General features: G+C 65.0%; 53 protein-coding genes (2 of these 53 only partly in view). 38 read left to right on the top strand and 15 right to left on the bottom strand.

Annotated features, from left to right (window positions below):
• Together AKN83_RS22620 and AKN83_RS22615 are read right to left on the bottom strand one after the other, a co-directional pair.
• Positions 1–455 carry the start of a 2-dehydropantoate 2-reductase gene (locus AKN83_RS22620; protein ID WP_050404619.1) on the bottom strand. It extends 562 nt beyond the left edge of the window, so only the first 455 of its 1017 coding nucleotides appear in the window; it begins with the start codon at positions 453–455; its stop codon lies off the left edge, out of view.
• An 85-nt stretch (positions 456–540) separates the two neighbouring features.
• Positions 541–954 carry a CBS domain-containing protein gene (locus AKN83_RS22615; RefSeq protein ID WP_050404620.1) on the bottom strand — a complete coding sequence of 138 codons (414 nt, stop codon included), beginning with the start codon at positions 952–954 and terminating at the stop codon, positions 541–543.
• Positions 955–1192: 238 nt separating this feature from the next.
• Here AKN83_RS22615 and AKN83_RS22610 point away from each other — a divergent pair, with 238 nt between their 5' ends.
• The 5 genes from AKN83_RS22610 (at position 1193) to AKN83_RS22590 (ending at position 7493) form a co-directional block, all read left to right on the top strand.
• Entirely contained in the window at positions 1193–2035 is an 843-nt protein-coding gene (locus AKN83_RS22610) for an IclR family transcriptional regulator (RefSeq protein WP_050404621.1), read from the top strand.
• A gap of 191 nt (positions 2036–2226) precedes the next feature.
• Positions 2227–4014, top strand: a complete 1788-nt coding sequence (gene gcl, locus AKN83_RS22605; protein WP_050404622.1) for a glyoxylate carboligase — start codon at positions 2227–2229, stop codon at positions 4012–4014.
• Between the two features lie 39 nt (positions 4015–4053).
• Positions 4054–4839: a hydroxypyruvate isomerase gene (hyi, locus tag AKN83_RS22600; RefSeq protein ID WP_050404623.1), complete on the top strand. Its 786-nt coding sequence runs from the start codon at positions 4054–4056 to the stop codon at positions 4837–4839.
• Positions 4840–4864: 25 nt separating this feature from the next.
• Positions 4865–5752 (top strand): 2-hydroxy-3-oxopropionate reductase, encoded by an 888-nt coding sequence (locus AKN83_RS22595; RefSeq protein ID WP_050404624.1) that lies wholly within the window; start codon positions 4865–4867, stop codon positions 5750–5752.
• Positions 5753–5900: 148 nt separating this feature from the next.
• Positions 5901–7493 carry a gamma-glutamyltransferase family protein gene (locus AKN83_RS22590; RefSeq protein WP_050404625.1) on the top strand — a complete coding sequence of 531 codons (1593 nt, stop codon included), beginning with the start codon at positions 5901–5903 and terminating at the stop codon, positions 7491–7493.
• A 53-nt stretch (positions 7494–7546) separates the two neighbouring features.
• Here AKN83_RS22590 and AKN83_RS22585 read toward each other — a convergent pair whose 3' ends face one another.
• The 3 genes from AKN83_RS22585 to AKN83_RS22575 all read right to left on the bottom strand — a co-directional run bounded on the left by AKN83_RS22585 (position 7547) and on the right by AKN83_RS22575 (position 10651).
• Positions 7547–8287, bottom strand: a complete 741-nt coding sequence (locus AKN83_RS22585; protein WP_050404626.1) for a TetR/AcrR family transcriptional regulator — start codon at positions 8285–8287, stop codon at positions 7547–7549.
• A 142-nt stretch (positions 8288–8429) separates the two neighbouring features.
• Entirely contained in the window at positions 8430–9650 is a 1221-nt protein-coding gene (locus AKN83_RS22580) for an amidohydrolase family protein (protein WP_050404627.1), read from the bottom strand.
• A gap of 17 nt (positions 9651–9667) precedes the next feature.
• The gene (locus tag AKN83_RS22575; protein ID WP_050404628.1) at positions 9668–10651 is read right to left on the bottom strand and encodes a polysaccharide deacetylase family protein; all 984 of its coding nucleotides are present in this window, start codon (positions 10649–10651) and stop codon (positions 9668–9670) included.
• Between the two features lie 157 nt (positions 10652–10808).
• Here AKN83_RS22575 and AKN83_RS22570 point away from each other — a divergent pair, with 157 nt between their 5' ends.
• The 15 genes from AKN83_RS22570 to AKN83_RS22500 all read left to right on the top strand — a co-directional run bounded on the left by AKN83_RS22570 (position 10809) and on the right by AKN83_RS22500 (position 29335).
• Positions 10809–11996 carry an ABC transporter substrate-binding protein gene (locus AKN83_RS22570; RefSeq protein ID WP_172803591.1) on the top strand — a complete coding sequence of 396 codons (1188 nt, stop codon included), beginning with the start codon at positions 10809–10811 and terminating at the stop codon, positions 11994–11996.
• Between the two features lie 40 nt (positions 11997–12036).
• Positions 12037–12912 (top strand): branched-chain amino acid ABC transporter permease, encoded by an 876-nt coding sequence (locus AKN83_RS22565; protein ID WP_050404629.1) that lies wholly within the window; start codon positions 12037–12039, stop codon positions 12910–12912.
• Positions 12909–15443 carry a branched-chain amino acid ABC transporter ATP-binding protein/permease gene (locus AKN83_RS22560; RefSeq protein ID WP_050404630.1) on the top strand — a complete coding sequence of 845 codons (2535 nt, stop codon included), beginning with the start codon at positions 12909–12911 and terminating at the stop codon, positions 15441–15443. Before AKN83_RS22565 ends, AKN83_RS22560 begins: the two co-directional genes overlap by 4 nt.
• 15 nt (positions 15444–15458) lie before the next feature.
• Positions 15459–16400 (top strand): oxamate carbamoyltransferase subunit AllH family protein, encoded by a 942-nt coding sequence (locus tag AKN83_RS22555; protein WP_083992165.1) that lies wholly within the window; start codon positions 15459–15461, stop codon positions 16398–16400.
• 194 nt (positions 16401–16594) lie between these two features.
• Positions 16595–16783 carry a hypothetical protein gene (locus AKN83_RS22550; RefSeq protein ID WP_050404632.1) on the top strand — a complete coding sequence of 63 codons (189 nt, stop codon included), beginning with the start codon at positions 16595–16597 and terminating at the stop codon, positions 16781–16783.
• A 10-nt stretch (positions 16784–16793) separates the two neighbouring features.
• Positions 16794–18044 (top strand): YlbE family protein, encoded by a 1251-nt coding sequence (locus AKN83_RS22545; protein WP_050404633.1) that lies wholly within the window; start codon positions 16794–16796, stop codon positions 18042–18044.
• Positions 18041–19549: an acyl-CoA synthetase FdrA gene (gene fdrA / locus AKN83_RS22540; protein ID WP_050404634.1), complete on the top strand. Its 1509-nt coding sequence runs from the start codon at positions 18041–18043 to the stop codon at positions 19547–19549. Before AKN83_RS22545 ends, fdrA (AKN83_RS22540) begins: the two co-directional genes overlap by 4 nt.
• Before the next feature lie 4 nt (positions 19550–19553).
• The gene (gene arcC, locus AKN83_RS22535; protein ID WP_050404635.1) at positions 19554–20513 is read left to right on the top strand and encodes a carbamate kinase; all 960 of its coding nucleotides are present in this window, start codon (positions 19554–19556) and stop codon (positions 20511–20513) included.
• A gap of 231 nt (positions 20514–20744) precedes the next feature.
• Positions 20745–22343, top strand: a complete 1599-nt coding sequence (gene fdrA / locus AKN83_RS22530; RefSeq protein ID WP_050404636.1) for an acyl-CoA synthetase FdrA — start codon at positions 20745–20747, stop codon at positions 22341–22343.
• A complete protein-coding gene (locus AKN83_RS22525) occupies positions 22343–23788 on the top strand; it encodes a YlbE family protein (RefSeq protein WP_050404640.1) in 1446 nt (481 codons plus the stop codon). The genes fdrA (AKN83_RS22530) and AKN83_RS22525 overlap by 1 nt, the downstream gene beginning before the upstream one ends.
• 102 nt (positions 23789–23890) lie before the next feature.
• Positions 23891–24880 carry a BMP family protein gene (locus AKN83_RS22520; RefSeq protein ID WP_083992164.1) on the top strand — a complete coding sequence of 330 codons (990 nt, stop codon included), beginning with the start codon at positions 23891–23893 and terminating at the stop codon, positions 24878–24880.
• A 2-nt stretch (positions 24881–24882) separates the two neighbouring features.
• Positions 24883–26436, top strand: a complete 1554-nt coding sequence (locus AKN83_RS22515; protein ID WP_083992163.1) for an ABC transporter ATP-binding protein — start codon at positions 24883–24885, stop codon at positions 26434–26436.
• A 70-nt stretch (positions 26437–26506) separates the two neighbouring features.
• Positions 26507–27538, top strand: a complete 1032-nt coding sequence (locus AKN83_RS22510; protein WP_430641568.1) for an ABC transporter permease — start codon at positions 26507–26509, stop codon at positions 27536–27538.
• Positions 27535–28458 (top strand): ABC transporter permease, encoded by a 924-nt coding sequence (locus tag AKN83_RS22505; protein ID WP_050400847.1) that lies wholly within the window; start codon positions 27535–27537, stop codon positions 28456–28458. Before AKN83_RS22510 ends, AKN83_RS22505 begins: the two co-directional genes overlap by 4 nt.
• A gap of 58 nt (positions 28459–28516) precedes the next feature.
• Positions 28517–29335 carry a cysteine hydrolase family protein gene (locus AKN83_RS22500; RefSeq protein WP_083992162.1) on the top strand — a complete coding sequence of 273 codons (819 nt, stop codon included), beginning with the start codon at positions 28517–28519 and terminating at the stop codon, positions 29333–29335.
• An 87-nt stretch (positions 29336–29422) separates the two neighbouring features.
• Here the strand turns inward: AKN83_RS22500 and plsY are convergent, their stop codons facing one another.
• Positions 29423–30097: a glycerol-3-phosphate 1-O-acyltransferase PlsY gene (plsY, locus tag AKN83_RS22495; protein WP_050400848.1), complete on the bottom strand. Its 675-nt coding sequence runs from the start codon at positions 30095–30097 to the stop codon at positions 29423–29425.
• A gap of 183 nt (positions 30098–30280) precedes the next feature.
• On the opposite strand from plsY, the gene AKN83_RS22490 reads away from it, so the two are divergent.
• From AKN83_RS22490 to AKN83_RS22480, 3 genes are all read left to right on the top strand, one after another.
• A complete protein-coding gene (locus tag AKN83_RS22490) occupies positions 30281–30796 on the top strand; it encodes a GNAT family N-acetyltransferase (RefSeq protein WP_050400849.1) in 516 nt (171 codons plus the stop codon).
• An 86-nt stretch (positions 30797–30882) separates the two neighbouring features.
• Positions 30883–31338, top strand: a complete 456-nt coding sequence (locus tag AKN83_RS22485) for a cupin domain-containing protein (protein WP_050400850.1) — start codon at positions 30883–30885, stop codon at positions 31336–31338.
• A gap of 88 nt (positions 31339–31426) precedes the next feature.
• Entirely contained in the window at positions 31427–31609 is a 183-nt protein-coding gene (locus tag AKN83_RS22480; protein ID WP_244522046.1) for a hypothetical protein, read from the top strand.
• A 46-nt stretch (positions 31610–31655) separates the two neighbouring features.
• Here the strand turns inward: AKN83_RS22480 and AKN83_RS22475 are convergent, their stop codons facing one another.
• The gene (locus AKN83_RS22475; protein WP_050400852.1) at positions 31656–31859 is read right to left on the bottom strand and encodes a hypothetical protein; all 204 of its coding nucleotides are present in this window, start codon (positions 31857–31859) and stop codon (positions 31656–31658) included.
• A 333-nt stretch (positions 31860–32192) separates the two neighbouring features.
• Here AKN83_RS22475 and AKN83_RS22470 point away from each other — a divergent pair, with 333 nt between their 5' ends.
• From AKN83_RS22470 to AKN83_RS22455, 4 genes are all read left to right on the top strand, one after another.
• Positions 32193–32678, top strand: a complete 486-nt coding sequence (locus AKN83_RS22470; protein WP_244522045.1) for a copper chaperone PCu(A)C — start codon at positions 32193–32195, stop codon at positions 32676–32678.
• 142 nt (positions 32679–32820) lie between these two features.
• Complete coding sequence (locus tag AKN83_RS22465; protein ID WP_244522044.1) at positions 32821–34593, top strand: PQQ-dependent dehydrogenase, methanol/ethanol family; 1773 nt, start codon at positions 32821–32823, stop codon at positions 34591–34593.
• A gap of 67 nt (positions 34594–34660) precedes the next feature.
• A complete protein-coding gene (locus tag AKN83_RS22460) occupies positions 34661–35203 on the top strand; it encodes a c-type cytochrome (RefSeq protein ID WP_050400855.1) in 543 nt (180 codons plus the stop codon).
• On the top strand, positions 35200–35826 hold the full coding sequence (locus AKN83_RS22455) for a hypothetical protein (RefSeq protein WP_050400856.1): 627 nt from the start codon (positions 35200–35202) through the stop codon (positions 35824–35826). Before AKN83_RS22460 ends, AKN83_RS22455 begins: the two co-directional genes overlap by 4 nt.
• A 47-nt stretch (positions 35827–35873) precedes the next feature.
• Here AKN83_RS22455 and AKN83_RS22450 read toward each other — a convergent pair whose 3' ends face one another.
• The 3 genes from AKN83_RS22450 to AKN83_RS39830 all read right to left on the bottom strand — a co-directional run bounded on the left by AKN83_RS22450 (position 35874) and on the right by AKN83_RS39830 (position 39383).
• The gene (locus AKN83_RS22450; protein ID WP_050400857.1) at positions 35874–37577 is read right to left on the bottom strand and encodes a bifunctional protein-serine/threonine kinase/phosphatase; all 1704 of its coding nucleotides are present in this window, start codon (positions 37575–37577) and stop codon (positions 35874–35876) included.
• A 31-nt stretch (positions 37578–37608) separates the two neighbouring features.
• On the bottom strand, positions 37609–38868 hold the full coding sequence (locus tag AKN83_RS22445) for an MFS transporter (RefSeq protein ID WP_050400858.1): 1260 nt from the start codon (positions 38866–38868) through the stop codon (positions 37609–37611).
• Between the two features lie 116 nt (positions 38869–38984).
• Positions 38985–39383 carry a hypothetical protein gene (locus tag AKN83_RS39830; protein ID WP_157113502.1) on the bottom strand — a complete coding sequence of 133 codons (399 nt, stop codon included), beginning with the start codon at positions 39381–39383 and terminating at the stop codon, positions 38985–38987.
• A 113-nt stretch (positions 39384–39496) separates the two neighbouring features.
• On the opposite strand from AKN83_RS39830, the gene nirB reads away from it, so the two are divergent.
• The 3 genes from nirB to AKN83_RS22430 are packed head-to-tail and all read left to right on the top strand — an operon-like array spanning position 39497 to position 44962.
• Positions 39497–41956, top strand: a complete 2460-nt coding sequence (nirB, locus tag AKN83_RS22440; RefSeq protein WP_063695465.1) for a nitrite reductase large subunit NirB — start codon at positions 39497–39499, stop codon at positions 41954–41956.
• Entirely contained in the window at positions 41953–42282 is a 330-nt protein-coding gene (gene nirD / locus AKN83_RS22435) for a nitrite reductase small subunit NirD (protein WP_050405871.1), read from the top strand. Before nirB ends, nirD begins: the two co-directional genes overlap by 4 nt.
• A 16-nt stretch (positions 42283–42298) precedes the next feature.
• Positions 42299–44962, top strand: a complete 2664-nt coding sequence (locus AKN83_RS22430) for a nitrate reductase (RefSeq protein WP_063695464.1) — start codon at positions 42299–42301, stop codon at positions 44960–44962.
• A 23-nt stretch (positions 44963–44985) separates the two neighbouring features.
• Here the strand turns inward: AKN83_RS22430 and AKN83_RS22425 are convergent, their stop codons facing one another.
• Positions 44986–45231: a hypothetical protein gene (locus AKN83_RS22425; RefSeq protein WP_050402221.1), complete on the bottom strand. Its 246-nt coding sequence runs from the start codon at positions 45229–45231 to the stop codon at positions 44986–44988.
• Positions 45232–45497: 266 nt separating this feature from the next.
• Here AKN83_RS22425 and AKN83_RS22420 point away from each other — a divergent pair, with 266 nt between their 5' ends.
• Positions 45498–46724 carry a CaiB/BaiF CoA transferase family protein gene (locus AKN83_RS22420; protein ID WP_050402222.1) on the top strand — a complete coding sequence of 409 codons (1227 nt, stop codon included), beginning with the start codon at positions 45498–45500 and terminating at the stop codon, positions 46722–46724.
• Positions 46725–46957: 233 nt separating this feature from the next.
• The gene (locus AKN83_RS22415) at positions 46958–47353 is read left to right on the top strand and encodes a Rid family hydrolase (RefSeq protein WP_050402293.1); all 396 of its coding nucleotides are present in this window, start codon (positions 46958–46960) and stop codon (positions 47351–47353) included.
• Between the two features lie 11 nt (positions 47354–47364).
• On the opposite strand, the gene AKN83_RS22410 is transcribed toward AKN83_RS22415, so the two are convergent.
• On the bottom strand, positions 47365–48054 hold the full coding sequence (locus AKN83_RS22410) for a TetR/AcrR family transcriptional regulator (RefSeq protein ID WP_050402223.1): 690 nt from the start codon (positions 48052–48054) through the stop codon (positions 47365–47367).
• A 285-nt stretch (positions 48055–48339) separates the two neighbouring features.
• On the opposite strand from AKN83_RS22410, the gene AKN83_RS22405 reads away from it, so the two are divergent.
• From AKN83_RS22405 to AKN83_RS22395, 3 genes are all read left to right on the top strand, one after another.
• A complete protein-coding gene (locus tag AKN83_RS22405; protein ID WP_050402224.1) occupies positions 48340–49572 on the top strand; it encodes an acyl-CoA dehydrogenase family protein in 1233 nt (410 codons plus the stop codon).
• Between the two features lie 134 nt (positions 49573–49706).
• Complete coding sequence (locus tag AKN83_RS22400; protein ID WP_050402225.1) at positions 49707–50765, top strand: phosphotransferase family protein; 1059 nt, start codon at positions 49707–49709, stop codon at positions 50763–50765.
• Between the two features lie 155 nt (positions 50766–50920).
• Positions 50921–51835 carry a DMT family transporter gene (locus tag AKN83_RS22395; protein WP_050402226.1) on the top strand — a complete coding sequence of 305 codons (915 nt, stop codon included), beginning with the start codon at positions 50921–50923 and terminating at the stop codon, positions 51833–51835.
• Between the two features lie 138 nt (positions 51836–51973).
• Here the strand turns inward: AKN83_RS22395 and lepB are convergent, their stop codons facing one another.
• Both lepB and argE read right to left on the bottom strand, forming a co-directional pair.
• A complete protein-coding gene (gene lepB / locus AKN83_RS22390) occupies positions 51974–52732 on the bottom strand; it encodes a signal peptidase I (RefSeq protein ID WP_050402227.1) in 759 nt (252 codons plus the stop codon).
• A gap of 36 nt (positions 52733–52768) precedes the next feature.
• A complete protein-coding gene (gene argE / locus AKN83_RS22385; protein ID WP_050402228.1) occupies positions 52769–53938 on the bottom strand; it encodes an acetylornithine deacetylase in 1170 nt (389 codons plus the stop codon).
• A gap of 166 nt (positions 53939–54104) precedes the next feature.
• Here argE and AKN83_RS22380 point away from each other — a divergent pair, with 166 nt between their 5' ends.
• Complete coding sequence (locus tag AKN83_RS22380; protein WP_244522043.1) at positions 54105–54395, top strand: hypothetical protein; 291 nt, start codon at positions 54105–54107, stop codon at positions 54393–54395.
• Positions 54396–54697: 302 nt separating this feature from the next.
• Here the strand turns inward: AKN83_RS22380 and AKN83_RS22375 are convergent, their stop codons facing one another.
• Positions 54698–55483, bottom strand: a complete 786-nt coding sequence (locus AKN83_RS22375; protein WP_050402229.1) for an SDR family NAD(P)-dependent oxidoreductase — start codon at positions 55481–55483, stop codon at positions 54698–54700.
• Positions 55484–55637: 154 nt separating this feature from the next.
• Here AKN83_RS22375 and AKN83_RS22370 point away from each other — a divergent pair, with 154 nt between their 5' ends.
• Positions 55638–56345: a histidine phosphatase family protein gene (locus tag AKN83_RS22370; RefSeq protein WP_050402230.1), complete on the top strand. Its 708-nt coding sequence runs from the start codon at positions 55638–55640 to the stop codon at positions 56343–56345.
• Between the two features lie 75 nt (positions 56346–56420).
• A protein-coding gene (locus tag AKN83_RS22365; protein ID WP_050402231.1) for an SDR family NAD(P)-dependent oxidoreductase crosses the window boundary here: on the top strand, positions 56421–56605 show its start. It continues 583 nt past the right edge of the window; 185 of the gene's 768 nt are visible here — the first part of the coding sequence; the start codon lies at positions 56421–56423; its stop codon lies off the right edge, out of view.

Here is a 56605-nt window from a genome sequence, read left to right as displayed (position 1 = left end):
GCCTCGATCTCGGTGGCGGGATACACCACGCAGCCGATGGCGCGCGCCGGATCGAGCTCGTTCCACTGCCGTCCGCCGGGATCGATGCTCTCGAGCGCCGATCCCTCGTGCCGTCCGCCGTGCCTGTAGAAATACCAATAGGGAATGCCGTTGACGGCGGTGACGATGCGGGTCCGCTCGCCCAAGAGGGGCCGCATCGGTTCGATGACGCCGGTGATCGAATGCGCCTTGAGGCAGATGATGACGAAATCCTGCTCGCCGAGTTCGGCGGGATTGTCGGTGCAGCGAGGATGCACCACGCGCTCCTCGTCGCCGATCAGGAGCTTCAGGCCGTTCTGCCGCATCGCGGCGAGGTGCGCACCGCGCGCGACCAGGCTGACATCGGCGCCAGCGCGCATAAATTCGACACCGAGATAGCCGCCGATGGCACCGGCGCCGTAGATGCAGACCTTCATGAAATCCTCGCGAGCAGAGTAGGGACACAGCATGAGCCTCAGCGGCTCGAACCGGGTTGCGTGGCAATGGCCTCGGGAAGATCCGTCAGGCCGCGCAGGCAGCTTCTTCCAGGGCAAGGTCGATGTCCCGCATGCTCACGACGCCGACGAGCCGGCCGTTGTCGATGACGGGGACATGGCGGATGTCATGACGGACCATCAGATGCTCGACATCGGTGAGCGCGTCCTGCGAGGTGCATGACACCAGCGGCCGCGGCGAAATGAACTGCCCGACTTTCGCTGCAAGACCGCCCGTGCCGCGCTCGGCGATCACGGCCACCACATCGCGTTCGCTGAACATTCCGACCACGGCGGCGTCGACGCTGCGCGACACGTTCCTGACCACGAGTGCGCCGACATTGCTCGCATACATCAGGTTCGCCGCAATGCTCACGGTTTCGCTCGAGCCGATCGTCACCACATGCGCATTGTTGGTGCGAAGGATGTCCCCGACATACATGGCATGTCCTCCCGGTTGCAGAAATTGGATCGCTGAGAAGCCATCGTGGTATACATTATTCCAGAAGTCAAACGAAAGAATCGACGCGTTCTGCGAGAAGAATGGCAAAAAGACTTACCTATTCGCGAATTCTGCCACCTTGACTCTCATGATTTTTGGTATGCCATATGCCAGTTGTGACGCTCGTTATCGGCGAGCAATTTCGTTCTGAACCGCAACCGGTTAGGGGCAGGTCGTGATGAAAAGAGAGCCGATCCGGCGCAAGCCGTCCGATCCCGAAATTCGCGCGCAGCCGGACCACGACGTGCGAGACGGCGGCGTTCAATCAGTCGATCGCGCGCTGCAAATCATCGAAGCGCTTGCAGAGGATGACGAAGGCTATCGGCTGACCGATCTTGCAATCCGCATCGGCTTGCCGCCGTCGACGGCTCATCGGTTGCTGACGACGCTGGAGAATCGCAGGTTCGTGCAGTTCGACCGCGAGGAGTCGAAGTGGCACATCGGCGCGCAAAGCTTCGTGGTCGGCTCGACCTTCATGCGCCGGCGCAATTTTTCCGCGCGGGCTTTGCCCTATCTGCGCAAGCTGCGCGACCAGACCAGGGAAACCGCCAATCTTGCCGTGGTCGACGATGATTCCATTATCGTCGTCTCCCGCATCGAAAGCCGGGAGATCATGCGCTCGCTGACCAAGGTCGGCGGACGCGTGGCGTTGATCGCTTCGGGGGTGGGCAAGGCGGTGCTGGCCGCATATTCCGACGCCGACATCAACGCCATCATCCGCCGGCGCGGCATGCCGCGCCTGACGGAGAAGTCGATCATCCGGCCGGGCGAGCTGTTCAGGGAATTGGAGACCGTGCGGCGCCAGGGCTATGCGGTGGACGATGAAGAGGCGCGGCTCGGCCTGCGCTGCGTGGCCGCGGTCGTCTTCAACGATTGCAGCGAGCCGTTCGCTGCGGTCTCGGTTTCGGGCATGGCCGACCGGTTGGCGGACGATCGCTTGCCAGAGATCGGCGCCATCGTGCACCAGATCGCAGCCGAGCTCTCGGCAGAGCTGCGCGGGAGCAGTGGTACACAACCGTAGCAGACGTGGTGCTTGCTGCTGTTCTCGTGCTCGCCGTTTTCCATGCTTTCGCAGGCGCTAATCGCTTGGAGACACGCAGGAAATCGCAAGCGCTGCCACTGGGCGGAAAATCCAATCGATTGCGTTGAGATCGATGATCGCGGGCCTGATGATCATGCTCAGGCCAACTCATAGCGAGGCGGGATCATCAGATGAAGATGCGAGCAATCGATGCAGCAGTGCGCATTCTCGAGCGTGAGGGGATCACCTGCGCGTTCGGCGTTCCCGGCGCCGCGATCAATCCGCTTTACTCCGCGCTGAAGCGCAACGGCGCGATCCGGCACATTCTGGCGCGCCACGTCGAAGGCGCCTCGCATATGGCGGAGGGCTACACCAGGGCGAGAGCGGGCAATATCGGCGTCTGCATCGGCACATCGGGTCCCGCCGGAACAGACATGATCACCGGCCTCTATTCGGCGATCGCCGATTCGATTCCGATTCTCTGCATCACCGGTCAGGCGCCGCGGGCGCGGCTCTACAAGGAAGATTTCCAGGCCGTGGACATCGAAGCGATCGCAAAGCCGGTGACGAAATGGGCCGTTACCGTGCGCGAGCCGGCGCTGGTGCCGCGCGTGTTCAGCCAGGCGTTCCATATCATGCGGTCGGGGCGGCCGGGACCGGTGCTCATCGATCTTCCGCTTGATGTGCAGCTGGCCGAGATCGAGTTCGACGATGAGACCTATTCGCCGCTCCCGGTCTATAAGCCTGCGGCGACGCGCAAGCAGATCGAGAAGGCGCTCGACATGCTCAACGCCGCCGAGCGGCCGCTGATCGTGGCCGGCGGCGGGGTGATCAATGCCGATGCGTCCGAACTGCTGGTCGCGTTCGCCGAAGCGGTCAACGTTCCGGTCGTGCCGACGCTGATGGCGTGGGGCGCCATTCCGGACGATCACGCGCTGATGGCCGGCATGGTCGGCCTCCAGACCAGCCATCGCTACGCCAACGCCACGATGCTCGAATCCGATTTCGTGCTCGGCATCGGAAACCGCTGGGCCAACCGGCATACCGGTTCGATCGAGACCTACACCAAGGGTCGCAAATTCGTCCATGTCGACATCGAGCCGACGCAGATCGGACGGGTGTTCAATCCGGACCTCGGCATCGTGTCGGATGCCAAGGCAGCGTTGGAATTGTTCGTGACCGTCGCCAAGGAGTGGCGGAAGTCCGGCAAGCTGCGCGACCGGCAGGCCTGGCCCGCCGCTTGCCGCGACCGCAAGCGCTCGATGCTGCGCAAGAGCCATTTCGACAACATCCCGATCAAGCCGCAGCGCGTCTATGAGGAGATGAACAAGGCATTCGGCCGCGACACCTGCTACGTGACCGTGATCGGGCTGTCGCAGATCGCCGGTGCCCAGTTCCTCAACGTCTACAATCCGCGCAACTGGATCAATGCCGGGCAGGCGGGCCCGCTCGGCTGGACACTGCCCGCCGCGCTCGGCGTGCGCGCCGCCGATCCGAACCGCGACGTCGTCGCGCTGTCGGGCGACTACGACTTCCAGTTCCTGATCGAGGAGCTTGCGGTCGGGGCGCAGTTCAATCTGCCCTACATCCACGTCGTCGTGAACAATTCCTATCTCGGGCTGATCCGGCAGGCGCAGCGCGGCTTCGACATGGACTATCATGTGCAGCTCTCGTTCGAGAACATCAACGCGCCCGAGATCGGTGTTTACGGCGTCGACCATGTGACGGTCGCGGAAGGGCTCGGCTGCAAGGCGATCCGCGTCACGGATCCGAACGAGGCACAGGCCGCGTTCGCGACCGCGCGCGAGCTGATGGCCAAGCACCGCGTGCCGGTGGTGGTGGAGTTCATCCTCGAGCGGGTCACCAACATCGCGATGGGAACGGAGATCGACAACATCGTGGAATTCGAGGAGGTGCTCGATCTTCCGCTCGATGACGTGCCGAGCGCACAACGATCCGGCACGCTGTTGCCGGCCTGACGAAACCATCCAGCGCTGCCCGAAGCGGAGATACCAGCCGTGCCTCAATTTGCCGCCAACCTCACCATGCTCTTCAACGAGCTGCCGTTCCTCGACCGGTTCGCCGCCGCCAAGGCGGCCGGCTTCAACGCCGTCGAGTATCTCTTTCCATACGAGTTCGAAAAGGGCGCGTTGCGCGAGGAACTGGCGCGCTGCGGGCTCACCCAGGTGCTGCATAACCTTCCGGCCGGCAATTGGGCCGCCGGCGAGCGGGGCATTGCGATCCTGCGCAATCGGGTCGATGAATTTCGCGACGGCGTGGTGCGCGCGATCGACTATGCGAAGGCGCTGGATTGCCGGCAGCTGAACTGTTTGGTCGGCATCGCCCCCCCCGGTGCGGATACGGCAGACCTGCGCGAGACCCTGGTGTCCAATCTGCGCTTTGCCGCCGCTGCGCTCGGCCAGCACGGCATCAAGCTCCTGATCGAACCGATCAACACGCTGGATATTCCCGGCTTCTTCCTCAGTGGGACGGAACAGGCGGTGCAACTTACCTCCGACGTGGGCTCATCCAATCTGTTCATCCAGTACGACATTTATCACATGCAGATCATGGAAGGCGATCTGGCGCGGACCTTGCAGAAGCATCTCGACCGGATCGCGCATGTCCAGCTCGCCGACAATCCCGGCCGCAACGAGCCGGGGACCGGCGAGATCAACTATCCCTTCCTGTTCAAGCATCTCGACAGCATCGGATATCGCGGCTGGATCGGATGCGAATACAAGCCGCGGACGACCACGCCCGAGAGCCTCGCCTGGCATGCCGCGCAGACTTTCGTGACTTAATCAGGCTGACAGGAGCGACGACAACATGAAAGACATCGGGTTTATCGGGCTCGGCACCATGGGACGTCCGATGGCGAGCCACCTCCTGGCCGCCGGCTATCGCCTGTTCCTGCACGAGGTCGCGCCGATTCCGCCGGAGCTGATTGCGGCGGGTGGCGTAGCTTGCGAATCCGCGAGGCAGGTGGCGCAGGAGACCGATGCCGTGATCATCATGGTGCCGGATACGCCGCATGTGGAAGCCGTGCTGTTCGGTCAGGGCGGCGTCGCGGAGGGCGTCTCGAAGGGCATGATCGTGGTCGATATGAGCTCGATCTCGCCGCTGGCGACCAAGGAGTTTGCGCGCAAGATCGATGCGCTCGGCGCCGACTATCTCGACGCGCCGGTCTCCGGCGGCGAGGTCGGCGCAAAGGCGGCAAGCCTGACCATCATGGTCGGCGGGCGGGAGCGCGCGTTCAACGCGATGAAGCCCCTGTTCGACGCGATGGGGAAGAATGTTACGCATGTCGGCGGCAATGGCGACGGCCAGACCACCAAGGTTGCGAACCAGATCATCGTGGCGCTGACCATCGAGGCGGTGAGCGAGGCCCTGCTGTTCGCGTCCAAGGCGGGCGCCGATCCTGCGCTGGTGCGCAAGGCGTTGATGGGCGGCTTTGCGTCGTCCCGAATCCTCGAAGTGCACGGCGAGCGCATGCTGAAGCGCAATTTCGATCCGGGCTTTCGCATCGAGCTGCATCAGAAGGATCTCAACCTCGCGCTGGAAGGCGCGCGGGCACTCGGATTGTCGCTGCCGGCCACAGCCGCCGCGCAGCAGCTGTTCAACGCCTGCACCGCGCTCGGCGGCAAGGCATGGGACCATTCGGCTATTCTGCGGGCACTGGAAGTCATGGCGGGTCACGAGGTGGCGGCTGCCTGAGCTTCATGCAATGGTCACGGTGCCGACTTCGATGGCCGACCTGATGAGGGTACCGACGGCCCGGCACCCGTATCGCAAAGGCCGATCTCTGGCGCCTTGACACGGTAAGTAAAAATATTATTACATACCGTGCTTGGGAGAGAGGCTGATGTTGCAGACAAAACGAAGCTATGGCGGCATGGTGACCGCGCCGCACCATTTGGCGGCGCAGGCGGGGCTCGCGGTCTTGTCGGAAGGCGGCAATGCCATCGAGGCGATGATCGCCGCGGCGGCGACGATTGCCGTGGTCTATCCGCACATGAACGGCCTCGGCGGCGACAGCTTCTGGCTGGTCGGTCGCGCCGGTTCGACGCCGGTCGGAATTCAGGCCTGCGGACGCGCAGCGATGGCGGCGGATCGCAACTGGTATCGCGAGCGCGGCTGCAGCAGCATTCCCGGCCGCGGCCCGCTCGCCGCGCTCACCGTCGCCGGTACCGTCGACGGCTGGCAGAAGGCCTTTGAACTCAGCCGCGATCGTCATGACGGGCGGCTGCCGATGGCGCGGCTGCTCGAGCCCGCTATCCGGCATGCCGAGGAGGGCGTAGCCGTCACCAGCACGCTGCATGAGAACATCCGCAAGAAGCGGCATGAGCTCGAAAACGTGCCCGGCTATGCCGAGGTCTATCTGCCGCAAGGCACCCCGCTCGCGGTCGGTGCGCGGCTGCGGCAGCCGCGTGTCGCGGCGACGCTGCGGCGTCTGGCCAAGGCCGGGCTGTCCGATTTCTATCGCGGCGAATTGGCGCGCTCGATGGCGGCCGATCTCGAGCGCGTGGGGAGCCCGCTGCGATTGGCTGATCTCGAGCGGCATCAGGCATCGCTGGTGACGCCGCTCTCGGTCGATGTGTCCGGCCACAAGGTCTTCAACATGCCTCCGCCGACGCAGGGGCTGGCCTCGCTCCTGATCCTGGCGCTTTATGCCCGGCGCATGGCCGACGAAGCCGACGGCGTCGATCATCTGCACAGGCTCGTCGAATGCACGAAGGCCGCGTTCCGTATTCGCAATGGCCATGTGACCGATCCCGATTACATGAAGCGCCCGGCCGCCGAATTCCTGTCCGAGCAATCGCTGGCTGCGCTTCACGAAACGGTATCCGACCGTCGCGCCGCGCCGTGGCCCGATCCGTCCAAACAGGGCGATACGGTTTGGCTCGCCGCGACCGATCGCAACGGGCTCAGTGTCAGCTTCATTCAAAGCGTCTACTGGGAATTCGGCTCGGGCGTCATTCTTCCCGAGAGCGGCGTCACCTGGCAGAACCGTGGAACGAGCTTCAGCCTCAGCGAGAGCGATACCAATCGGCTGGATCCCGGACGCCTGCCGTTCCACACCATCCAGCCGGCGATGGCCGAGCTCGGCGATGGACGGCTGATATCCTTCGGCACGATGGGCGGAGAGGGGCAGCCGCAGACCCAGGCTGCCATCTTCTCCCGTTACGCCATGCACGGCCAAGAGCTGCAGTCCGCGATTACGGCGCCGCGCTGGCTGCTTGGTCGCACCTGGGGCGAGGAAAACAACAATCTGAAGATCGAATCCCGCTTCGATCCCGCGATCATCGAACAGCTCCGCACGCTCGGTCACGACATTCAGGTAACCGGTCCGTTCGAGGAGTTCATGGGACACGCCGGCGCGATCGTCTGGCATCCGGACGGCCTGATGGAAGGGGCCAGCGATCCGCGCAGCGACGGCGTCGTTGCGACCCGCTGAGGGTCGTTCCGACCGCATGATCCGCACGACACCGCGTCGTGCGGCTGGACCTCCTAGCGGGCCGGCTTGCCGAGGCGCGCCGTCGCCTTCGACGCTGCTGACTTGTGCTTGCGATCCCCGACCGGGGCCGTCAGCCAGGTCAGGATCATGTCCTGCGCATGCTCGCGGCGCCGTGCAAGCCAGTCCGGAGCGCCGAGGTCCTTGTCGAACATCGCCGACAATGTGTAGCGGTTGGACACGTGGAAATAGCTCATCGCCGTGATCGAGACATAAAGCTGGATCGGATCGACATCACCGCGGAACAGGCCGGCCGCGACACCGCGGCGCAGAATGCTTTCGATGCTTGCGACCAGCGGCAAAGTGAGATCGGCAATCTTGCGCGACTTGCGCATGTTGCGTCCACGCTGAAGATTCTCGGTGTTGATCAGGGCGATGTAGTTCTGGTGTTGCCCGAAGAAGGTGAACGTGAAGTCGATCAGCTCTCTCATCGCGGCGATCGGCTCGAGATCATCCAGTTTCAGCTGCTGTTCGGCCGCGCGAATTTCGGTGTACACGTCCTCGAGGACGGCAATGTAGAGCCCGTTCTTGTCGCCGAAATAGGCGTAGAGCAGGCGCATGTTGGCCTTGGCGCGCTGCGCAATCGCCTCGACGCGTGCGCCGCCGAGGCCGTTGTGGCAGAACTCGAAGGTCGCCGCGCGCAGGATCGCTTCCTTGGTGAGCGCCGAGTCGCGAGGCCGCTTTCCGCGCGTGTTGGTGCGGATAGGGCTGGTCTGTGCTGCTGTCGTCTCTGTCACGGCGTCAACCTTGCCTGGGCTCGGGTACTCACACAAGGCAGATCCGCATCAGGCCATATCGGGCAGCGGACCGGTTCCCGGCGCAAGCAGCTGGGATTGAGATCGGCATTGCGACGGTTCGTCAAGTGCGATTCCTCCATGTTCACTGCTTCCGGGCGCCGGCTGCTACCATCACGCCGCCACGCGCGACGAGCCGGCCGGCCTTGTAGACATCGCGTGGCTTGGGACGCGCGACCACGGCTTCCTGGACGTGCCGGGCATCCAGCACGACGAAATCCGCCGCTCCGCCGACGGTGAGGCCGTAATCCTTCAGGCCAAGCGCGCGCGCTGCGTTGGTCGTCACCATGTCGAAGGCAGCGGCCAGTTGATCGTCCGTGTTGAACCCGGAGCGATAGCCGACCATCATCGCGCGTTCGAGCAGGTCGCCGTCACCATAGGGCCACCAGGAATCACGGATGTTGTCGTTGCCGGAGAACACGGTGACGCCGGCATCGCGAAGCAGCAACACGGGCGGAAACAGCCGCGCGCCCGGGGCATTGGTGAGAATGGCGACGCCGGCCTCGGCGAGCTGCTGCGCGGTCCGTTGAACCACATCGACAGCCACTTCGCCGAGCGCGTAGGCATGACTGATCGTGACCCTGCCGCCAAGGCCCGATGCCTTGGTCCGCCGCGCGATTTCCTCGATTTCCGAGATGCCCTGCAGACCGCCGTCATGCAGGTGGATATCGATGCCGACGCCCTGCCGCTCGGCGATCCCGAAGACGACATCGAGATGCCCGGCGACGTCGCCATCGTGGCCCGCGGGATCGAGTCCGCCGACCAGATCGGCGCCGCCGCGCACGGCTTCCTCGAGCAATTGGGCCGTTCCGGGCGATGTCAGGATGCCGCTCTGCGGAAACGCAACGATCTGGATCGAAAGCTTCTCGCGGTGCGCTTCCCGCGCGGCGGCGATCGGTTCGAAATGCCGCAAGCCAACCTCGGCGTCGACATCGACATGGCTGCGCATCTGAGTGGTGCCCTGCGAGACGCAGAGGTCGATCAGGGCTGCGGCGCGAACCGGGATCGGCTTGGCGCCGGCGAGGGCTTCCTTCTCGAACTTGACGCGCTCGCGCACGTCGAAGCCCGCGGTGCAGGGCCGGTGCGGTTTCCAGTCGTCGCCGATGAAGCATTTGTCGAGGTGGATGTGACCTTCGACCATGCCGGGGAGCACCAGGTGCCGGCCAAGATCGCGTGTTTCGCCGACGGCGCCATAGCTTTGCGGGGACGGCGCGATCGCCACGATCTTGCCGCCGCGCACGGCGATTTCGACCAGCCGGCCGTCGGTCAGCCGCGCGTTCTGGAAGAGTGTGTCGATGGCTGTCAATTCGGGTCTCCGGTTTCTTATGTCGGCACGATGCCGTCGGGCAGGGTGCGGGAAAATGCCGCGATCTCGCCGGCGGTGGTGATCCAGATGTCCTCGCGCCTTGCGACGATTGCTTGCAAGGCGCGCCGCAGCGGCCGCAGCCGGTGCGGCTGGCCGACCAGATAGGGATGCAGCGCGATGCCCATCACCAGCGGCTGCTTGGCGGATTGCGCCAGCATCTCCTCGAATGTGTCCGCGATCATGGCTGCAAACTGTTCGCCACTGTCCTTGCGTCCGACAATCGAGGGGATGTCGTTCAGTTCCTGTGGATAGGGGACGGACAGGATCCGCCCGCCATCCCTTGTCGCGAACCACACCGGCTGATCGTCCATGCACCAGTCGAGCAGGTAGTGGTAGCCCGCTTCGGCGAGCAGGTCCGGCGTCACGGCGGATTGCGAGATCCACGGACCGAGCCAGCCAAGCGGTCGCCGTCCCTCGGCGTGCGCGATGATATCGGTCGCTTCCACGATCAGTTGCTGCTCCTCGGCAGCTGAGAGCACGCCCTGGCGTTCGGAATTGGTCCGTCCATGGCCGACGACCTCGTCGCCGCGCGCGCGAAATGCGTCCATGACTTCCGGGCAGTAGTGATAGATGCTGCTGTTCGCGAGCACGGAGACCGGCAGCGTCAGCTCGTCGAACAGATCGATGAGCCGCCACACGCCGACCCGATTGCCATAATCGCGCCAGGCGTAATTGAGCACATCCGGATGCGGACCGCCCGGGCAGAGCTCGGCGCCAAGTCCGTCGCCGAAGGCGAAGTGCTCGAGGTTGAGCGCGACATAGACCGCGAGCCGCTTTTCCTCCGGCCACGCGAAGTCGGGTCGGCGCGAGATCGCGCTGTAGCGGTAGCGGTCGTGAGAGAGGAGTGCGCGCGCTGGATCCGGCGCTTGCGCCGATGTTGCACCGCCGAGAACGCCACGCGAGGTGGCTCGCTCCGGCTCCGCTGCAAACTGCCGCTCCATTGCAATCTCCACTCGGCACGCAATCAGCCGCTTGACATTCGCCAATTTGTGAAGAAAGTTTTTACTTCCGTCAAGGCCGCGGAGACAGCGGCAGCGGACCAGAGGCGGCTCGGGAGCCGTTGGAGCGGGAGGAATTGCAGAAATGAGCTACGCTTGTATGCCCATCACCAGTTTGTGCCGCCGCGTCGTCTTGCAGGGCGCGCTCGCCATTCTCATCGGCTCTGTGTCGCTTGCGGAGCGGGCGCGGGCCGCCGAGCCGATCAAGATCGGCCTGGTTACCGCGCTGTCGGGCCAATCGGCGCGCGCCGGCGAGGCGTTGACCCGCGGCGCCACCATCGCGATCGAGGAGATCAACGCCAAAGGGGGCGTGCTCGGTCGTCCGCTGGAGCTGGTGCGCCGCGACGATGAGAGCAATCCCGCCAAGGGCTTGACCGCCGCGCGCGAACTGATCCAGCGCGAGAAGGTCGCGGTGCTGCTCGGCGGTCTCGATACGCCGGTCCAGCTTGCGATCGTGCCGTTCGTCAACAACGTCAAGATGCCGTTCGTGGTGCCATGGGCCGCCGGAACCAACATCACGCAGAACGGCGCCGCGTCCAACTACGTGTTCCGCGTCTCGGCGATGGACGACGAGGTCGACAAGGCGATCGTCGCGTTTGCCGGCAAGACCTTCGCGGCCAGGAAGCCGGGCCTCATCCTCGTCAACAATCCCTGGGGCGAATCCAACGAGCACGGCCTGCGCGCGGCGCTGAAGGCGGCCGGGATCGAACCGGCGGGTGTCGAGAAATTCGAGGCGAACGACGTCGACGTAGTCGCGCAACTGTCCCGGCTCAAGCAGGCCGGCGCCGATTCCCTGTTCCTGGTCGGCAATGTCGGTCCAGCCTCGCAGGTTGTGAAATCGCTCGACCGGATGGGCTGGGCGCCGCCGATCGTGTCGCATTGGGGACCGGCCGGCGGCCGCTTCACTGAGCTCGCCGGGCCGAGCGCCGAGAGCGTCGTGTTCGTGCAGACCTACAGCTTCTTCGGCAACCTCTCGCCGGTCGGCAAGCGCGTGCTCGCCGAGCTGCAGGCGAAGTATCCGGACATCAAGGGCGCGGCGGACGTGACGCCCGCGGTCGGCTTCGCCAACGCCTATGACAGCGTGCTGGTGATCGCCGGTGCGATCCAGAAGGCCGGCAGCACCGATCCGACCGCAATCCGCGACGGCTTCTACGGAATCGACCGGCTGGAAGGCCTGATCAAGACCTATGAGAAGCCATTCGCCCAGGACAAGCACGATGCGCTGACCGCGCAGGACTACATCTGGGCCCATTTCGAAGACAACCACATCCTGCCGTTCAAGAACTGACGGCGGCGGTCGTCCAGCAAGCAGATCGGGGTGATCATCGATGTCGTTTCTTTCGGCGATAATAACCGGAATGGCGCTGGGGAGCATGTACGGTCTGCTCGCGCTGGGCTTTCACGTCACGTACGCCGTGTCCGGCACGGTCAACTTCTCGCAGGGCAGCTCGATGACTCTGGGCGCCGTAGCGGGATTCTTCTTCCTCATCTTGTGGGGCTGGCCGGCCGCGATCGGCATTCCTGCGGTGCTGCTGGTCTGCGCGGTTTACGGCGTCCTGATCGAACGCTTCGCGGTGCGTCCGTTCGTGCTGCGCGGGTCGGACAACTGGCTGATGGCGACCGTTGCGGTCGGCATCATCGTCGACAATGTGATGCTGTTCGTGTTCGGCAAGGAGCCGCGCAGCTTCCCGTCGATGCTCGCGGCGAAGCCGATCCAGATCGTGGAGGGGGCAGGGGTCTACCCGCTGCAGCTCCTGATTCCCGTGGTCGGCCTTCTGCTTGCGCTGGCGCTGCATCTGATCACCCGCCGCACGCGGCATGGCGTCGCGATGCTGGCGGTGGTGCAGAACCCCAACGCCGCGCGGCTGATGGGCATCAACGTCAGCGGCGCCATTGCCGCGAGCTACGCGGTGTCGGCGATGCTTGCCGGCGTTGCCGCACTGTTGATCGCGCCGCTGTTCAACGTCTCGTCCGAGATGGGTACGCTGTTCGGCATCAAGGCGTTCGCCGCCGCGATCATCGGCGGTCTCGCCAGCGCCTGGGGCGTCATGCTGGCCGGATTGTGTCTCGGCCTGATCGAGGTGTTCGCGACCAACTATCTCGGCTCGGTCTACACCCAGATCATCACGTTCGCTTCCGTCATCGTCATCCTCGTCGTCATGCCGCACGGGCTGCTTGGCCGAGCTGGAGTTAAGAAGGTATGACCTCTCGCGCCTCCTTTCTCGTCGCCGTCGCGGCGCTCGCGGTTGCCATCGGCTACGCTGCGGTCGCGGACAGCTATTCGGTGTTCCTGATCGCGACGATCTCGCTGACGGCGATCGGCTGCATCGGCCTCAACGTCCTGCTCGGTCTCGCGGGCCAGATCTCGCTCGGCCATATCGGCTTCATGGCGATCGGTGCGTACACCACCGTGCTGCTAATGGAGAAAGCCGGCTGGCCTTACCTCGCCGCGACGGCGGGAGCCATCGTGCTGGTCAGCATCGTCGGCGGGCTGCTCGCGATGCCGGCGCTGCGCGTGCGCGGGCCGTATCTGGCGATGGTGACGATTGCCTTCGGCTTCATCGTCGAACATGTTACGATCGAGTGGCGCGATCTCACCGGCGGCGGCAACGGCCTGATGCTGAGCGCGCCGCCGAGCGTGTTCGGCTATGCGCTGTCCGAGCGTTCGCTTGCCATCGCCGGCGTCGTGCTGGTGTTTGCCGGCCTCATCCTGTTCGAGCGCCTGAAACGCAGCGGCTGGGGCTATGCCATGCGTGCCGCCCGCGATACCGAGGTCGCGACGCGCTCGCTCGGCATCGACCTGGTGCAGGTCCGCGCCATTGCCTTCGTGATCTCGGCGGCCGCGATGGCGCTGGCCGGTGCGCTGTTCGCGCCGCTGCAGGGCTATATCAGCCCGAGTTCGTTTCCGTTCCTGCAGTCGGTGCTGCTGTTGTTCGCCGTGATGGTCGGCGGCGCCGGCTCGGTGCTCGGTCCGGTGATCGGCGCCGCGCTGGTGGTGCTGCTGCCGGAAGCGCTGTCTGACCTCGCCGAGTATCGCCTGCTGGCGTTCGGCGTCTTGCTGTTCGTCGTGCTGCGCGCCGCGCCCTCCGGCATCGTCGGCCTTGCAGAGCAGCTCGCCGCAAGGCTCCTGCCGGCGCGCAAGCCGGTGGCGGAGCCCGCGATCGCGGCGGCGGATGCAGATGCGGCGATCCTCGAGACCCGCAACGCGGCGGGGCTCGACGTGACGGATCTGTCGATCTCGTTCGGCGGCGTGCGCGCGGTCCGGGGTGTCTCGTTCAAGGCGGCGCCCGGTGCCGTCACCAGCATTATCGGTCCCAACGGCGCCGGCAAGACCAGCGCGCTCAATCTGCTCTGCGGCTTCTACCGGCCGCAGGCGGGGACGGTGAAGCTCGGCGATCGCGACGTCACGGGCATGACGTCGCATCTGCTGGCGCGGGTCGGCGTCGCCCGCACGTTCCAGACCACGCAGCTGTTCGGCTCGCTCACGATCCTGGAGAACATTCTGCTGGCCGAGCGGGTCGGCCGGCTCGGCGGCGTGGTCTCCGCGCTGCGCAACGCGGAGACCGAAGCTTTCGCCCGGTTCCTGCTGCGCTTTGCCGGCGTCGATGGCGATGTCGATCGCCTTGCGGATTCGCTGTCCCATGGCGAGAAGCGGCTGGTCGAGATCGCGCGTGCGCTGGCGTTGCGGCCGCGCATCCTGCTGCTCGACGAACCCGCGGCGGGCCTGTCGAAGGGCGACAAGCAGCGCCTGACCGCGCTGCTCCGCCGGATCGCCGATCTCGGGATCGCCGTCATCATCGTCGAGCACGACATGCCGATGATCATGTCGCTGAGCGATCTCATCGTCGTGCTCGACGGCGGCAAGCGCATCGCGATCGGCGACGCGGTGGCGATCCGCAACGATCCGCTGGTCCGCAAGGCCTATCTTGGCGACGCCACGCCCGGCGAGAAGAGCCGCGCGCCGCGGCCGGCGCGGCAGGGCACCGCACTCGAGGTCAAGGCGCTCGATGCGTTCTATGGCCTGTCGCGCGCGCTGAACGGCATCGATCTGGTGGTCGCGCCCGGCGAGGCGGTCGCGGTGCTCGGCGCCAACGGTGCCGGCAAGACCACCCTGATGCGGTCGATCGCCGGTCTCGAACCGCCGCGCGCCACGGGCGAAGTGCGGCTCGCCGAGACCCGCATCGACAGGATGCCCGCCCATGTCCGTGCCCGTTCCGGCGTCGTGCTGGTGCCGGAAGGGCGGCAGGTGTTTCCGGAGCTGACGGTGAAGCAGAACCTGCAGCTCGGCGCCTATGCGCGCAAGGGCATCGACCTCGATGTCGAGATCGAGGCGATGTTCGTGCGCTTCCCTCGGCTGAAGGAGCGCATCGACCAGCGCGCCGGCCTGTTGTCCGGAGGCGAGCAGCAGATGCTCGCGGTGGCGCGCGGCCTTCTGACCGGGCCGAAGATCTACATGCTGGACGAGCCGTCGCTCGGGCTGGCGCCGCTGGTGGTCGATGAGTTGTTTGCGTCCTTTGAGCGGTTGCGCAGCGAGGGCATGACCATCATCGTGGTCGATCAGATGGCAGGCCATGCGCTGGCGCTGGCCGACCGGGCCTATCTGCTGGAGACCGGTGCGATCCTGAAGAGCGGCGCTGCCGATATCATCGCCGAGGATCCGTTGCTCGAGGCGGCCTATCTCGGTGGCGAGGTCCAGGCTGGTGCGCCGCAGCGACTCGCGGCCCAGGCACGCTAGCGGAGGCGGGGGCGGATGCTGATCGGAGGCAGCGAAGCACACGGAAGGCAGCCGGGTCGCGTGAATGCGCCGGGCGAGCGGCGTCCCGAGCCCGGAGTGACAGTCCCTGCCGATGTGGAAGTGGGACTGCTGGCCGATAGGGCGCTGCGCGATCGCGCCGTCGGCCAGGTCGTCGCCATGTTCGAACGTTCGCTCTACGCCGTGATCGACGGGATCTGGATCTGCGTTGGACGGACCGGCATCGGGTCGGGGCCGCTGCATGTGGTCGGCGATTTCCGGTGGCCAGGCCTTGCGGTCGGCGATCCCGTGCGGGTCGCGGATTCCATTCTGTGGATCGGAGCGACACCGTTCGCGAATCTGGCCACGCGGTCGGTCTGGGCGCCGCCCGCGGTACCGAACTGGTCGATCAGCAGCCTCAGACGCGGCCTTGATGCGGTCGACGAGGTGTGGGTGGGCGGTTTGATTGCAGAGGGCCTTGCCGCGGTCGGGTCCGCACATGCTCCGAGCGACACCTCCGCGCTCGTTCGCGCGGCCATGCCGGGCCTCGCTGCCTTGGAGCGAGTGCTCGCAGGCGCGGATGACGATGCGGATCGAGAGTCCGGGCTTGCCAGCCTGATAGGTCTCGGGCCGGGGCTGACGCCGTCCGGCGACGATCTGATCGGCGGCGCGCTGATTGCGCTGGCTACGTTCGGACGCAACGAATCTCGCGACGCATTGTGGGACCGCTGCCGCATGCTGCTCGACGGCACCAACGACATCAGCCGGATGCATTTGCGCGCGGCGGCGCTGGGCTACGGCGCTGCGGCGCTGCACGCCGCGATCCACACAACCATGAGCGGCGAGACCGCCGGAGTTCGTGGCGCCGTCACGGCCCTGGCGGCGATCGGGCATACATCCGGACTGGACGCATTTGCCGGCGGTCTAATCGTCCTGCGCCACGCCCTTTGCCAGCGGTGACGCTCTTGCAGATCGAATTTCGAGTTCTCCCAGACTGCTCCGAACGAAGTTCGGAGCACTTTTTTTAGGGCGCTGCTGATCCGCCAATCGAGCGGGCGGGGAATTTCGCACTCTGCGCGAATCCGGTCTTGACGAAGTAAGTGCTTTCTTATTAACTCGACACAACGAAAACGAACTTTGTTAGGGCGGAGACGATGACGGATCAGGATAGGCCGCAGTATCAGCAATTGCTGGCGCGCAAGGTCGAAGTCGTGAATGTCGGGCTTGAGGGGTTCGTAAAGGACCTGCGCGACTGCGGCATCGACGTCGTTCACGTCGACTGGAAGCCGTCGGCCGGCGGCGATCCGCAGATGGCGGCCCTGCTCGCGAAGCTCGGTGTGTGAGGGCGCACCGATGAAATTGATCGAGGACGCAAACCGGCAGGCGCTTACCCGGATCCTCGAAGGGGAGCCGCGGCTGATCGACATCGTTCCCGCCCGCGAATTGATCCCGGGCCTGCGCGAACGGATGATCCTCCACGCCGGACCGCCGATCTCATGGGACAGGATGTGCGGCCCGATGCGCGGTGCGGTCGCAGGCGCCGTCGTGTTCGAGGGGTGGGCGCAGGATCTGCCGACCGCGAGCAGGCTCGCCGCCAGCGGCGAGATCGAGTTTCACCCGAACCACCATTTCGGCGCGGTCGGCCCGATGACCGGTATGACGACGATGTCGATGCCGCTGTTTGTGGTCGAGAACGCGCGCTTCTCCAACCGTGCCTATTGCGCGATCAACGAGGGGCTCGGCAAGGTGATGCGCTTCGGCGGCAACGACGCCAGCGTGCTGAAGCGGCTCGCCTGGCTGCGCGACGTGTTCGGTCCGACGCTCGGCAAGGCGATCCGTGCCGCCGGCGGCATCGACCTGAAATCGATCGTTGCGCGCGGCTTGTCGATGGGCGACGAGCTGCATCAGCGTAATCTCGCCTGCTCGAGCGTGTTCCTGCGCGAAATCGCGCCCTGGATGGCGCGAACGTCGACCGACAACGCCGTTCTCGCAGAATGCCTCGCGTTTATCGGACAGAACGATCAGTTCTTCCTCAACATCGCGATGGCGATGGGCAAGGTGATAACCGATCCCGCCAACGGCATTCGGGGCTCGACCATCGTCACCACGATGTGCCGCAACGGCACCGATTTCGGCATCCGCGTAAGCGGGCTCGGCGAGCAATGGTTCACCGCGCCGGTCGAAATGCCGGAAGGGTTGTACTTTGCCGGCTATTCCGAGAAGGACGCCAATCCGGACATGGGCGATTCCGCGATCGTCGAGACGATCGGCCTGGGTGGATTTGCGATGGCGGCAGCGCCGGCCGTCGCGGGCTTCGTCGGGGCCGGTGCGCCGTCCGAGGCCGGCAACTTCACCCGCTCGATGGGCGAGATCACGGTTGCGCAGAATCCGGAATGGACCATCGCCGCAATGGACTTCGCGGGCGTGCCGACCGGCATCGATATCCGCCTGGTCGTCGATTCCGGCGTTGTGCCGGTCATCAACACCGGCATCGCGCATCGCGAGCCCGGCATCGGGCAGGTCGGTGCGGGCGTGGTCAAGGCGCCGTTGGCGTGCTTCCAGCAGGCGATCGTCGCGATCGCCGAGGATTTGGGTGTGTCATGAACGTCGTCGTCCTGAACGAAGTCCGCAAGGGATTCTATCTCGACTCGGTCGCGCTGATGCGGCTGTCGCGCGAGGTCGCCGGCTCGCCCGGCGTGATCGAGGCGGCGCTGATGATGGGAACGCCGTCGAACGCGGCGATCATGCGCAACGCAGGGCTGCTGGAGGAGAGCACTGCCGTGAAGGGCAATGACCTCGTGATCGCGGTCAAGGCCGAGTCCGAGTCCGCGGCCCGCGAAGCGCTCGACAATGCGATCAAGTCGCTCGACAAGCCGAAGACGCAAGGCGAGGCGCAGGCTGCCTGGCGGCCGCACTCGATCGCCGCCGCTGTCAAGGCTAGGCCGGAGATCAATCTGGCGCTGATCTCCGTTCCCGGCGAGTTCGCCGCCGCCGAAGCCCGCAAGGCGCTCAATCGCGGCCTGCATGTCCTGATGTTCAGCGACAACGTGTCCCTCGAAGACGAATTGTCGCTCAAGCAGCAGGCGCGGACGGCCGGCCTCCTGATGATGGGGCCGGATTGCGGAACGGCCGTGATCGGCGGCGCGCCGCTGGCGTTCGCCAACAAGATCAAGCGCGGCAGGATCGGCATCATCGGTGCGTCCGGGACCGGAACGCAGGAGGTCTCGTGCCTGATCTCGGAAGCCGGCGCGGGAATCTCCCACGCCATCGGGGTCGGCGGGCGCGATCTGAAGAAGGATATCGGCGGCATCACCACGTTGATGGCGATCGATGCATTCGATTCCGATCCGGAAACCGATCATGTGGTGCTGATCTCGAAGCCGCCGCATCCCGATGTCGCAAAGACCGTGCTTGAGCGGATCGGCAGAAGCAGGAAGTCGTACACTGTGTGCTTCATCGGCGCTTCGGAGATCGAGCTGCCGCCGAATGCCCGGTTCTCGCCGACGCTGAAGGGCGCCGCGGAGCTGGCGCTGGGAGACAAGAAGATCGGCGCGGGCTTCGATGCGAATGCCGTCGCATCACGGCTTCCGCGCAGCAGCCGCGGCGGGATCGAGGGCTTGTTTGCCGGCGGCACGCTGTGTGCCGAAGCGCAGGTGATCCTTGCTGCCGCAGGCCGGAAGGTGGCGTCGAATGCCGCGATCCCCGGCGTGGTCAAGCTCGGCATCGAGCCGAACGCCGGACGCGACCGGCTGATCGACCTCGGCGACGACGAATATACCCGCGGGCGGCCGCACCCGATGATCGACCCGTCGGTGCGCGATGACGCGTTGCGCGCGGCCCTCAGGAATCGCGATCTTTCGGTGGTGCTGCTCGATCTCGTGCTCGGCTACGGCGCGCATGCCGATCCCGCCGAGCATCTGACCAAGATCGTCGCCGATCGCGGGCAGGATGCGCCGGCGCTGATCGCATCCGTCGTCGGCACGGAGCAGGATCCGCAAGGACGCTCCGCGCAGGTCAGGAAACTGGAGCAGGCCGGAATCCTCGTTGCGCCGTCGAATGCGCAGGCGTGCGAGCTTGCGGTTGCCATCGTCCAGAATGCCGGGAGGTAAGGAAATGCGTACACTCAATGACGTGCCGCGCCGCCTGGTGGTCGCGATCGGTGGCAATGCGGTTCACCCCGAGGATATCAGAGGCACTTCCCAGGAGCAGAAGTCCGTCGCGCAGATCACGGCGGAAGCGCTGCTGCCGCTTGCGCAACTCGACAACGAGTTGGTCATCACCCACGGCAACGGTCCGGTCGTCGGCAAGATCATGATGCGGCAGATGCTGACGATGAGCCGGATTCCGCCGATGGACATGGACATTTGCGTCGCGCATAGCCAGGGCGGTATCGGCTATCTCCTGATGCAGGCGATCGAGAATGCGCTGCGCGAACAGGGCAACCAGCGACATGTGGCAAGCCTGCTGACCCAGGTAGAGGTGGACAAGGACGATCCGGCATTCAAGAACCCGACCAAATTCGTCGGACCGTTCTTCTCGGAGGACGAGGCGAAGAAGATCAGCGCCGAGCTCAATTGGGCGATGCGAGAGGATTCGGGGCGCGGCTGGCGTCACGTCGTGCCGTCGCCGAAACCCAAGCATGTCTGCGACATCTCGCTGGTCGACGCCTTGGTCAAGCGCGGGACGATCGTCATTGCGGGAGGCGGCGGCGGCGTTCCGGTGGTTCGCGATGCAAAGGGCGTGCGCACCGGCGTGCCCGCGGTCATCGACAAGGACCTGACGTCGGCTCATATCGCCAATGTGCTTGGCATCGAGGAGTTGCTGATCCTGACCGCGGTGCCGCGCGTCGCGGTGAATTTCGGCAAGCCGAACAAGAAGGACCTGGATCAGGTCAGCCTCGAGGAGATCAAGGCCTACCACCGTGAGGGGCATTTCCCGCCGGGAAGCATGGGACCCAAGGTCGATGCCGCAATCCGCTTTCTCGAGGGCGGCGGCAAGCGCGCGATCATCAGTCACCTCGATTGCGCCATGGCGGCGCTGCGGGGCGAGACGGGGACGCACGTCGTTCATTAGCTACCGGGATTGGCGCCTCGGCGAGATCTTCGCCCACGCCAATCTGCCTTCGAGCGTCGAGCAGGATGGCGGTCCGATCTTGATGGCCGCAGTGGCGCTCGCGCTCACCGAGTTGAAGCAGGTGAGACGCCTCGGCGCCTCATTCTGACCAGGTAATCGAGCTGCCCGCTGGCTCAAGCTCAGACAAAAGACAAACAAGCGGCCTGCGGGATTCAAGGGAACGACAAGGCAATGGCCATCCAATCCAGCATAAGGGCGAACCTTTACAAGGATTCCGTGTCGTTGATGCGGATATCCCAGGTCACGATCGCGCGGACCGGCGTGCAGCGGGTCACGCTGCTGATGGGGACGCGCAGCAACAAGGAGTTCCTACAGCAGGCCGGGCTGATGAGTCCAGCGCTCGAGAGCGCCAAGCCGGGCGATATCATGATCGTCGTGGCGGACGATGCGCCCGACAAGATCGCGGCCGCGGAGCGGGAGATTCATTCCCAGATCGCGGGCGAAGAACCGAAGGGCGGATCGACTGAAGCAGCGGCGGAAGCACCGCCGCGCTCGATCGCCGGCGGCGTCGCGATTGCCGATCATGCCGACCTCGCATTGATCTCGGTGCCGGGCCCCTATGCCGCCGCGGAAGCCCTGAAGGCGCTGCGCCGGGGCCTCAACGTGTTGCTGTTCAGCGACAGCGTGCCGATCGAACAGGAGGTGGCGATCAAGCGCGTTGCGGCGCAGAAGGGCCTGCTGGTGATGGGGCCGGATTGCGGCACGGCCATCATCAACGGCGTGCCGCTTGGATTTGCCAACGTCGTTCGGCGCGGCGCGATCGGGCTCGTCGGCGCGTCCGGCACCGGCCTGCAGGAGGTGATGTGCCAGATCCATCGTCATGGCCATGGCATCTCGCAGGCGATCGGCACCGGCAGCCACGACGTCTCCAGCGAGGTCGGCGGCATCACGATGTTGCAGGGGCTGGAACTGCTGGCCGCCGACGCGCAGACCAAGGTGGTCGCCATCGTCTCAAAACCTCCTGCGCCCGATGTACAGCAGCGGGTGATCGAGCGCGCTCGCGCGATCGGAAAGCCTGTCGTGATCTGCTTCCTCGGCGGCGAGCCAGCCGCATCCGCCGGCAATGTTCACCGCACGTCGTCGCTCGAGGAGACCGCGCGGCAGGCCGTCGCGCTTGCCGGAGCGCGCCAACCCGGGAGCGACGAGCAGTCCGCTGAGGCGTTGGCAACGAAGGTTTGTGGGTCGCTGACGCCGTCGCAGCGCTATCTGCGCGGTCTCTATTCCGGAGGTACGTTCTGCTCGGAAGCTCAGACCATATGGCGGGCGGCGGGCATTCGCGCCCGGTCGAACGCGCCGCTTGCGGGCGCAGAGCGTCTCGCCGACGTGGAAGAGAGCCGCGGGCACATGGCGATCGATCTCGGCAGCGACGAATTCACGGTCGGGCGTCCGCATCCGATGATCGACTACGGCGTGCGGATCGAACGGCTGCTGAAGGAAGCCGGTGATCCGACCGTTGCCTGCATCGTGCTGGACGTGGTGCTCGGCTACGGCAGCCACCCCAATCCGGCAGAGATCCTGGCTCCGGCGATCCGCCGGGCCAAGGCCGCGGCGCGGGCGCAGGGGCGGGAGCTTGCCGTGATCTGCTTCGTCTGTGGCACGGACGCGGATCCGCAGCCGTACGAGACCCAGAAAGGCATGTTGGCCGATGCCGGCGCCGAGATTGTCGGCAGCAGCACCAGCGCAGCCCGCGCCTCGCAAGCCATCGCGAGCCGCATGGCCGCGGACGACAGCGCCAACGGGCGTCGCGCGATGCAAGGTGGAGAACGATGATGAACGCAGCCCCTTCCGCGCTCCAGAACCAGACATCGGTCATCAGCCTCGGCGCCTCCGGCCTCGATCGCGGTGTCGAAAGCAGCGGCGCCCCGCTGGTGCGGTTGCAGTGGCAGCCGGTCGGCGACGGAAGTCCTGAGGTCGCCTGGAGCCTCGCGCAGCTGGTCGGCGACGCCTGCGATGCCGACTGCCTCGGATCGCGGATTGATCGCGCCAATGCGGAAGTGCTCGAGCGCATCCTGACCGCGCAGCCGGTATGGGTCGACGTCGCGGCGCACGCATTCGAAGTTTGGCCGGATATGGGCCGGACGCTGCTCCATGCCGGTCCGCCGATCGCCTGGAACGAGATGTGCGGCCCGATGAAGGGGGCGGTGGTCGGCGCCATCCTCTACGAAAAATGGGCAACGACCCAGCAGGAGGCCGAGCAACTCGTGGCGGCCGGCGGCATCCGCTTCGCACCGTGCCATGAATTCGGGGCGGTCGGGCCGATGACCGGGATCATCTCGCCCTCGATGCCGCTGTTCGTGGTGCTGAACCAGACCACCGGCAACCGCGCCTATGCGCCGATGATGGAATCCGGCGGCGCCAAGACGTTGCGTTTCGGCGCTTTCGCGCCCGAGGTGATCGAAGGCCTCAAGCTGATCGAGAATGTGCTGGCGCCATGCCTGAAGGCCGCGGTCGCCGGCATCGACGGCGGATTGCCGTTGAAGCCGCTGATATCGCAATCGCTGCACATGGGCGACGATGTCCACAATCGCAACACCGCGGCGACTTTGCTGCTGTATCGCGCCGTCACGGAATCGCTGCTCAAATCCTCGATCTCGCGCGATCTGGTTCGCGAGACGCTGCGGACGATCGGGGCGGACGACATGTTCTTCCTCAGCCTGTCGATGGCGGCATGCAAGGCGACCATGGATGCTGCCCACGGCGTGCCGTTCAGCAGCATCGTCACGGCAATGGCGCGCAACGGCGTGAATGTCGGCATCAGGGTCAGCGGACTGAACGGACAATGGTTCGTCGGGCCGGCCGACATTCCGGTCGGCCTGTTCCTGCCCGGCTTCAGCGAGGCCGATGCCAATCCCGATATCGGCGACAGCGCGATCACCGAGACTGCTGGCCTCGGCGCGTTCGCGATGGCGGCGGCTCCGGCGATGGTGCAGTTCGTCGGCGGTACGCCGCAGGACGCGCTGCGCTATTCGCGCGAGATGGCGCACGTCACGATCGGCCGCAATCCCGGCTTCACCCTGCCGATGCTCGACTTCATCGGCGCGCCTGTCGGCATCGACATCCGCAAGGTCGTGGACGAGAACATGCGCCCGGTCATCAACACCGCAACCGCGCACAAGGAGCCGGGCATGGGGATCATCGGCGCGGGCGTCGTGCAGGCGCCGATGAAGTGCTTCGTCGATGCCGTCGGCGCGCTGGCGACGGCGGCCGCGAGCTGAAATTGCTTCGATCTTGAGAACGATGGCGCGGTCGCGCCGCCGATGCAAAAAAATGCCGCAACAAACAACGCGGCAACACCGGAAACGAACAGGAGGAAACACATGAACGGTACCCGTCGTGCATTTCTGCAAACAAGTCTGCTCTCGGCAGCTTTCATCGGTTCATCGGGCCGGCTCGCCTTCGCCGACGATGCCGCAAAGCCGCTACGCATCGGCATTCTGATTCCGGGGTCGCGGGCCGACCATGGCTGGATGGAGTCGGCCTATAACGGCATGAAGGCGGCCGAGCAGCGCCACGGCAACAAGGTCGCGATCACGTCGATCGAGAACGTCAAGTTCGCCGACATGGAGCAGGCGCTGGTCACGCTCGCGAGCAAGAATGACATGGTGATCGGCGCCGCGGGGCAGACCCAGGCATCGGTGCTCAAGGTCGCCAAGCGATTCCCGAAGGTGAAGTTCTCCATCGTCGGCCCGACCGGACAGCCGACCGAAAACGTCGCGCAATACGACGTGCTGCAGGCCCAGATCGGCTTCATTGCCGGCGCGGTCGCCGCGATGATGTCGAAGAATGGCGCGGTGAGCTATGTCGGCGGTCTTGAAATTCCGGCCATCGTCAACACCGGAACCGAGTTCGCGAATGGCGCCAAGCACGTCAAGCCGGATACCAAATGCTTCGTGACCTACACCGGTGACTTCGACGACGTCGCCAAGGCGAAGGAGGCGACCCTTGCCGCGATCGCGCAGGGCGCCGACGTCCACTACAACATCCTCAATCTCGGCGTACGCGGCATGGAGCAGGCGGCGCGCGAGAAGGGCACCAGGATGATCGGGAGCTACACCAACTACTGCTCCGACAACAACCCGCTCTACATCGCCTACACGGTTAGCGGCATCGGCTTCATGGTCGAATATGCCATCGACCAGGCCGTCACTGGGACCTGGCACCCGGAGTACAAGCAGTTCGGCCTCGCGATGGGGCCCCGCTCGGCCGACATCGAGATCTGCGCCGGAGCGACGCCGGAGATCCAAGCCAAGGTCAAGGAGCTCAAGGACGACCTGCTGTCGAACAAGATCAAAGTCAAGGTGGGCTGACCGTGGCGCTTCTCGAACTGTCTGGCTTGACCAAGCGCTTCGGGGCTTTTACCGCGCTCGACGATATATCGCTGCTGATCGAGCGCGGCGAGGTGCACTGCCTGCTCGGCGAGAACGGTGCCGGCAAATCGACATTGTGCAACCTGGTGTTCGGGGTGCATCGGCCGGACGGGGGCACGATGACGCTGGCCGGCGAGCCGTTTGATCCACGCGGCCCGGCGGAGGCGCTGCAGCGCGGCGTCGTGATGGTGCACCAGCATTTCAGCCTGGTGCCCAACATGAGCGTGGCCGAGAATCTGATGCTGGGCCGTGCCAGCGCGGTGCTGAAGCCGCAGGACATCATCGTGCGGATGGAGCAGCTCGCGGCCGAATACGGCCTCGAGATCGCCCCCGAGGCGCGGATCGACGAGCTTTCGGTCGGTGAGCGGCAGCGGGTCGAGATCATCAAATGCCTCCTAGGCGATCCACAGCTGCTCGTGCTCGACGAGCCGACGGCCGTGCTGCAGCCCGACGAGATCGACGCGCTGCTGGCGATCTGCCGCCAGGTGGCGCTGCGCGGAAAGTCCGTCATCCTGGTGACGCACAAGCTCGGCGAAATCAGCCGTGTGGCCGATCGCACGACGGTGCTGCGGCAGGGCCGGATCATCGAGACCGTCGGGATGGAGGGCGCCGACATCCGGTCGCTGGTGCGCTCCATGGTCGGCCGCGACGTCCAGTCCGCCGGCTCGGTGCTCGCCGCTGCGGTCGACATCGAAGGCAAGACGCCGGCGAAACCGACGAACGCGGCCGGTCCGGTATCGCCGGGCGAGGCAGTGCTGCAGATCTCGGACCTCGTGTATCGCGACCCGCACGGCGTGCCGCGGCTCGACGGCTTGAGCCTCACGGTCGGTACCGGCGAGATCGTCGGGATCGCGGGCGTCGAGGGCAATGGCCAGACCGAGCTCGGACTGATCCTGGCCGGGCTCGCCGCGCCAAGCGCCGGGGCGATCGTGGTCGGCGGGACATCGGTCGCCGCCTGCACGCCGCAGGAGATCACCGATGCGGGTGTCGGCATCGTTCCCGAGGATCGCCATGCGGTGGCCTGCATCAAGGAATTGTCGGTGGCCGAGAACCTGTTTCTCGGCGCGATCGGAAAATTCAGCCGTTTCGGCCTGCTCGATAAGTCGGCGCGGCGCAAGGCGGCGCAGACGATGATGCGTGACTTCGACGTGCGGGCGAGCAGTCCTGATGTTTCGATGGCGAGCCTCTCCGGCGGCAACCAGCAGAAGGCGGTGCTTGCACGCGAGCTCTCGCTCGATCCGCTGGTGTTCCTGCTCGCCGCGCAGCCGACGCGCGGGCTCGACCTCGGCGCGATCGAGGCGGTCTACAATCGCATTCGTGCCGCGCGCGATGACGGGCTCGGGGTGCTCCTGATCTCCAGCGAACTGGAGGAACTGATGGCGGTGTCGGATCGGATCGCGGTGATCTACCGCGGAAAGCTGGTTGGCGAGCTCGCGGCCGGGGCGTTCAGCCGCGAGGCGATCGGAGCGATGATGTCGGGGCACGCGCATGTCTAGGTTGGCCATGGTTTTGAAAAATCCAAAGCTTGCGCGGGTCGCAAAGGGTGCAAGACTCGAGCTCGTGCCGTTGCAGGTTCTGGTCCCGGTGGTATCGACGATCATCGCGCTCGGGATCGGCCTGCTCATCATCACGGCCACCGGTGCGTCGGTCGTCGAGGCGATCGAAGCCTTCTGGGACGGGATGGCAGGAAGCGATTTCAACATCGGTGCCTCGATCAATCGCGCCATCAGCCTCGCGCTGGTCGGCCTCGGCTTCATCTTCGCCAGCCGTGCCAACCTGACCAATGTGGGCGGCGAGGGGCAGATCGCGATGGGCGGTATGCTCGCGACCGCCGCGGCCTTGCATGGCGCTGGCGGCCTCCCGTTGGGACTGGCGTTCATCGTGCCGCTCGCGGTGGGGACCATCGCCGGCGCCGTTTGGGGCGGCCTGGCAGGCTTCCTCAAGGCGGCTCGCGGCACCAATGAGGTCATCAGCACGCTATTGCTCAGCTTCATTGCGCTGCCGCTGGTGTATTGGTCCGTCGAGTCCTTCCATCTGCTGCGCAAGCCGATCAGCGACGTGTCGTCGTTGCCGGAATCGGCGGAGATTCCTGATTCGACCAAGCTTCCGCTGCTATTCCCGGACAACGGATCGCCGCTCCATATCGGCTTGCTGATCGCGGCGATTGCGGTCGTCGTGGTGTGGCTGGTGCTCAAGCACAGCACGCTCGGCCTGCGACTGCGCGCCGTCGGCCTGAATGCGACCGCCTCACGCCGCGCGGGCATGCGGACGAGCTTCTACGTGATCCTGGCCATGACGGTATCCGGCGGCCTGGGCGGTCTCGGCGGCGCGATCATGATCCTCGGCCAGCAATTCTATCTGACGAGCGATTTCTCGTCCGGCTACGGATTTGACGGTCTGGTGGTCGGCCTGCTGTCGCGCGGCTCGGCCGTCGGCGTCGTGATCGGTGCGCTGCTGTTCGGCTTCCTGCGATCGGGATCGATCAACATGGAAATCTCGGCGCATGTCCCGTCCGCCGTGGTTCTGATCTGTCAGGGCCTGATCGTCATCGTCATTGCAGGCTCCGCGATCCTCACCAACCGAAAGGTGACCCGATGATTGACGAACAAATGGCCGTTTTCATCGGTTCCGGACTGCGCCTTGCGGTTCCGATCATCTTCGCCGCAACCGGCGAGATGCTGAGCGAGCGCGCCGGCGTGCTCAATCTCAGCCTCGACGGCATGATGTTGATGTCGGCCTTCACGGCGGCGCTGGCATCGTGGGCGACCGGCTCGCCACTGATCGGCGTGGCGGCCGGCGTCTTGGTCGCGATGGCGGTTGCTGCGGTGCAGGCCGTGCTGAGCGTGACGTTGCGCGCAAATCAACTGGTGGTCGGGATCGGGTTCAACATCCTGGCGCTGGGATCAACGACGTTCCTCTACCGCGAAATCTTCGGGCCGCTTTCGCGCGACCCGATTCCAGGTTTTGCACAGCTCAATCTGCCGTGGCTCGCGCATATCCCGGTGATCGGACCGGCATTGGCGAACCAGACCGGCCTTGCCTATGTCAGCATCGTGATGGTCGTCGTGACCTGGCTGATCCTGAAGTACACGTCGTTCGGGCTGGCGGTGCGGGCGGTCGGCGAGGATCCGCGCGCCGCGGACAAGGCGGGCATCAGCGTGGCGAAGACGCGCTATCTCGGGGTGCTCTACGCCGGCATCCTGGCGGGTTTCGGCGGCGCGTTCATGTCGGTTGCGGACAGCAACACGTTCACCGAGAACATGACCAAGGGCGCGGGCTATCTTGCGATCACGGCGGTGATCTTCGGCGGCTGGAATCCCTGGTACACGCTGGCGGCGTGCCTCTTGTTCGGCTTCGCCACCGCGCTGCAATTTCTGGTACCGGCGCTGCAGCTCGATGTGCCGGTCGCGCTGCTGTTGCTCCTGCCATATCTGCTGGCGCTGGTCGCCATCGCCGGCTTCGTCGGCAAGAGCAGGCAGCCCTCGGCCCTGACCATTCCGTTCGAACGCGGCGGCTGATCGCAACAGACATCAAAAAAACTTAGCCAAGGAAACACAGGCAAGGGAGGAAAGTCCGATGACGAGTTCCACTTTGGTAAAGGCCGCGGAATCCGTTGGCTCCGGCACCGCCAATCGTCTTGGGTCCGCGCCCGGTTACCAATGGCTGGTTAACGACAACAACGTCAACATGGCGATGGCGCCGCCGCCGCCCAAAGCAGTCACGATCGACGCGCAGCCGCAAACGGTGACGGTCGATCTGCACCGCACCGCTCTCATCGTCGTCGACATGCAGAACGACTTCTGCGCGAAGGAGGGATGGGTCGATCATCTCGGCGTCGACTACACGCCGGATCGGGCGCCGATCGAGCCGCTGCAGAAGCTTCTCCCGGTATTGCGGAAGGCCGGTGTGCAAATCATCTGGCTGAACTGGGGCAATCGGCCCGACCTGAAGAACATGGCGCCCAATCAGCTCCATCTCTATAAGCCGAAGGGCGTTGGCATCGGCCTTGGCGAGCCGTTGCCGGGCAGTGGCGCGCGCGTGCTGCAGAAGGACAGCTGGGCCGCGGCCGTTGTCGATGAATTGAAGCAGGAGCCCGAGGATATTCACGTCGACAAATACCGGATCAGCGGCTTCTGGGACACGCCGCTGGATAGCATTCTGCGCAATCTCGGCACCAAGACGATCCTGTTCGCCGGCGTCAACACCGATCAGTGCGTGCTGCATTCACTCACCGACGCGAACTTCCTGGGCTACGGTTGCCTGCTGGTCGAAGACTGCTGCGCGACGACCTCGCCGGGCTACTGCGTCCAAGCAACCCTGTTCAACGTCAAGAAGTGCTTCGGCTTCGTGACGCATTCGTCTGACGTCATCAAGGCGGTCTCAGGCGCGGCGTAAGCAGACGCAATCGTTACCGGCAGCGGCGCGGCGTCACCGGGCTGCCGCCGGCGACGTTGGTCGCGCTCAGAGAGCGCAATTTCAGCTTTACGACGCCGCTTTTGATTCTCGTCCGCCTGATCCCAGCCGCGGTTCGGTCCCGGCCAGCAGCCGCTGAATGTTGGCGCGATGGCGTGCGATCACGTAAAGGCCACCTGCAATGACCAGCAGCCGATATGGCAACGGCTGCTCCGTGCCGCAGACCAGGGCAATCGCTGTGAGCGCAGCCAGCATCGAACCAAGCGACACCATCCGGGAAACAGCCAGCACGACGCCAAAGGCCGCAGCCGTGCCCAAACCGACCGGCCAGGACAGCGCCAGCAACACGCCGAGCCCTGCAGCGGCGGATTTGCCACCCGTAAAGCTCAGCCAGATCGAGCGGCTGTGCCCCAACAATACCGCAAGTCCCGCCAGGCAGACCGCCCAAGGCAGCAAGGTTTGCAGATCGGTCGGTGGCGTGACCGACGGCAATGTCCAGATCCAGGGATAGAACCAACGGGCGAACCCGATCGCCGCCGCGCCCTTCAGCACATCGACCAGCAGGACCGCCAACGCGGGCCACTTGCCGAGGGTTCGCAACACGTTCGTGGCTCCGGTGGACCTGGAGCCGTGCTCCCGGATGTCGATACCCCTCAGCAGTTTCCCAGCCAGATAGCCCGCGGGTATCGAACCGAGAAGATAAGCGGTCGCCAATCCGGCCACACTCGCGATCCAGAAAACCATAAGCCTCTCCCCGATGCCCCAGTGTCAGGCAAGCGTGATCTGGAGTCTACCTCTATGCGACGGCCGAAGCCGCGGATATGAGAGGTGGAAATACTTACCCGCTCCGATCCCTTTGGAATTGGCTGGCAGCGCGACAGGTATTGCGATCGGCGCCATGCTGCTGCGACCGAGACAGGACACAGAATGACCACGCAAGCCATCGAGATTCGCCGCCTCCAGCCGGCCGACGCTGCGCTCTATCGCGACATCCGTCTCGAGGCGCTGCGCTTGAGCCCCGAGGCGTTCGGCAGCGCGTATGAGACGGAGAGCGTTTTTCCCGTCGGCTGGTTCGCGGAGAGGCTCGCGGGCGCAGTGGTGATACTTGGGGCGTTTTGCGGCGGCGAACTCGCCGGCATCGTCGGCTTCATTGCGGCGGAAGGGCCGAAGCGGCAGCACAAGGGCGCGTTGGTGAGCATGTATGTGCGGCAGCAGGCGCGGCACGCCGGCGTCGGCCGGCTCCTGGTCGATGCCGCGCTCGAACTCGCCGCACAGTCGGTCGAGCTGGTGCAACTCGCCGTGGTGGAGGGCAACGAGCCTGCTTACCGGCTCTACCGACGCGCCGGCTTTGTCGAATACGGGGTGGAGAAGCACGCGCTGAAGATCGACGGCCGCTACTATGACGACATCCTGATGGCGAAGCAGCTGGTCGAGCGCGGCTGACTGCGCCGGCAGCGACACAATTCCGGCGCGGCGTTGCGATAGGGCATCGATCATTGCGCACGCTGCCACCGACTCAGGAAAATGCCATGCCGAAGATCGATCTGACGAAGGTGCCGGAACGCAAGGGCTCCGGCTATCCGGCCGAATTCGCCGCAGCGTGCGCTGAACGAATCCGGCAGCGGCTCGGCAACGCCGGCGGGCTTGCCGATTTCGGCGTCAATCTGATGCGGCTTCCGCCCGGCAATTGGTCGAGCCAGCGGCACTGGCATTCGGACGAGGACGAGTTCGTCTATGTGCTTGCCGGCGAAGTGGTGTTGATCGAAGACGGCGGCGAGACGGTGCTGCGCGCCGACGATTGCGCGGCGTTCCCTAAGAATTCCGGCAACGGCCACCACATGATCAACCGGTCCCAGACGACGGCCACCTATCTCGAGGTCGGCTCGCGCTCACGCGCCGACGTCATCATCTGTTCCGACATCGACATGATGAGCCCGAGCTCCGACGGCCGCTTCCTGCACAAGGACGGCCGGCCCTACGAATAGCGCCGAACCGCAGGCCAGTGTGAAAATCCGGCGTTGCGGATTGGCCGGCAAAGGGCCAATGTTCCGGAGAGGAGCTTTCGTTGCGGCCATGACGGAGTGGTATTTCATCTGGATTGACGGTCCCCGCGGACCCGAGCCGCAGAAGTGGTCGTCGGATGCGCTGTGGGGCCAAGTTGCGCGCCAGGACATCATCGTCCGCTTTCCCTTGACGGAGCGCGAGGCGAGGCTGTCGATCGACCAGCTGGCGCGGCTGCATCCAGTCCCCCAATGAGCTGCGCGGCAGGCTCGCGCTGACGTTCAATCCGCCGGGCTGACCGTTAGACCGAAAGATCGAAGCCGGGCGGCGCGACGTCGGTCAGGAACGAGGCCAGGAACATCTTGCCGAACACGTGCTTTGCCGCCGGCGTGTCGACCTTGACCCGGCCGGCGCTCGTGGCGGCTGCGAGTTCGGCAAGCGTCGGCGCGGCGAATCTCGTATCGGGTGCGGCGCGCGGTGCCGTCGCGGATGCGCTGAACAGCATGCCGGATTGCGCAACGGGCTGGGCACGCCTTCGATCCGCAGCAGATAATTCTTGCCTCCTACATCGATCCGAAATAATCGCGCCGACGTGACGCCGCCTGAAATCGGCGTCGTAGCATCGATCGCTGCCGTGCCGATTACCTCACGCAACGCAGCATGCGCCGCGTCGCGCTGTTCCGATGGAAGTGCATCGAGATCACTCATGCGCAAAAAGTTAGCATGACGGCTATGCGTGCCGAAATCGCATTGATGTTGGGTTCCCGAGCTTCAATCGCTGGCCGCGCGCGACGAAGCATGAAACAATGCCGCAAAAATCATGTCGGGAGAAAGTTTGATGCCGTTCGATCGGGGGTTGCATGGCGCCGTTGCATGCAGGACCATCAAGCGCAGATCATCGGTCGCATTGCCATTATTCTGCCTGATCAGCACGTTCGGAGTGGTGCATAACGCCATCGCGAACGAATCCTTGACGATCGTGGATGCGCGCGTACCGGCGGCAGACAAAGAAGGCGGAGACCTTCCGTTGACGATGACAATCACGAACGAAGCCGACAGTGCCGATGCGCTGCTCCGTGTCCGCTGCCCGGTCGCGAATTTTTCCGAGCGCCACATCGTCGATCGCGGTGAAGGCGCACCCGCCATGCGCTCCATATCCAATATACCAGTCCCGGCCAAGGCAACGCTCGAGCTGAAGCGCGACGGCTATCACGTCATGCTGCTGCAGTTGCGTCAGGCGCTCGCGCCCGGCGAGACCTTCAAATGCGCAATCGTTTTTCAGAAAGCTGGCACCATCGAGACGGAGGTACAGGTCCAGAAGTGACCTAAGACAGGTGAAGACAAGCGACTGGGAATGCGGCGGGCGGCACAGCCGATCGCCGGGACTCAAGGCTTCTCGCGCAATCGCCCGTGTGTGACGGGCGGTTCGATCAATGAAGAATGCTGGATCCGGAGGAAATGAACCGATGACAAGGTTGAATTGGGTTAAATCGCACATGCTTGCGGCGGCAGTAGCATCCGCTGCGATCTTGGCGGGCTCGTTCGCGCTCGCCGATGATGTCAACCAGGACCGCCTGCTCAACGCTGACAAGGAAGCGGGCAACTGGCTGCACCACCACAAGAACTATTCGGCGACCCGGTTCTCGTCGCTGGCGGATATCAACAAGGACAACGTCAAGAACCTGAAGGTCGCCTGGACAATGCATCTTGGCGGCGTCGAGGGCGGCGGAATCTGGGCGCATGGCGGCCTGGAGGGAACTCCGATCGTCGAGAACGGATTCATGTATGTCACCGATGGCTGGGGCTCGGTCTACAAGATCGACGCGCATGGCGGCAAAGGCGTGCTGGTCTGGAAGATGGATCCCAAGACCGATCACGACTGGGCCGGCGCGGTCGCCTGCTGCGGCGTCGACAACCGTGGCGTTGCGTTGTGGAACAACCTCGTCATCTCGCACACGCTCGACGGCCGCCTGATCGCGACCAACAAGGAGACCGGGCAGGTCGCATGGCAGCGTCAGGTCGCCGATCCCGACAAGGGCGAGGTGATCACCGGCGCTCCGCTGATCGTCAAGGACAAGGCGATATCAGGCGTAGCCGGTGCGGAATACGGCATTCGTGGCTGGATCGCCGCCACCGACCTGAACAGCCAGAAGGAAGTGTGGCGCACCCACACCATCCCGGGCAAGGATGAGCCGGGCGCGGAGACCTGGAAGGACGACAAGAACGCCAAGGCAAGCGGCGGCGGTTCGACCTGGGTCACCGGCAGCTACGACCCGTCGACCAACACGATCGTCTGGGGCGTCGGCAATCCCGGACCCGACTGGGACAACGAATACCGGCCCGGCGACAACCTCTACACCGACTCGTCGCTGGGTCTCGATGCCGACACCGGCAAGATCAAGTGGCACTATCAGCACACGCCGAATGATCCCTACGACTATGACAGCGTGGCGGAGAACGTGCTGGTCGACGTCCCCGGCCCGAACAACACGACGCTGAAGCTCGCACTCGAGGCCGACCGCAACGGCTTTGCCTACGCGGTAGACCGCAACAGCGGCAAGTTCGTCTGGGGTCTGCCCTTCGTCAAGAAGGTGACCTGGACCAAGGGTCTCGATCCCGAGTCCGGCAAGCCGGTGGAGTATGATCCGAAGCAGGGCGTGCAGAAGTACAACGCGTCGGTGACGCCGAGCCGGACCAACAAGGAAACGGATATCTGTCCCGGCAATATGGGCGGCAAGAACTGGCCGCCGACCGCGTATAATCCGAACCTGAAGCTCTGGTACATTCCCGTCATCGAGAGCTGCAACCACATCAAGGTCGAGGAGATGACGCCGGACAAGGTCAAGGCGCGTGAGTTCTTCACCGGCGGCGGGCCGAGCCAGAACGTCAAGATCACCGGCAGCGTCACCGCGATCGACGTCACCACCGGCAAGGTGGCTGGGAAGGCGGAGACGCAATTCCCGAACCTCGGCGGCATCCTGGCGACGCCCGACCTCGTGTTCTCCGGACAGCCGTCCGGCGAGGTGATCGCCTATGACGCCAAATCGCTGAAGGAGCTCTGGCAGTTCAACACCGGCGGTGGCGTCAACGCGCCCCCGATGACGTTCTCGGTGGACGGCAAGCAGTATGTTGCGATCCTTGTCGGCCTCGGCGGTGCCTGGGACAAGTGGTTCATCGACGCCACGCCCGAGCTGAAGCGGATGCAGCCGGGCTCGATGCTCTACGTGTTCGCGCTCTGACGTCGCAAGCGCGGGAGGCTTCCGCGAGGGGCCTCCCGCGTCGATCTCGCCAACAGAAATAGAACAAATGAAACAAACATGGCTGATTGGCGCGTGGCTCGGCTGCGCGCTCGTGATGGGGTTCGTGAGTACGGCGCAGGCACAGTCGGCGAGCGATCCGACCGATGCGGGCAAGGCGGTGTTCAAGCGCGGCAATTGCATGGGCTGCCACAAATGGCACGGTAATGGCGGCGGCGGCTATGGCGGCGACGCGCTGTCGCTGCGCAAGACCGATCTGACGCGCGAGCAGATCATCGAGACCGTGACGTGCGGACGGCCGGGCACCGGCATGCCGTTCTTCGTGCGCGGCTCCTACGACACGACGAAATGCTACGAGATGAGCCGGCAGGATGTCGCGGACCGCATGCCGCCCGAGGCGAATGTGTTCCTGCGGCCGAACGAGATCGAGGCCGTCGCCAACTACGTGCTCGCCCATGTCAAGGGCAAAGGCGAACCGAACTATGACGAATGCATCGCCTTCTTCGGCGACGGCTCGCGTGTCTGCAACATCTACAAGGAGGCCGGCCACGCCGCCGCGTCGTCCGACCCGAGCGAGAAGGTAAAGCCATGAGCAAGCAGAGATCGGCAATCCGCGGGTTGGTCTTCGCCGCATCAGTCGCCGCGGCCGTGCCGGCGATGGCGACCGCGGGAGACCTGCGCGACATCGATGTCGGCATGGCTATCAGCAGCGTTCCCGACGCGGGATATATCAACCTGACCTGCGCCGGAGACAAGACGCACCGGCTGGCGGAGTGGGCGCAGTGGGCGGCTTGTCCGGCCGGGCCGGACCAGTTGCGCGGCATCCGCTTCGAGTATGACCGCGAAACCGCGCGCGAAGGCACCATGGTCGGCGGCCATCCGGCGATCCTGACCGTGATGATCGACAAGGACGCCAGGATCGCGGCGCTGACGATCGAGACCGATCCGAAGGCGCGGCTCTATCTGCGCAAGAAGGCCTTCCTGCTCGGCCTGCAGGCGAAATCGCGCTACGGTGAGGACGGCTGGAGCTGCACGGAAGCGAAGCCGGGCGCCGACAGGCAGGAGGTCGGCGGGGTCTTCGTCGACGAGACCTGCAGCAAGACCACCGATGGCCGATCGATCGAGATCCAGCGTCATCTCTACCGCGCGCCGAACAAGGAGTTGAAGGACATGACCGACGAGACCCGGATCACGATCCGCCGCGTCGGGTCTTAGGCTGCGGCGCGAGGTCTTCGTCGTGGCTCGTGTGGGTCTGCGATCGCCTAGTGCCGCGCCAGCAGCACCACGATGATCAGCGCGAGGATGGCGCACAGCACCTTCCAGAAGGTCACGGGATCGCGGTCGTGCAGTGATTTGCGGGCCGTGACGGCGGGACCGGCCCAGGTCGCGCCGTTCTCCAACTCGTGCGCGAACTCGATGGCGTCGCCGAAGCGCTGCGTGGGCTCGACGCTGAGCGCCTTGCCGATCACGGCGTCGAGCCAGGCCGGCAGGTCCGGCCGGTAGCGCGATAGTGGCGCCGGCTTGCCGAAGCGTGGCCGCGAGAACGGCTCGATCTCGCCGAACGGATAGTTCGCGGTGAACATGCGGTAGACGGTGACGCCGAGCGCGAACAAATCGGAGGCTTCGTCGCCGGGCTTGCCGCCGAACAATTCGGGCGCCATGTAGCTCGCGGTGCCCGGAATATCCTCGGCGGGGAAATCCTCCAGCAGTGGCACACGCGCGACACCGAGGTCGACCAGGCGCAGCCCGCCGTCCTTCGCGAGGATCACATTGTCGGGCTTGATGTCGCGATGGATGATGCCGGCACGATGCAGCGCCGTGACCGCGCGCACCAGCTTGGTTGCGATCGCGATGCCCTCGGTGAGCGATAGCCGCGGCGCGCGCGTGAGCCGCTGCTCCAGCGTTTCGCCCTCGTAGAGCGGCATCGCCGAATAGAGCCTCGTCTGGCGCTCCGCCGGCACCTCGATGATCTCGCCGATCCACAGGCTGCGGACGCGCGCGGCGACCCAGGCCTCGCGCACGAAGGCGAGGCGGTAGGAGCCCTCGCTGGCGACCCGCGGATGCGGAAACTTCAGTACGACCTCGCGGCCGGCACGCTTGTCGGTCGCCTTGAACAGGCGGCTGTAGCGTCCGTCGGACAGCACGTCGGAGAGCGCGAAATCGTCGATCGTGTCGCCGCTCTCCGGCAAGTCCAAAATCGGCAAGGTCGCGATCGCGTGCGTGAGATCGTCGCGATCCGCCGGGGGCAGGTCGACGACGTCGAGCACCAGCGCGGTCGTGTTGTCGCTGCTGCCGGCCGCGAGCGCGGCATCGACGATGCTGCGCGCCGATTCGTCGGGCGGCGTGCGTTCCTCCAGCAACTGCTGAAGGCCGGAGTCGGAGAGCGCGCCATGAACCCCGTCGCTGCAGATCAGGAGACGATCATGTTGCCGCAGCCCGACCGAGGTGTAATCGAACCGGGCGAACTCCTCGAAACCGATGGCGCGGCTCAGCATATGGGCGAGGTCGCCGCGGCCGGCGATATGGTCCTGCGTCAGGCGCTCGAGCCGTCCGTCGCTGAGGCGGTAGGCGCGGGTGTCGCCGATATGGATCACATGGCATTGCCGCCGCGACAGGATGATCGAGGAGAGCGCGCAGGCCATGCCGCTGCGCGCGGCGTCGATGCGGCCCTGGCCATAGATCCAGCTGTTGGCGGCTTCCAGCGCCCGCGCGGCACGGCGGCGGACGCCGAGCGTCTCGGGCAGCGAATAGTAGGCGTCGATGAAGCTGCGGACCGCGACCTCTGCGGCGTCGCGCCCGCCCTTGTGGCCGCCGACCCCGTCGGCGACCGCGGCCACCACATCGCGATGCAGCGCGTCCGCTTGGCCGAGGCAGACCGCCACATAGTCCTCATTTGCGGCGCGCTTGCCGGTCTCGCTAGCGAAACCGACGCGGACGCCGAGGTCGTGTTGCGCGCCGTTCGCCACGTCCGGGCCCGTCCTCTCGCAAGGGGAGCCGTCAGACGCGCGCTCCCGACACTGCGCCCCAGGTGGTGCGCCAGCGGACCTTGACCATCGCAAGTCCGATGAAGCCAAGCAACGCCAGGGCGCCGAAGAACAGGAAGCCGGCGCCAAAGCCGCCGGTCATGCCCTTGGCGAAACCAAGCGTCTGGGCGAGGAAGAAGCCGCCGATGCCGCCGGCGCAGCCGACCAGCCCGGTCATCAGGCCGATCTCGTGGCGAAAGCGCAACGGGATCAACTGGAACACCGCGCCATTGCCCATGCCGAGCGCCAGCACGCCGATCGAGAACAGCAGCACCGATATCCAGGCGATGCGCGGCAGCTCGGTCAGCGCCCAGCCGCCCTGCGTCGCCGCCGCCGGCCCCTCGGGCATGAAGGCGATCACGAGATAGGCGGCGACCACGACACCGAACAGGATCGACAGCGAACGAATGCCGCCGATGCGGTCGGCGATCATGCCGCCGACGGGACGGAAGCCCGAGCCGAACGCGACGATCAGCGCGACCAGCATGCCGGCCGCGACGCCCGAGACGTGATACTGTACGGTGAAATAGAGCGGCAGCGCGTTGGCGAGCCCGACGAAACCGCCGAAGGTGATGAAGTAGAAGAACATGAACCAGCGGCTGTCGGAGTCCTTCAGCAGTTCGCCGTAGGCCTTCAGCGAGATCTTCTTGCGCTCGCCCGGCGCGTCCTTGGCCGCGAGCGCGTAATAGGCAAGCACCATCAGCATCGGAAACAGCAAGCAGCCGAACACGGCCTGCCAGCCCCAATGTTCGGCGATGCTCGGTGCCAGCAGCGTGTCGAGCACGACGCCCATATTGCCGGCGCCGGCGATCCCCATCACCACGCCCTGATATTGCGGCGGATACCAGCGGCTGGCCTGGGGCAGGGCGACGGCGAAGGAGGCGCCGCCGACGCCGAGCGCAAGTCCGAACAGCTCGATCGCAAGCTTGCTGGTGAGCCCGAAATCCCAGACCGACGCGGTTGCTGATATCACGACGAGTTGGGCGATGATACCGGTGCGCTTGGCGCCGATGATGTCCGCGAGAATGCCCATCGGCACGCGCAGCAGCGCGCCAGCCAGCACGGGAATGGCGACCAGAGTGAACTTCTCGTTGACGGCCAGACTCATGTCGCGCGCGATGTAGACGATCAGCGGTCCAAGCGCGACCCACGCCATGAAACTGATGTCGAAGTACAGGAACGCGGCGAGCAGGGTCGGCCAGTGACCTGCCTTCTTGAACTCGGCTAGTTTCATCGCAACGTCTCGCGGTGATGCGGCGGAGGCGGCCGCGCAGGGTGCGGTCGTCTCGGGCGCAGATCAATCGAATGTGGGGTGAATGGTGAGTGCGCTCGTCGTTGAGACGCACTCCGTCAAGCGTTCAAGTCAGCAATTTGCGTGCCATCGAATCGATTGCGTCGCTTTGCCTTGCAGTCGCAAGACGTTGCCGCGAGATCGCGAACCGAGCCCGGCGGTCGGACCTGGCGTGGCTTACAGCAAGCGCCGCCGCCCAAACGCGCACGCTGATGCTTTCTTGTGCGATGTGCAATGAGCGCGCGATGACGCATCGATGGCGATTGGCCTCGCAGCCGCTGATGCTGTGCTGCACAAGAGATCATCGGCGTGGCTAAAAAATCAGCCAGCGCGCTGCGCGGCGCGTCATTGGGCACATTCGAGGTCGCGTAAAAGTCATTGATTTTACGACGAGATTCGTCCGCGCGAGGTTGGCACGCGTTTTGAATATCAGTCGATAACGGAACATCGGTCGTCATCGAAGACGGTCTGCGCCCGCGGCTGGGCTTCCTACAACTCCAACCTTTATCGGTGCCCATCAACGACGCACGTCGCGTCGCTGAATAGCGCCGTCGGAATTGAAAGGCAGACCATGCTCGACAAAGTGACCAAGCAGAAGCTCGTGGTGATCGGCAACGGGATGGCTGGCATCCGCACGGTCGAGGCGCTGCTCGAGCGCGCGCCCGATCTCTACGACATCACGGTGTTCGGCTCCGAGCCCTACGGCAATTACAACCGCATCCTGCTGTCCCCGGTACTCGCCGGCGAGAAGAGCGTCGACGACATCATGCTCAACACCCTCGACTGGTATGAGGACAACAACATCACGCTGCGCAAGGGCGAGACGATCAGCATGATCGATCGCCGCACCTGTGAAGTCGTCACCGAGGCAGGCGAGCGCGTCCCCTACGACCGCCTTTTGATCGCGACGGGCTCAAATCCGATCATGCTGCCGCTGCCGGGCAAGGAGCTGCCGGGCGTGATCGGCTTCCGCGACATCTATGACGTCGACCGCATGATCAAGGCATCGACCGACTATCGCAACGCCGTCGTGATCGGCGGCGGCCTGCTCGGTCTCGAAGCCGCCAACGGGCTGATGAAGCGCGGCATGAACGTCACGGTCGTGCACCTGCTCGACACCCTGATGGAGCGCCAGCTCGATCCGGTGGCCGGCGGACTCCTGCGCAAGTCGCTGGAAGAGCGCGGCATGGTGTTCAAGATGCCGGCGCAGACCCAGGCGATCCTCGGCGAGGACCGCGTCACCGGCGTGCGCTTCGGCGACGGCACCGAGCTTGCGGCTGATCTCGTGGTGATGGCGGTCGGCATCCGCCCGAACTTCGAACTCGCCAAGAAGGCCGGGCTGTACTGCGAGCGCGGCATCGTCGTCTCCGACACCATGCAGACCTATGACGGTCGTATCTATGCGGTCGGCGAGTGCGTGCAGCACCGCCGCCAGACCTACGGTCTCGTGGCGCCGCTGTTCGACCAGGCCAAGGTCTGCGCCAACCACCTCGCGATGAAGGGCTTTGCCACCTATGACGGGTCGGTCACCTCGACCAAGCTGAAGGTCACCGGCATCGACCTGTTCTCGGCCGGCGACTTCGCACCCGGGCCGGACAAGGAGGAGATCGTGCTGCAGGACGCCAATCGCGGCGTCTACAAGCGCATCATCCTGAAGGACAAGAAGATCGTCGGCGCCGTGCTTTATGGCGACACCATCGACGGCCCCTGGTACTTCCAGCATCTGCGCGACGGCACCGACGTCTCGCACATGCGCGAGCGCCTGGTGTTCGGCGCCGCCAATCTCGGCGACGGCGGCGTCAGCGGTCAGAACTCGGTTGCCGCGATGAGCGACGAGACCGAGATCTGCGGCTGCAACGGCGTCTGCAAGGGCGCGATCGTCAAGGCGATCTCCGAGAAGAAGCTGTTCACGCTCGACGACGTCCGCGCCCATACCAAGGCCTCGTCGTCCTGCGGCTCCTGCACTGGCCTCGTCGAGCAGGTGCTGGCGTTCACGCTCGGCGGCGACTATTCGGCGGCGCCGAAGGTCAAGCCGCTGTGCAAGTGCACCGATCACAGCCACGACGACGTCCGTCGCGTCATCGTCGAGCAGCAGCTCAAGACCATTCCGGCCGTGATGCGCTTCATGGAGTGGAAGACGCTCAACGGCTGCCATTCCTGCCGTCCGGCGCTCAACTACTATCTGCTCGCGACCTGGCCCGGCGAGTATCGCGACGACCAGCAGTCGCGCTTCATCAATGAGCGCGTCCACGCCAACATCCAGAAGGACGGCACCTACTCGGTGGTGCCGCGGATGTGGGGCGGCGTCACCACGCCGAGCGAGCTGCGCGCCATCGCCGACGTCGCCGAGAAGTTCAACATCCCGACGGTGAAGGTCACCGGCGGCCAGCGCATCGACCTGCTCGGCGTCAAGAAGGAGGACCTGCCGGCGGTGTGGGCCGATCTCAACGACGCCGGCATGGTTTCGGGCCATGCCTACGCCAAGGGCCTGCGCACGGTGAAGACCTGTGTCGGCTCGGAATGGTGCCGGTTCGGTACCCAGGATTCGACCGGCCTCGGCATCAAGCTCGAGAAGTTCATGTGGGGCTCCTGGACGCCGGCCAAGGTCAAGCTCGGCGTCTCCGGCTGCCCGCGCAACTGTGCCGAGGCGACCTGCAAGGACGTCGGCGTGGTCTGCGTCGATTCCGGCTACGAGATCCATTTCGCCGGCGCCGCGGGCTTGCACATCAAGGGTACCGAGTACCTCGCCAAGGTCGAAACCGAGGACGAGACGCTCGAGGTGATCGTGGCGCTGACCCAGCTTTACCGCGAGGAGGGCTGGTATCTGGAGCGCATGTACAAATGGTGCGACCGCGTCGGTCTCGAGCAGATCAGGAAGCGGGTGGTCGACGACATCGCCAACCGCAAGGCGCTGTTCGCCCGTTTTGCTCATTCGCAGCAGTTCGCGCAGACCGATCCGTGGGCCGAGCGCGCCAGCCGCGGCGTCGACCGCAACGAGTTCGCGCCGCTCGCCGAATTGGAGCTCGCATGACCAGCTGGATCGAAATCGGGGCGCTCGACGACATTCCGCGGCTCGGCTCGCGCGTGGTGCGTACGCCAGGCGGCAACATCGCGGTGTTCCGGACCGAGAGCGACGAGGTGTTCGCGCTCGACGACCGCTGCCCGCACAAGGGCGGGCCGCTGTCGCAGGGCATCGTGCACAACAAACGCGTGACTTGTCCGCTGCATAATTTCGTCATCGAACTCGCAAACGGGCAGGCGGTCGCGCCTGACGAAGGCTGCACGCATACCCATCCGGCCAAGGTCGAGAACGGCGTTGTCTGGCTGTCGCTGCGGCAGGCGGCTGCGGTGAGCTGAACGGTCAGGTCAGGCAATGTCCGTCAAGACCACGTGTCCTTATTGCGGTGTCGGGTGTGGCGTCATCGCGTCCAGGGACGCGGCGGGCGCGGTCCAGGTCGAGGGCGACAAGCAGCATCCGGCCAATTTTGGCCGGCTGTGCAGCAAGGGCTCGGCGCTCGCCGAAACCGTCGATCTCGACGGGCGACTGCTAGAGCCGATGATCGACGGCGCGCCCGCCGCGTGGGACGACGCGCTCGATCGCGTCGCCGATGGCTTCAGTCGCGTTATTCGCGAGCACGGGCCTGACGCGATCGCCTTCTATGTTTCCGGCCAGCTCCTGACCGAGGACTATTACGTCATCAACAAGCTCGCCAAGGGCTTTGTCGGCACCGCCAATATCGACACCAATTCGCGGCTGTGCATGGCCTCCAGCGTCGCGGGGCACAAGCGTGCGTTCGGCAGCGACACCGTGCCGGGCTGCTACGAGGATCTTGAGCAGGCCGACCTGCTGGTGCTGGTCGGCTCCAACGCCGCCTGGTGCCATCCGATCCTGTACCAGCGCATGCTGGCGGCAAAAGAGAAGAACCCGGCGTGCAAGATCGTGGTGATCGATCCGCGCCGCACCGCGACCTGTGAGGGCGCCGATCTGCATCTGCCGCTGCGCTCCGGCAGCGATGCCGTGCTGTTCAATGGCCTGTTCGCGTTCCTCGCTGGCAGCAATGCGGTCGATCGCGGCTTTGTCGGCAATCGCACGACGGGGATCGTCGACGCCCTCAAGCAGGTGGCCGGCCAGACCCTGGCGCAGACCGCTGCGACGTGTGGGCTCAGCGAAGGTGCGGTCGGACTGTTCTTCGACTGGTTCACCCGCACGGAGCGCGTCGTCACGCTGTATTCGCAAGGCATCAACCAGTCGTCGAGCGGCGTCGACAAGGTCAACGCCATCATCAATTGCCATCTGTTGACCGGGCGCATCGGCCGTCCCGGCATGGGGCCGTTCTCGCTGACCGGGCAGCCCAACGCGATGGGCGGCCGCGAGGTCGGCGGGCTCGCCAACCAACTCGCCGCGCATATGGAAATCGAGAATCCGGCGCATCGCGAGCTGGTGCAGCGGTTCTGGCGCGCGCCTGTGATTGCGGAGAAGGGCGGACTGAAGGCGGTCGACATGTTCGACGCGATCGCCGATGGCCGCATCAAGGCGGTGTGGATCATCTCGACCAATCCGGTGGTCAGCCTGCCCGATGCCGACCGCGCGCGCGCCGCGCTCGACGCCTGCGAGCTCGTCGTGGTGACGGATTGCACGCGCGACACCGACACCACGCGCCATGCCGACGTGCTGCTGCCGGCGCTGGCGTGGGGCGAGAAGGACGGCACCGTCACCAATTCCGAGCGGCGGATCTCGCGGCAACGGCCGTTCCTGCCGGCGCCAGGCGAGGCGCGCGCCGACTGGCGCATCATCTGCGACGTCGCCGTGCGCATGGGATATCCCGGCTTCGATTATGCCTCGGTCGTCGAGGTGTTCCGTGAGCACGCCGAACTATCTGGCTTCGAGAACAACGGCAAGCGCGATTTCGACATCTCGGCGCTGGCCGCGCTCGACGACGCCGCTTATGACGCGCTGGCGCCGGTGCAGTGGCCGGTGACATCGCAGCATCCGGCCGGCACGCCGCGGATGTTCGAAAGCCAGACATTCTTCACGCCCGACCGCAAGGCGCGCTTTGTGCCGGTCGCGCCGCGCGCGGCGCGCAATGCCACCAGCCGTGACTATCCGCTGCTGCTCAACACCGGTCGGATCAGAGATCAGTGGCACACCATGACCCGGACCGGAAAGACCGGACGGCTGCTGTCGCACATCTTCGAGCCCTGTGCCGAATTCCACCCCGAGGACGCGATGCAGGCCGGGCTGCCGAACGAAGGCCTGGTGCGGCTGACCAGCAGCTGGGGCGAGATGATCGCGCGCGTCGTGGTCAGCGCCGACCAGCGCCGCGGCTGCGTGTTCGTACCCATGCACTGGAACGAGGAGTTCGCCGGCGAGGGCCGCGTCAACGCGCTGGTCAATCCGGCGGTCGATCCGCTGTCCGGCCAGCCGGAATCCAAGCACACGCCGGTCAAGGCCGATCCTTACACGCCGAAATGGCACGCCTTCATCCTGAGCCGCGGTGCGATCAAGCGTCCGGCAAGCGGCTACTGGGTCCACGGCAAGGCCGGCGATTGCACGCGGCTGGAGCTTGCGCTGGATGTTCGCCCGGAGAGCTGGCGCGACTGGGCGCAGGCGCAACTCGGCCTCGACGGCGTCGAGATCGAATGGATCGCCTATCGCGATCCGGCTGCGGGCCGCTTCCGCTACGCCGCGGTGCGCGACGGCCGGCTCGAGGGCTGCGTCTTCATCGCGCCGGATCACACGCTGCCGTCGCGGGCCTGGCTGACCGGGCTGTTTGCGGAACGGCAGTTGTCGCCGAATGCGAGAATGGCGCTGCTCGCCGGACGGCCGTCCGGCGCCGGCGAGGACGTCGGTCCGATCGTCTGCTCCTGCTTCAGCGTCGGACGGCACCAGATCGCCGCCGAGATCAGGAAGGGCGCCGACAGCATTGATGCGATTGGCCGCTGCCTGAAGGCCGGCACCAATTGCGGCGGCTGCAAGCCTGAGATCAGCAAGCTGATTGGCGTCACCGCGCAGCCGCGGCAGGCCGTCGCGTCCTGAGTCCATGATCGGCCTGAGCGAGACTAGCAGCCGCGGCAGATGCTCTTGAGCTTGCTGTTGAGCAGGCGGTCCTCCTCGTCGGCGGCCGCCTTGGTGTAGGGGTCGTCGGCGTGGCGCCTGTCGGCGGCAAATCCGCCGCCACGACTTCCGCCGCCGGCATGGATGCCGTGGCTGTGCCCGCCGCCATGACCGTGGCCGCGCGCGTCGGCCGGCGGCATCGCAGCCGTAACCAGCGCCAGCAGCAGGCCAACCCTCGTGATCGTCCGCATGAAGTCCTCCTCGTCGCGGCAGGATACCGCTGGCGTTGAGACAAGTCGGTGTCGGCGATCTTCACAATTTCGCGTGGCGGCAATCGGCTCGATTCTCGCGGCCGGTTCCCGCCCGATCGCGGCACATAGGCCGCCCGCGGATGGCTTCATGCCGACAATGCAGTGCTCGCGGCAGCAAAATGGTGTATCGGCAAGCTCTGGCGCCCGCAGGACTTTGGTCCGGCGCCGCATAATCAAGATTTTGCAAGGATATCGGAGGAACGTTCATGTCGGCTCTGCCACTTTCGGGCATCAAGGTTCTCGATTTGACGCGGGTGCTCGCGGGCCCGCTGTCGGCCCAGATGCTGGCGGATCTCGGCGCCGAGGTGATCAAGATCGAGCGGCCCGGCGGCGGCGACGACGCCCGCGCCTTTGGCCCGCCCTATCTCAAGGATCCCGAAGGCAAGGCGAACAACAACAACTCGTTCTACCTCTGCGCCAACCGCAACAAGAAGTCAGTCACCGTCAATATCGCCAAGCCCGAAGGACAGGCGATTATCCGCGAACTCGCCAAGTCGGTCGACGTGATGATGGAGAACTACAAGGTCGGCGACCTCAAGCGCTACGGCCTCGACTACGACACTATCAAGCAGCTCAATCCCGGCATCATCTATTGCTCGGTGACCGGCTTCGGCCAGACTGGCCCGTACGCCACGCGCGCCGGCTACGACGCGATCCTGCAGGCTATGGGCGGCCTGATGAGCGTGACCGGCCATATCGACGGTGAGCCCGGCGCCGGCCCGATGAAGGTCGGCCCCTCGATCGTCGACTACATGACCGGCATGAACACCTCGATCGGAATCCTGTCGGCGCTGTACCATCGCGATGCCAACAACGGCGAAGGGCAGCATGTCGACGTCTGCCTGTTCGATACCGTGATCGCCTCGCTGTCGCACTGGCTGCAGATCTACCTCGTCAACGGCACCATGCCGCCGCGCCGCGGCACCTGGGGCAATGGCGGCATGCCGGCCGGCGTGTTCCGTTGCACCGACGGCGAGCTGATGCTGGTGGTCGGCAATGACGGCCAGTTTCAGCGCACCTGCGCCGTGCTCGGCGAGCCCGAGCTCGCCAATGACAAGCGCTTCATCAAGAACAACGACCGCGTCGTGCACGGCAAGGAGATCATGGCGATCTTTGCCGGCCTGTTCCTGAAGCATCCGGTCGCGTACTGGCTGGAGAAACTCGAGGAGGCCGGCGTGCCGTCCGGCCCGATCAACAATTTCGAGCAGGTGTTCAGCGATCCGCACGTGCAGTCGCGCGGCATGCGGGTGAAGGTCGATCATCCCTTCGAGCCGAACCTGTCGCTGATCCGCAACGCGCTGACCTTCTCGGGCACCCCGATCACCGATTACCGCGCCCCGCCGCTGCTCGGCGCCGACACCAAGGACGTGCTGGCGACCATCGGCTACGACGACGCCAAGGTCGAGGGACTGAAGGCGCAGGGGATTTTGTAGCCGCGCGCAGCGACCTTTCCCCGTCATCCTGAGGAGCGGCCTCTCGGCCGCGTCTCGAAGGATGAATCGGCCCGGCTGGTGGCCGTCGACCCTTCGAGACGCGCGCAAGAGCGCGCTCCTCAGGGTCACGGTGATAGAGTGTGGCTGCAGTAACACTTCGACTGGCATCGAAGCATCATTGACATCGGCCTGTTAGATTGGCGCCATCGATCCTCTATCGAAAGGTGCCAATGATGAAACGGGAAGTGATCCGCGTCGAGCCGATCTCGAGCTGGCTGGAGCGCTGGAAGGCGCCGGCGTCGGCAGTGACGCGGGCCGGCAACATGATCTTCGTCTCCGGCCTGCCGCCGTTCGATCCGTCAACCGGGGAGATCGCTACCGGCGCCTCGATCGAGCGGCAGAGCGAGCTGGTGATGGAGCAGCTCAGGCAGTGCCTCGAGGCTGCCGGCGCCTCGTTCGACAACGTGATGAAGTGCAACATCTTCTGCACCTCGGCAAAACACTTCGCCACCTTCAACGCGATCTACCGGCGATATTTCGCGGATGATCTGCCGGCGCGGATCTTCGTCTGCATCCCGGAATGGACCGGGCCGTTCGACATCGAGATCGACTGCATTGCGATGGTGTAGGGCAGGGCCCCTTACAAATCCTGGCGCGTCAGGCGGCCGTGTACCACCACCGGCCGCAGCGCCGGCTTGCTCGGCACGTCGTTCATCGTCAGCGCCATCACCGAGACCGTGACCACGCGATCGATGATGGCGCGGACGTCGTCGAGGTCGCATTTGCCTTCCGACAGCCGCAGCAGGCGTTCCTTCTCGCGGATGGTGTGATGCGCCATCGCGAGCGCGAAGTGCAGGCCCCAATACAGCTCGGCGTCGTCGCGTCCAGGCATCGCGCGGCGCATCGCGGCGGCGAATTTGCGCAAATGATCGACCTCGCGGTTCTTGATGCGGCGGATCGGCGGTACGGATTCGATCGAGGCGCGGATCATGAAACGCGCCGCGGTCGAGCCCTCGCGGTCCGGTCCGAGGCAGCCGCGCAGGGTGGGGCCGACGAGGGCGCGCATGATGTCTTCGATCGAGGCGCGTCCGCCGCCTTTCTCTTCCGCGGCCTTCAGCTCGTTGAGACGTTCGCGGTTGGTCTGGATGCTGCGGGTGACGAACAGCTCCGCGATCAATTCGTCCTTGGAGCCGAAATGATAGTTCACCGCCGCGAGGTTGACGTTCGCCTCCGCGACGATGTCGCGCAACGTGACGTCGCCGAAGCCGCGGTCGGCATAGAGCCGCTCGGCGGCGGCGAGAATAGCGGATCGGGTCTGGTCGCTGGCCATGGCTGTGAGCCTTTCCGTTATTCTGCGGGGCGCCGCGGAATGACGAAGACGACGGGGAGTTGCTTTTCAAACATTTGTATGAAACTATCGTTTGAAGAGCCGGAAATGTCAATCCGCAGATCGCGGGGCGGCGTCCTGGCACACCACCGCCGCCATTTTCGCGAACGCCCTTGCGAGCCGCGGGAGGTGGGGTCAACAATGTTGCCCAAGAGGCCACAGCCCAAGTTCAGGTTCAAGTTCACGGCCCAGATGTGCGGCCCAAGTCTAGGAAACGAGGAGCGTCCCATGGATTTCACGATGTCGGCCAGGCAGAAGGAATGGCTTGAGCGGGTTCAGGCGTTCATGAAAACGCATGTCCGCCCCGCCGTGCCGATCTATGAAAAGCAGGATGCTGAAGGCCCGCGCTGGAAGGTGATCCCGATCCTCGAGGATCTGAAGAAGAAGGCGAAGGCCGAAGGCCTCTGGAACATGTTCATGCCGCCGTCCTCGCATGAGGACGACGAATTCCACGGCGCGGGACTGACCAATCTCGAATACGCGCTGCTGTCGGAAGAGATGGGCCGCATCTCCTGGGCGTCCGAGGTCTTCAACTGCTCGGCTCCGGATACCGGCAACATGGAAGTGTTCATCCGCTACGGTACCAAGGAGCAGAAGCGCAAATGGCTGCGTCCGCTGATGGACGGCGAGATCCGCTCGGCCTTCCTGATGACCGAGCCGGCGGTCGCGTCCTCTGACGCCACCAACATCGAGACCCGCATCGAGAAGGACGGCGATCACTACGTGATCAACGGCCGCAAATGGTGGTCGTCGGGCGTCGGCGATCCGCGCTGCAAGATCGCCATCCTGATGGGCAAGACCGATTTCAACGCCGCCAAGCATCAACAGCAGTCGCAGATTCTGGTGCCGCTCGACACTCCCGGTATCAAGGTCGAGAAGATGCTGCCGGTGTTCGGCTTCGACGATGCCCCGCACGGCCACGCCCAGGTGTTGCTCGAAAACGTCCGCGTGCCGAAGGAGAACATCCTGCTCGGCGAGGGCCGCGGCTTCGAGATCGCGCAGGGCCGGCTCGGCCCGGGCCGCATCCATCACTGCATGCGCACCATCGGCCAGGCCGAGGAGGCGCTGGAGAAGATGGTGAAGCGGCTCGCCTCGCGCACCGCGTTCGGCAAGAAGATCATCGAGCATTCGGTCTGGGAACAGCGCATCGGCGAGGCCCGCACCGACATCGAGATGAATCGCCTGCTGTGCCTCAAGGCCGCTGATATGATGGACAAGGTCGGCAACAAGACCGCGCAGGCCGAGATCGCGATGATCAAGGTTGCAGCTCCAAACATGGCGCTGAAGATCATCGACCAGGCAATCCAGGCTTTTGGCGGCGGCGGCGTCTCCGACGACGCCGGGCTTGCCAAGGCCTATGCCCATATCCGCACGCTCCGTCTCGCCGACGGTCCGGACGAGGTGCACAATCGCGCCATTGCCAGACTTGAACTTCGGAAGTATGCAAACACGTCGCACTGAGCATGACGCGGAACGCATGGCGTTCGTGCTGACATCGTGCTCAGAATGAAAAAGAGAGATCAGGCTGGCGTGCCAGCCTGATTGAAGGAGCGTCAGACGGCGCTCCCCAAGAACTGAATTGAGGGAGCGTCATCGTGGCGGACGGCGTCAGGAAAGACGAAGAATTTTCCGGCACAAGGGAAGTCGAGGAGCGCCATCGTATCAACGAGGCGAATCTCTCGGCCTGGATGCAGCAACACGTTGAGGGCTACCAGGGCCCGCTCAAGGTCCTGCAGTTCAAGGGTGGTCAGTCCAACCCGACCTACAAGCTCGAGACCCCCGGCCGCAATTACGTGATGCGCCGCCGGCCGTTCGGTAAACTGTTGCCGTCGGCCCATGCGGTCGATCGCGAGTTCCGCGTGATTGCGGCGCTCGGCAAGCAGAATTTTCCGGTCGCGAAAGCCTACGCGCTGTGCACCGACGATGCGGTGATCGGCTCGGCCTTCTACATCATGTCGATGGAGGAGGGGCGGGTGTTCTGGGACCCGACGCTGCCGAGCCAGCAGCCCGACGCGCGCCGCAAGATCTTCACCAGCAAGATCGAGACCCTGGCGAAGCTGCACGTCCTCGATCCCGAGAAGATCGGCCTTGGCGATTTCGGCAAGCCCGGCAATTATTTTGCGCGCCAGGTCGACCGCTGGACCAAGCAGTACCGCGCGTCCGAAACGCAGCACATTCCCGAGTTCGAGAAGCTCGCCGAATGGCTGCCGAAGACGGTGCCGGAGCAGAAGCGCGTCTCGGTTGTGCACGGCGACTATCGCCTCGACAACATGATCTTCCATGCCACCGAGCCGCGGGTGCAGGCGGTGCTCGACTGGGAATTGTCGACGCTCGGCGATCCCATGGCCGATTTCACCTATCTGTTGATGCAGTGGACCATGCCGGGCCTCGCCAATGCCGACCTCAAGGCGTTGAACATTCCAAGCCAGGACGAGGCCGCGCAGATCTACTGCAACGTCACCGGCATGGCCGTGCCGGATCTCAACTGGTACTTCTCCTACAATCTGTTCCGCCTCGCCGGCATCACGCAGGGCATTGCGGGCCGCGTCCGCGACGGCACCGCCGCTAATGCCAAGGCCCTCGAATCGGCCGCGCGCACCGTGCCGTTGTCGAAGGCGTCATGGGAATACGCGCAGAAGGCCGGCGCAACCTGATACGAAATCGCGGCGCGATCCCCAGGGTTCGCGCCGCTTCTGCGAGAAGCTGCGGCATTTCCGCATTGTAGCCATCTGTGACTTGAGTTCGCCGCGCCGTCTTGGCAAGTCAGTCCGGTCGACGCCCGCCCTGGTCCTGATCGGACATTTTCACTTTGACCCTTTCCCCGAATCTTCGCGGCAGCCTGTTCATGGCTGCGGCCATGGCCAGCTTCACTGTCAACGACACCATCACCAAGGCGGTGTCGGCGGAGCTCAACATCGGCGAGGTCCTGCTGGTCCGCGGCCTGGTCGCGATGGTGCTGGTCGCGGCGCTCGCCTGGTACCGTGACGCGCTGCGCAGCTTCAGTGCGCTGCTGATCTGGCCGGTGGGACTGCGCGTCCTGGGCGAGATCGGCGGCACGCTGACCTATCTGTCGGCGATTTCGCAGATCCCGCTCGCCAATGCATCGGCGATCTTCCAGGCGCTGCCGCTCGTCATCACGCTGGGCGCGGCGCTGGTGTTCGGCGAGCCGGTCGGCTGGCGGCGTTGGCTTGCGATCGCCGCTGGCTTCATCGGCGTGCTGGTCATCGTCCGGCCTGGCGCGGAGGGTTTTAGCCAGCCTGCGCTGCTGGCGCTGGCGTCGGTCGGCTTCTGCGCGGTGCGCGATCTCGCCACCCGCCGCATCCCGAAACAGTTGCCGACCGTGTTCATCACCTTGCTCACCACCGTGACGGTGACGACGGCAGGTGCCGTCGTCCTTGTGCCGCTCGGCGGCTGGAAGCCGCCATCCGGCCAAGCGCTCGGCCTGCTCACATTCGCCGCGGTGCTGATCCTGATCGGTTATCAATGCATCATCGTGTCGCTGCGCACCGGCGACATCTCGGCGGTGGCGCCGTTTCGCTACACCGCGCTGCCATGGGCGATGCTGACCGGCTATCTCGCCTTCGGCCACAAGCCTGACGGTGCGATGCTCGCGGGCGCCGCGATCATCGTCGCCTCCGGCCTCTATGCCTTCTACCGCGAGCGCCAGCGCGACAAGCTCCGCCCGGCGGCCACCGGACCGGGGCTGCCGCCGGACGGGTTGTAAGATTGTAGGGCGGATTAGCCAAAGGCCTAATCCGCCGATGGCACCGCCGGGCAGGTCCGGCGGGTTCCGTCTGCTGCCTTCGCCCGTTGAGCCGCGGCGGACGTAGTCGGTTAACCAACCCGTCCTACGTACTGAACATCAATGAATGCCCGTGAACAGCCGGTTCCAGCGCACCGAGGTCGGCCAGCGCCATACCTGCCATGCCGGCGCATCATTGCCGATCGAGAAGAAGATCACCTTGGCTTGCCCGATCAGGTTCTCGAACGGCACGTAACCGACGCCGCCGCGAGCCGGGGGCACGCGGCTGTCGGCCGAGTTGTCGCGGTTGTCGCCCATTGCGAAGAAATTCCCCGGCGGCACCACATAGACCTGTGTGTTGTCGTATTCGGACCGCTCGATGCGATCGAGCGTGTCGTAGCTGACCCCGTTCGGCAGGGTCTCGCGCCAGCGTTTGACGCGGACCGGGCGCGGCCCCTCGTCGCGATCGACATAGTCGTCGACCCGCTCGCGCTTGACCGCGGTGCCGTTGATGTAAAGCTGCCCGTCGATCATTTGAATGCGATCGCCAGGCAGGCCGATCACGCGCTTGATGAAATCAACGGAGTCGTCGCTCGGCAGCCGGAACACCACCACGTCACCCGGCTTGGGCTCGGAGCCGAAGATGCGGCCCGAGAACAGCCGCGGCGAGAACGGCAGGGAGTAGTGCGTGTATCCGTAGCTGTATTTCGAGAGAAACAGGTAGTCGCCGACCAGCAGCGTCGATTCCATCGACTCGGACGGAATGTTGAAGGACTGGAACAGGAAGGTGCGGATCACCAGCGCGATGATCAGCGCCTGCACGGCGACGCGGAAGGTTTCCGCCAATCCGCCTTGCTGTTGTTCTTTCTCGGTCGACATACCCGGGCTCCGTTTCACGCCCTACGCATGAGAGTATCACTTCGCGCAATGCGCGATCAGCCGGGCGACGAAGTCTCCGCAAGCCTCGAGCTGCGACATCTCGACGAACTCATCCGGCGTGTGCGCCTGCGCGATTGCGCCGGGGCCGACCACGACCGACGGCACATCCGCCATGCTGACGAACAGGCTGGCTTCGGTGCCGAACGCGACCTTGGCGTGGTCGTTGCGGCCGGCGAGCTGCTTGGCGAGCGTGACGATCGGCGCGTCGGCCGCGGTGTCGAGCGCGGGGTAATCGAGGATCTCCTCGAAATCGATGCCGCATTCGGGATGCCGCTTGCGCATGGCCGGCTCGATCTCGGCCTTGGCCCAGGCGATGATCGCGTCCGTCACTTCTCTGGATTCGGCGATGCCGATGCCGCGGCATTCGAATTCCACCACGCAACTGTCGGGCACGATGTTCAGCGCGGCGCCGCCATGCACGATGCTGGTGAGCAGCGTCGAATGCGGGACGTCATAGAGGCTGTCGCGTTCGGCATCCGCGGCAAGTAGCGCAGCGCGGCGGCGGATTTCGGTGATCAGGTCGGCCGCATGTTCGATGGCATTGACGCCGTCGGGCGCGATCGAGGAGTGGCGGGCGAGTCCGCGGAAGGTGGCGCGCACGCCGTGCTTGCCCTTGTGGCCGATGATCACCTGCATCTGGGTCGGCTCGCCGACGAAACAGCCGAGCGGCTTGATCAGCTTGCGTGCGATCTCGCGCAGCATCGGGCGGACGCCGACGCAACCGATCTCCTCGTCATAGGAGATCGCTAGGTTGATCGGCGTCTTCAGATCGGCCGCGAGCATTTCCGGAACCATCGCGAGACAGACCGCGACAAAGCCCTTCATGTCGGTGGTGCCGCGGCCGTATAGCCGGCCGTTCCGCTCGACGAGCTCGAACGGGTTGCGGCTCCAGTCCTGTCCCGCGACCGGCACGACATCGGTATGCCCTGACAGCACCAGCCCGGGCTTGTCTTCGGGGCCGACCGTGACCCACAGCGAGGACTTTTGTCCGGTTTCATCGACGATGCGCTGTCCGCTGACTCCAAGCGAGCCGAGGTAGCGCTCGATGTAGTCGATCAGGGGCAGGTTGCTGCGGTCGCTGACGGTGTCGAACGCGACGAGGTCGGCCAAGAGCTTGCGGATGCGGTCGGGGCGTTGGTTTTGCATTGCCTGTTCGTGTGCGAGGGAGTGTGCAGGGAATTGCAGATGTGCCGCCAATCCTGCCAGCAAAGTATAACAGCTGGTTTGCCTGCCGGGGCCAAGCAATATTCGGACCGTTGCCGGACGTTGTGAGGCGACATCCGTAGCCCCATGTAACGGCGGGCAGATCGCCATGATCCAGCAGCTGCGCATCTACGAAATCTTCGAAAACAACAAGGCCGCGTTTCACGCCCGGTTCCGCGATCACGCGGCGCGGATCATGACGGGGCGCTACGGGTTCAAATTCGCCAGCATGTGGGAAACGAAATTCGGTGACCGCACCGAGTTCGTGTACCTGCTCGAATGGCCAGACGAGGGCGACCAAGATCGCGCAATGGGCAGCCTTCATGGCCGATCCCGAATGGAGCGAGATCAAGCGGGTCACCCTTGCCGAGCACGGCCCGATGGTCGGGCAGATCGATGATCGGCTGTTGGCTCAGGTGGACCATTCGCCGGCGAGGGAGCGGAGCTTGTTGCCGGGGTAGCGAACGGCGTGCTTCGCTTTATCAGAAGTGTGGCTCGCGGCCCGTGCAACACATTCAGCGTCGTCCCGGCGAAGGCCGGGCGCATTACCACAAATGCGAATTGTTGCGTGACGCCGGGGCCATGGCCTGTTACCAACAACACACCCCTTTGGTCCCGGCCTTCGCCGGGACGACAGTTGTGGGTGTGGTGCCGCCGTTGCGCCATACGAACACGCGGCACCGCGAACGGCGAATGCCGTTGTCAAATCGGCTTGCCCGTATACGGCATCGACGCGGTGAGACCGCCGTCGACCGGGATGGCCTGGCCGTTGACGTAGGACGCCTCGTCGCTTGCCAGGAACAATCCCATCGCGGCGAGCTCGTGCGGCTGGCCGGGCCGCTTCAAGGGATTGAGCTGGCCGATCTTGTCCTGGGTGCCGCGCTCCTTGGCGCGATCGAACACCGGCTTGGTCATGCCGGTCTCGATCAGGCCAGGACAGATCGCGTTGATGCGTACGCCGGTGCCGGAGAGCGAGTATGCGGTGGTCTGCACCAGGCTGATGACGCCGGCCTTGCTCGCGCCGTAGGGATGGCCGCTGGCGCCGGACTTCAGGCCCGCAACGGAGGCGGTGCAGACGATCGAACCGGAGCCCTGCTTGGTCATGTGCGGGATTGAATGTTTGATCGCGAGGAACGGGCCGATCAGGTTGACGCGCAGCACTTCCTGCCAATGTTCCGGGGTCTGGTCGGCGAGCGGCACGAGGCCGCCGCTGACGCCGGCATTGGCCCAAATCGCGTCGAGCTTGCCGTACTTCGACAGCGCCTTGTCGATGAAGGCCTTCACGTCGCTCTCCGAGCCGGCGTCGGCGGTGACGGCCTCGACGGTGCCGCCGGCGTCACGCACCAGCTTGGCGGTCTCGTTGACCCCATCGGTGCGGTCGACCGCGATCAGCTTGGCGCCTTCTTTGGTGAACAGCAGCGAGGCGGCGCGGCCGATGCCGCTTCCGGCGCCGGTGATGATGACGGATTTGCCTTCGAGGCGGCCCATGGTTTTTCTCCCTGTTCACATGGTTAGTTCGAGTGATTCCTGGCGCGTCTGCCGCGCGACGGAATTCAAACAAAATTTCAAACGTCCGAAGCACTTGAGACGATGTGCGGCGTGACGTACAGCGACGGGGGGACAGTATTGAAGGGCTCATCCGATGTCCAATCCAGACAGGCCTGACGTGACCGTGACGCGGTGGTGGTGGGTTCGCCACGCGCCGGTGCGCAGCGACGGCGGCAACATCTACGGGCAAGAGGACATCGACTGCGACACCGGCGACGTCGAGGTGTTCGAAGCGGTCGCAAAAATGCTGCCGCGCGACGCGGTGTGGTATTCGAGCAATTTGAAGCGCACGCACAAGACCGCTGAAGCGATCTGGGCCGCGGGTTTTCCGAGGCCGGCCGAGATGAAGCAGGAACGCGACTTCGCCGAGCAGCATCTCGGACGGTGGCAGGGCATGAACCGCGCCGCGCTGCTCGCGAGCCAGCCTCCCGGCCGAAGCTGGTTTGCCGACGTCAACGAGCCCGCGCCCGGCGGCGAGAGTTTCATGGATCTCTATACGCGGGTCTGCCGCACCATCGTGCGGATCACGGCTGCGGAGCCGGGCAAGAATATCATCGCGGTCGGTCATGGCGGCGTGATCCGGGCTGCAGTCGGTCTCGCGCTCGGCGGCCAGCCTGACCGGGGTCTGTCGTTCGACATCGACAATGTCTCGGTGACGCGGCTCGATCACATCGCCGGCATCGGCCTATCGACCTGGCGGCTGCCGATGGTGAACCAGCAGCCCTGGATCGCCGATCCACGCCACGCCGCGATGCATCAACCGTCCGGACCCGAAGTCAGGCCGGCGAGCAAGCTTGCGTGATTGCCGCTATCGCAACACCGGATCGCTGCCTAAGCTCGACACAGAATTTAAGCACCTCACATCAGGGAGAGAAACATGACCTTGTTCGACATGAAGGGAAAAGTCGCCGTCATCACCGGCTCGACGCGCGGCATCGGGCTCGCCATTGCCGAGCGCATGGCCGAGCACGGCGCCAAGGTCGTGATCTCCTCGCGCAAGGCCGACGTCTGTGAGCAGGTTGCGGGCGACATCAACGGCAAGTTCGGCAAGGGCACTGCGGT

It is taken from the genome of Bradyrhizobium embrapense, assembly GCF_001189235.2.
GTDB classification, from domain to species: domain Bacteria; phylum Pseudomonadota; class Alphaproteobacteria; order Rhizobiales; family Xanthobacteraceae; genus Bradyrhizobium; species Bradyrhizobium embrapense.
Note: the sequence above shows the minus strand (reverse complement) of the source record. Positions and strands in the feature narration are given on the sequence as shown.

What these genes read in the sequence shown, in the direction of transcription:
- AKN83_RS22500 (WP_083992162.1), top strand. Translation starts at nt 28,517, where the DNA reads ATGACGAGTTCCACTTTGGTAAAGGCCGCGGAATCCGTTGGCTCCGGC.
- AKN83_RS22370 (WP_050402230.1), top strand. Translation starts at nt 55,638, where the DNA reads ATGTCCAATCCAGACAGGCCTGACGTGACCGTGACGCGGTGGTGGTGG.
- argE (WP_050402228.1), bottom strand. Translation starts at nt 53,938, where the DNA reads ATGCAAAACCAACGCCCCGACCGCATCCGCAAGCTCTTGGCCGACCTC.
- AKN83_RS22475 (WP_050400852.1), bottom strand. Translation starts at nt 31,859, where the DNA reads ATGCTGTTCAGCGCATCCGCGACGGCACCGCGCGCCGCACCCGATACG.
- AKN83_RS22560 (WP_050404630.1), top strand. Translation starts at nt 12,909, where the DNA reads ATGACCTCTCGCGCCTCCTTTCTCGTCGCCGTCGCGGCGCTCGCGGTT.
- nirB (WP_063695465.1), top strand. Translation starts at nt 39,497, where the DNA reads ATGCTCGACAAAGTGACCAAGCAGAAGCTCGTGGTGATCGGCAACGGG.
- AKN83_RS22615 (WP_050404620.1), bottom strand. Translation starts at nt 954, where the DNA reads ATGTATGTCGGGGACATCCTTCGCACCAACAATGCGCATGTGGTGACG.
- lepB (WP_050402227.1), bottom strand. Translation starts at nt 52,732, where the DNA reads ATGTCGACCGAGAAAGAACAACAGCAAGGCGGATTGGCGGAAACCTTC.
- AKN83_RS22455 (WP_050400856.1), top strand. Translation starts at nt 35,200, where the DNA reads ATGAGCAAGCAGAGATCGGCAATCCGCGGGTTGGTCTTCGCCGCATCA.
- arcC (WP_050404635.1), top strand. Translation starts at nt 19,554, where the DNA reads ATGCGTACACTCAATGACGTGCCGCGCCGCCTGGTGGTCGCGATCGGT.
- AKN83_RS22520 (WP_083992164.1), top strand. Translation starts at nt 23,891, where the DNA reads ATGAACGGTACCCGTCGTGCATTTCTGCAAACAAGTCTGCTCTCGGCA.
- AKN83_RS22545 (WP_050404633.1), top strand. Translation starts at nt 16,794, where the DNA reads ATGAAATTGATCGAGGACGCAAACCGGCAGGCGCTTACCCGGATCCTC.
- AKN83_RS22470 (WP_244522045.1), top strand. Translation starts at nt 32,193, where the DNA reads ATGCCGTTCGATCGGGGGTTGCATGGCGCCGTTGCATGCAGGACCATC.
- AKN83_RS22460 (WP_050400855.1), top strand. Translation starts at nt 34,661, where the DNA reads ATGAAACAAACATGGCTGATTGGCGCGTGGCTCGGCTGCGCGCTCGTG.
- AKN83_RS22595 (WP_050404624.1), top strand. Translation starts at nt 4,865, where the DNA reads ATGAAAGACATCGGGTTTATCGGGCTCGGCACCATGGGACGTCCGATG.
- AKN83_RS22590 (WP_050404625.1), top strand. Translation starts at nt 5,901, where the DNA reads ATGTTGCAGACAAAACGAAGCTATGGCGGCATGGTGACCGCGCCGCAC.
- AKN83_RS22425 (WP_050402221.1), bottom strand. Translation starts at nt 45,231, where the DNA reads ATGCGGACGATCACGAGGGTTGGCCTGCTGCTGGCGCTGGTTACGGCT.
- AKN83_RS22610 (WP_050404621.1), top strand. Translation starts at nt 1,193, where the DNA reads ATGAAAAGAGAGCCGATCCGGCGCAAGCCGTCCGATCCCGAAATTCGC.
- nirD (WP_050405871.1), top strand. Translation starts at nt 41,953, where the DNA reads ATGACCAGCTGGATCGAAATCGGGGCGCTCGACGACATTCCGCGGCTC.
- AKN83_RS22410 (WP_050402223.1), bottom strand. Translation starts at nt 48,054, where the DNA reads ATGGCCAGCGACCAGACCCGATCCGCTATTCTCGCCGCCGCCGAGCGG.
- AKN83_RS22375 (WP_050402229.1), bottom strand. Translation starts at nt 55,483, where the DNA reads ATGGGCCGCCTCGAAGGCAAATCCGTCATCATCACCGGCGCCGGAAGC.
- AKN83_RS22485 (WP_050400850.1), top strand. Translation starts at nt 30,883, where the DNA reads ATGCCGAAGATCGATCTGACGAAGGTGCCGGAACGCAAGGGCTCCGGC.
- AKN83_RS22405 (WP_050402224.1), top strand. Translation starts at nt 48,340, where the DNA reads ATGGATTTCACGATGTCGGCCAGGCAGAAGGAATGGCTTGAGCGGGTT.
- AKN83_RS22570 (WP_172803591.1), top strand. Translation starts at nt 10,809, where the DNA reads ATGCCCATCACCAGTTTGTGCCGCCGCGTCGTCTTGCAGGGCGCGCTC.
- plsY (WP_050400848.1), bottom strand. Translation starts at nt 30,097, where the DNA reads ATGGTTTTCTGGATCGCGAGTGTGGCCGGATTGGCGACCGCTTATCTT.
- AKN83_RS22380 (WP_244522043.1), top strand. Translation starts at nt 54,105, where the DNA reads ATGATCCAGCAGCTGCGCATCTACGAAATCTTCGAAAACAACAAGGCC.
- gcl (WP_050404622.1), top strand. Translation starts at nt 2,227, where the DNA reads ATGAAGATGCGAGCAATCGATGCAGCAGTGCGCATTCTCGAGCGTGAG.
- AKN83_RS22415 (WP_050402293.1), top strand. Translation starts at nt 46,958, where the DNA reads ATGAAACGGGAAGTGATCCGCGTCGAGCCGATCTCGAGCTGGCTGGAG.
- AKN83_RS22445 (WP_050400858.1), bottom strand. Translation starts at nt 38,868, where the DNA reads ATGAAACTAGCCGAGTTCAAGAAGGCAGGTCACTGGCCGACCCTGCTC.
- fdrA (WP_050404636.1), top strand. Translation starts at nt 20,745, where the DNA reads ATGGCCATCCAATCCAGCATAAGGGCGAACCTTTACAAGGATTCCGTG.
- AKN83_RS39830 (WP_157113502.1), bottom strand. Translation starts at nt 39,383, where the DNA reads ATGACGACCGATGTTCCGTTATCGACTGATATTCAAAACGCGTGCCAA.
- AKN83_RS22480 (WP_244522046.1), top strand. Translation starts at nt 31,427, where the DNA reads ATGACGGAGTGGTATTTCATCTGGATTGACGGTCCCCGCGGACCCGAG.
- AKN83_RS22505 (WP_050400847.1), top strand. Translation starts at nt 27,535, where the DNA reads ATGATTGACGAACAAATGGCCGTTTTCATCGGTTCCGGACTGCGCCTT.
- AKN83_RS22525 (WP_050404640.1), top strand. Translation starts at nt 22,343, where the DNA reads ATGAACGCAGCCCCTTCCGCGCTCCAGAACCAGACATCGGTCATCAGC.
- AKN83_RS22465 (WP_244522044.1), top strand. Translation starts at nt 32,821, where the DNA reads ATGACAAGGTTGAATTGGGTTAAATCGCACATGCTTGCGGCGGCAGTA.
- AKN83_RS22550 (WP_050404632.1), top strand. Translation starts at nt 16,595, where the DNA reads ATGACGGATCAGGATAGGCCGCAGTATCAGCAATTGCTGGCGCGCAAG.
- AKN83_RS22555 (WP_083992165.1), top strand. Translation starts at nt 15,459, where the DNA reads ATGCTGATCGGAGGCAGCGAAGCACACGGAAGGCAGCCGGGTCGCGTG.
- fdrA (WP_050404634.1), top strand. Translation starts at nt 18,041, where the DNA reads ATGAACGTCGTCGTCCTGAACGAAGTCCGCAAGGGATTCTATCTCGAC.
- AKN83_RS22490 (WP_050400849.1), top strand. Translation starts at nt 30,281, where the DNA reads ATGACCACGCAAGCCATCGAGATTCGCCGCCTCCAGCCGGCCGACGCT.
- AKN83_RS22575 (WP_050404628.1), bottom strand. Translation starts at nt 10,651, where the DNA reads ATGGAGCGGCAGTTTGCAGCGGAGCCGGAGCGAGCCACCTCGCGTGGC.
- AKN83_RS22420 (WP_050402222.1), top strand. Translation starts at nt 45,498, where the DNA reads ATGTCGGCTCTGCCACTTTCGGGCATCAAGGTTCTCGATTTGACGCGG.
- AKN83_RS22430 (WP_063695464.1), top strand. Translation starts at nt 42,299, where the DNA reads ATGTCCGTCAAGACCACGTGTCCTTATTGCGGTGTCGGGTGTGGCGTC.
- AKN83_RS22565 (WP_050404629.1), top strand. Translation starts at nt 12,037, where the DNA reads ATGTCGTTTCTTTCGGCGATAATAACCGGAATGGCGCTGGGGAGCATG.